This is a genomic window from Clostridium celatum DSM 1785 (assembly GCF_000320405.1).
Lineage (GTDB): Bacteria > Bacillota > Clostridia > Clostridiales > Clostridiaceae > Clostridium > Clostridium celatum.
In genome coordinates, this window is record NZ_KB291715.1 from 1 (window position 1) to 57671 (window position 57671).

52 protein-coding genes, 3 pseudogenes and 1 other annotated feature (1 of these 56 running past the window's edge) are annotated in these 57671 nt (G+C 28.4%); of the genes and pseudogenes, 3 read left to right on the forward strand and 52 right to left on the reverse strand.

Annotated elements, in window-relative coordinates; all coding sequences use genetic code 11:
• Positions 1 to 222 precede the first annotated feature (222 nt).
• From HMPREF0216_RS15040 to HMPREF0216_RS15100, 13 genes are all read right to left on the reverse strand, one after another.
• Positions 223 to 1035, reverse strand: a complete 813-nt coding sequence (locus HMPREF0216_RS15040) for a histidinol-phosphatase HisJ family protein (protein ID WP_005216059.1) — start codon at positions 1033 to 1035, stop codon at positions 223 to 225.
• A gap of 25 nt (positions 1036 to 1060) precedes the next feature.
• Positions 1061 to 2032, reverse strand: coding sequence for a dipeptidase (locus HMPREF0216_RS15045; protein ID WP_005216061.1), 972 nt, complete (start codon positions 2030 to 2032; stop codon positions 1061 to 1063).
• Positions 2033 to 2079: 47 nt separating this feature from the next.
• The gene (locus HMPREF0216_RS15050) at positions 2080 to 3606 is read right to left on the reverse strand and encodes an AMP-dependent synthetase/ligase (protein WP_005216063.1); all 1527 of its coding nucleotides are present in this window, start codon (positions 3604 to 3606) and stop codon (positions 2080 to 2082) included.
• Positions 3607 to 3609: 3 nt separating this feature from the next.
• Positions 3610 to 4185 carry a 4'-phosphopantetheinyl transferase family protein gene (locus HMPREF0216_RS16580; RefSeq protein ID WP_051040732.1) on the reverse strand — a complete coding sequence of 192 codons (576 nt, stop codon included), beginning with the start codon at positions 4183 to 4185 and terminating at the stop codon, positions 3610 to 3612.
• Positions 4157 to 4384: an acyl carrier protein gene (locus tag HMPREF0216_RS15060; protein ID WP_005216067.1), complete on the reverse strand. Its 228-nt coding sequence runs from the start codon at positions 4382 to 4384 to the stop codon at positions 4157 to 4159. Before HMPREF0216_RS15060 ends, HMPREF0216_RS16580 begins: the two co-directional genes overlap by 29 nt.
• Before the next feature lie 16 nt (positions 4385 to 4400).
• Positions 4401 to 5816 (reverse strand): condensation domain-containing protein, encoded by a 1416-nt coding sequence (locus tag HMPREF0216_RS15065; RefSeq protein WP_005216070.1) that lies wholly within the window; start codon positions 5814 to 5816, stop codon positions 4401 to 4403.
• Positions 5794 to 6783 carry an alpha/beta hydrolase gene (locus HMPREF0216_RS15070; RefSeq protein ID WP_005216071.1) on the reverse strand — a complete coding sequence of 330 codons (990 nt, stop codon included), beginning with the start codon at positions 6781 to 6783 and terminating at the stop codon, positions 5794 to 5796. Before HMPREF0216_RS15070 ends, HMPREF0216_RS15065 begins: the two co-directional genes overlap by 23 nt.
• 27 nt (positions 6784 to 6810) lie before the next feature.
• Entirely contained in the window at positions 6811 to 7206 is a 396-nt protein-coding gene (locus HMPREF0216_RS15075) for a MerR family transcriptional regulator (protein WP_005216073.1), read from the reverse strand.
• A gap of 336 nt (positions 7207 to 7542) precedes the next feature.
• Entirely contained in the window at positions 7543 to 8223 is a 681-nt protein-coding gene (locus HMPREF0216_RS15080; RefSeq protein WP_005216075.1) for an amino acid ABC transporter ATP-binding protein, read from the reverse strand.
• A 10-nt stretch (positions 8224 to 8233) separates the two neighbouring features.
• Positions 8234 to 8908, reverse strand: a complete 675-nt coding sequence (locus tag HMPREF0216_RS15085) for an amino acid ABC transporter permease (RefSeq protein ID WP_005216077.1) — start codon at positions 8906 to 8908, stop codon at positions 8234 to 8236.
• Positions 8909 to 8944: 36 nt separating this feature from the next.
• On the reverse strand, positions 8945 to 9757 hold the full coding sequence (locus HMPREF0216_RS15090) for an amino acid ABC transporter substrate-binding protein (RefSeq protein WP_005216079.1): 813 nt from the start codon (positions 9755 to 9757) through the stop codon (positions 8945 to 8947).
• Positions 9758 to 9908: 151 nt separating this feature from the next.
• The gene (locus HMPREF0216_RS15095) at positions 9909 to 10106 is read right to left on the reverse strand and encodes a hypothetical protein (protein ID WP_040420211.1); all 198 of its coding nucleotides are present in this window, start codon (positions 10104 to 10106) and stop codon (positions 9909 to 9911) included.
• A 125-nt stretch (positions 10107 to 10231) separates the two neighbouring features.
• A complete protein-coding gene (locus HMPREF0216_RS15100) occupies positions 10232 to 10774 on the reverse strand; it encodes a tryptophan transporter (protein ID WP_005216083.1) in 543 nt (180 codons plus the stop codon).
• Positions 10775 to 10893: 119 nt separating this feature from the next.
• Positions 10894 to 11152 (reverse strand) — a binding site (T-box leader).
• Between the two features lie 153 nt (positions 11153 to 11305).
• Between HMPREF0216_RS15100 and HMPREF0216_RS18310 the strand changes: the two genes are divergently transcribed.
• Positions 11306 to 11989 (forward strand): lysoplasmalogenase, encoded by a 684-nt coding sequence (locus tag HMPREF0216_RS18310; protein WP_005216093.1) that lies wholly within the window; start codon positions 11306 to 11308, stop codon positions 11987 to 11989.
• Between the two features lie 121 nt (positions 11990 to 12110).
• Here HMPREF0216_RS18310 and speC read toward each other — a convergent pair whose 3' ends face one another.
• From speC to HMPREF0216_RS15135, 7 genes are all read right to left on the reverse strand, one after another.
• Positions 12111 to 14261, reverse strand: coding sequence for an ornithine decarboxylase (speC, locus tag HMPREF0216_RS15105; RefSeq protein WP_005216094.1), 2151 nt, complete (start codon positions 14259 to 14261; stop codon positions 12111 to 12113).
• A gap of 259 nt (positions 14262 to 14520) precedes the next feature.
• Positions 14521 to 14901 carry a thioesterase family protein gene (locus HMPREF0216_RS15110; RefSeq protein WP_005216099.1) on the reverse strand — a complete coding sequence of 127 codons (381 nt, stop codon included), beginning with the start codon at positions 14899 to 14901 and terminating at the stop codon, positions 14521 to 14523.
• Positions 14902 to 15076: 175 nt separating this feature from the next.
• A complete protein-coding gene (locus HMPREF0216_RS15115) occupies positions 15077 to 20686 on the reverse strand; it encodes a discoidin domain-containing protein (RefSeq protein WP_005216102.1) in 5610 nt (1869 codons plus the stop codon).
• A 361-nt stretch (positions 20687 to 21047) separates the two neighbouring features.
• Positions 21048 to 22415, reverse strand: coding sequence for a 23S rRNA (uracil(1939)-C(5))-methyltransferase RlmD (rlmD, locus tag HMPREF0216_RS15120; RefSeq protein WP_005216103.1), 1368 nt, complete (start codon positions 22413 to 22415; stop codon positions 21048 to 21050).
• Between the two features lie 221 nt (positions 22416 to 22636).
• Positions 22637 to 23047: a hypothetical protein gene (locus HMPREF0216_RS15125; protein ID WP_005216105.1), complete on the reverse strand. Its 411-nt coding sequence runs from the start codon at positions 23045 to 23047 to the stop codon at positions 22637 to 22639.
• 66 nt (positions 23048 to 23113) lie between these two features.
• Positions 23114 to 23782 carry a hypothetical protein gene (locus tag HMPREF0216_RS15130; protein WP_005216107.1) on the reverse strand — a complete coding sequence of 223 codons (669 nt, stop codon included), beginning with the start codon at positions 23780 to 23782 and terminating at the stop codon, positions 23114 to 23116.
• Positions 23783 to 23917: 135 nt separating this feature from the next.
• On the reverse strand, positions 23918 to 24595 hold the full coding sequence (locus HMPREF0216_RS15135) for a ComEA family DNA-binding protein (RefSeq protein ID WP_005216108.1): 678 nt from the start codon (positions 24593 to 24595) through the stop codon (positions 23918 to 23920).
• A gap of 141 nt (positions 24596 to 24736) precedes the next feature.
• Here HMPREF0216_RS15135 and HMPREF0216_RS15140 point away from each other — a divergent pair, with 141 nt between their 5' ends.
• Positions 24737 to 26038, forward strand: coding sequence for a serine-type D-Ala-D-Ala carboxypeptidase (locus tag HMPREF0216_RS15140; RefSeq protein ID WP_005216124.1), 1302 nt, complete (start codon positions 24737 to 24739; stop codon positions 26036 to 26038).
• Positions 26039 to 26060: 22 nt separating this feature from the next.
• Here HMPREF0216_RS15140 and HMPREF0216_RS15145 read toward each other — a convergent pair whose 3' ends face one another.
• The 27 genes and pseudogenes from HMPREF0216_RS15145 to HMPREF0216_RS15270 all read right to left on the reverse strand — a co-directional run bounded on the left by HMPREF0216_RS15145 (position 26061) and on the right by HMPREF0216_RS15270 (position 50985).
• Positions 26061 to 26960: an RluA family pseudouridine synthase gene (locus tag HMPREF0216_RS15145; protein ID WP_005216126.1), complete on the reverse strand. Its 900-nt coding sequence runs from the start codon at positions 26958 to 26960 to the stop codon at positions 26061 to 26063.
• A gap of 126 nt (positions 26961 to 27086) precedes the next feature.
• Positions 27087 to 28445, reverse strand: coding sequence for an LCP family protein (locus tag HMPREF0216_RS15150; RefSeq protein WP_005216127.1), 1359 nt, complete (start codon positions 28443 to 28445; stop codon positions 27087 to 27089).
• A 28-nt stretch (positions 28446 to 28473) separates the two neighbouring features.
• On the reverse strand, positions 28474 to 29055 hold the full coding sequence (gene yqeK / locus HMPREF0216_RS15155) for a bis(5'-nucleosyl)-tetraphosphatase (symmetrical) YqeK (RefSeq protein WP_040420213.1): 582 nt from the start codon (positions 29053 to 29055) through the stop codon (positions 28474 to 28476).
• A 1-nt stretch (position 29056) separates the two neighbouring features.
• A complete protein-coding gene (nadD, locus tag HMPREF0216_RS15160) occupies positions 29057 to 29665 on the reverse strand; it encodes a nicotinate-nucleotide adenylyltransferase (RefSeq protein ID WP_005216131.1) in 609 nt (202 codons plus the stop codon).
• A gap of 6 nt (positions 29666 to 29671) precedes the next feature.
• Positions 29672 to 29974, reverse strand: a complete 303-nt coding sequence (yhbY, locus tag HMPREF0216_RS15165) for a ribosome assembly RNA-binding protein YhbY (protein WP_005216133.1) — start codon at positions 29972 to 29974, stop codon at positions 29672 to 29674.
• A 13-nt stretch (positions 29975 to 29987) separates the two neighbouring features.
• A complete protein-coding gene (gene obgE, locus HMPREF0216_RS15170; RefSeq protein WP_005216135.1) occupies positions 29988 to 31274 on the reverse strand; it encodes a GTPase ObgE in 1287 nt (428 codons plus the stop codon).
• Positions 31275 to 31437: 163 nt separating this feature from the next.
• Positions 31438 to 31728 (reverse strand): 50S ribosomal protein L27, encoded by a 291-nt coding sequence (rpmA, locus tag HMPREF0216_RS15175; RefSeq protein WP_040420222.1) that lies wholly within the window; start codon positions 31726 to 31728, stop codon positions 31438 to 31440.
• Between the two features lie 5 nt (positions 31729 to 31733).
• Positions 31734 to 32108: a ribosomal-processing cysteine protease Prp gene (locus tag HMPREF0216_RS15180; protein WP_005216139.1), complete on the reverse strand. Its 375-nt coding sequence runs from the start codon at positions 32106 to 32108 to the stop codon at positions 31734 to 31736.
• A 9-nt stretch (positions 32109 to 32117) separates the two neighbouring features.
• On the reverse strand, positions 32118 to 32429 hold the full coding sequence (gene rplU / locus HMPREF0216_RS15185) for a 50S ribosomal protein L21 (RefSeq protein ID WP_005216141.1): 312 nt from the start codon (positions 32427 to 32429) through the stop codon (positions 32118 to 32120).
• A gap of 131 nt (positions 32430 to 32560) precedes the next feature.
• Positions 32561 to 34003, reverse strand: a complete 1443-nt coding sequence (locus HMPREF0216_RS15190; protein ID WP_005216143.1) for a ribonuclease E/G — start codon at positions 34001 to 34003, stop codon at positions 32561 to 32563.
• Positions 34004 to 34013: 10 nt separating this feature from the next.
• Positions 34014 to 34715: a TIGR03936 family radical SAM-associated protein gene (locus HMPREF0216_RS15195; RefSeq protein WP_005216145.1), complete on the reverse strand. Its 702-nt coding sequence runs from the start codon at positions 34713 to 34715 to the stop codon at positions 34014 to 34016.
• Positions 34690 to 36557 (reverse strand): annotated as a pseudogene (locus HMPREF0216_RS15200) (TIGR03960 family B12-binding radical SAM protein). The gene HMPREF0216_RS15195 and the pseudogene HMPREF0216_RS15200 overlap by 26 nt, the downstream one beginning before the upstream one ends.
• A 192-nt stretch (positions 36558 to 36749) precedes the next feature.
• Positions 36750 to 37613 (reverse strand): site-2 protease family protein, encoded by an 864-nt coding sequence (locus HMPREF0216_RS15205; RefSeq protein WP_005216150.1) that lies wholly within the window; start codon positions 37611 to 37613, stop codon positions 36750 to 36752.
• Between the two features lie 60 nt (positions 37614 to 37673).
• Positions 37674 to 38072, reverse strand: a complete 399-nt coding sequence (locus tag HMPREF0216_RS15210) for a hypothetical protein (RefSeq protein ID WP_005216152.1) — start codon at positions 38070 to 38072, stop codon at positions 37674 to 37676.
• Between the two features lie 132 nt (positions 38073 to 38204).
• Complete coding sequence (rodA, locus tag HMPREF0216_RS15215) at positions 38205 to 39338, reverse strand: rod shape-determining protein RodA (RefSeq protein WP_005216154.1); 1134 nt, start codon at positions 39336 to 39338, stop codon at positions 38205 to 38207.
• A gap of 309 nt (positions 39339 to 39647) precedes the next feature.
• A complete protein-coding gene (gene minE, locus HMPREF0216_RS15220) occupies positions 39648 to 39917 on the reverse strand; it encodes a cell division topological specificity factor MinE (protein WP_005216155.1) in 270 nt (89 codons plus the stop codon).
• A gap of 14 nt (positions 39918 to 39931) precedes the next feature.
• Positions 39932 to 40729, reverse strand: a complete 798-nt coding sequence (gene minD, locus HMPREF0216_RS15225; protein ID WP_005216157.1) for a septum site-determining protein MinD — start codon at positions 40727 to 40729, stop codon at positions 39932 to 39934.
• Positions 40730 to 40747: 18 nt separating this feature from the next.
• On the reverse strand, positions 40748 to 41398 hold the full coding sequence (minC, locus tag HMPREF0216_RS15230) for a septum site-determining protein MinC (protein WP_005216160.1): 651 nt from the start codon (positions 41396 to 41398) through the stop codon (positions 40748 to 40750).
• A gap of 165 nt (positions 41399 to 41563) precedes the next feature.
• Positions 41564 to 42598, reverse strand: coding sequence for a penicillin-binding transpeptidase domain-containing protein (locus HMPREF0216_RS18200; protein ID WP_005216163.1), 1035 nt, complete (start codon positions 42596 to 42598; stop codon positions 41564 to 41566).
• A gap of 251 nt (positions 42599 to 42849) precedes the next feature.
• Positions 42850 to 44535, reverse strand: coding sequence for a penicillin-binding transpeptidase domain-containing protein (locus tag HMPREF0216_RS18205; RefSeq protein ID WP_341349496.1), 1686 nt, complete (start codon positions 44533 to 44535; stop codon positions 42850 to 42852).
• Positions 44535 to 45023 carry a rod shape-determining protein MreD gene (gene mreD, locus HMPREF0216_RS15240; protein ID WP_005216168.1) on the reverse strand — a complete coding sequence of 163 codons (489 nt, stop codon included), beginning with the start codon at positions 45021 to 45023 and terminating at the stop codon, positions 44535 to 44537. Before mreD ends, HMPREF0216_RS18205 begins: the two co-directional genes overlap by 1 nt.
• Positions 45024 to 45033: 10 nt before the next feature.
• A complete protein-coding gene (gene mreC, locus HMPREF0216_RS15245) occupies positions 45034 to 45873 on the reverse strand; it encodes a rod shape-determining protein MreC (protein ID WP_005216170.1) in 840 nt (279 codons plus the stop codon).
• Positions 45873 to 46892, reverse strand: coding sequence for a rod shape-determining protein (locus tag HMPREF0216_RS15250; protein ID WP_005216172.1), 1020 nt, complete (start codon positions 46890 to 46892; stop codon positions 45873 to 45875). Before HMPREF0216_RS15250 ends, mreC begins: the two co-directional genes overlap by 1 nt.
• A gap of 17 nt (positions 46893 to 46909) precedes the next feature.
• Positions 46910 to 47599, reverse strand: coding sequence for a RadC family protein (gene radC, locus HMPREF0216_RS15255; RefSeq protein WP_005216174.1), 690 nt, complete (start codon positions 47597 to 47599; stop codon positions 46910 to 46912).
• Between the two features lie 39 nt (positions 47600 to 47638).
• Positions 47639 to 48204, reverse strand: a pseudogene (locus tag HMPREF0216_RS15260) (Maf-like protein).
• Positions 48205 to 48442: 238 nt separating this feature from the next.
• Positions 48443 to 49204 (reverse strand): SPOR domain-containing protein, encoded by a 762-nt coding sequence (locus tag HMPREF0216_RS15265; protein WP_005216179.1) that lies wholly within the window; start codon positions 49202 to 49204, stop codon positions 48443 to 48445.
• A 327-nt stretch (positions 49205 to 49531) separates the two neighbouring features.
• A pseudogene (locus tag HMPREF0216_RS15270) lies at positions 49532 to 50985 on the reverse strand (aminoacyl-histidine dipeptidase).
• A 125-nt stretch (positions 50986 to 51110) separates the two neighbouring features.
• Here HMPREF0216_RS15270 and pyk point away from each other — a divergent pair.
• Positions 51111 to 52529 (forward strand): pyruvate kinase, encoded by a 1419-nt coding sequence (gene pyk / locus HMPREF0216_RS15275; RefSeq protein ID WP_005216188.1) that lies wholly within the window; start codon positions 51111 to 51113, stop codon positions 52527 to 52529.
• A 114-nt stretch (positions 52530 to 52643) separates the two neighbouring features.
• On the opposite strand, the gene rpsA is transcribed toward pyk, so the two are convergent.
• From rpsA to HMPREF0216_RS15300, 5 genes are all read right to left on the reverse strand, one after another.
• Complete coding sequence (gene rpsA, locus HMPREF0216_RS15280; RefSeq protein WP_040420214.1) at positions 52644 to 53786, reverse strand: 30S ribosomal protein S1; 1143 nt, start codon at positions 53784 to 53786, stop codon at positions 52644 to 52646.
• Positions 53787 to 53934: 148 nt separating this feature from the next.
• Positions 53935 to 54354 carry a CBS domain-containing protein gene (locus tag HMPREF0216_RS15285; protein WP_005216192.1) on the reverse strand — a complete coding sequence of 140 codons (420 nt, stop codon included), beginning with the start codon at positions 54352 to 54354 and terminating at the stop codon, positions 53935 to 53937.
• 94 nt (positions 54355 to 54448) lie between these two features.
• On the reverse strand, positions 54449 to 55381 hold the full coding sequence (locus HMPREF0216_RS15290; protein ID WP_005216195.1) for a 3'-5' exonuclease: 933 nt from the start codon (positions 55379 to 55381) through the stop codon (positions 54449 to 54451).
• Positions 55382 to 55392: 11 nt separating this feature from the next.
• Entirely contained in the window at positions 55393 to 57183 is a 1791-nt protein-coding gene (locus tag HMPREF0216_RS15295) for a MutS-related protein (RefSeq protein WP_005216196.1), read from the reverse strand.
• A 77-nt stretch (positions 57184 to 57260) separates the two neighbouring features.
• A protein-coding gene (locus HMPREF0216_RS15300; protein ID WP_005216199.1) for an AAA family ATPase crosses the window boundary here: on the reverse strand, positions 57261 to 57671 show its 3' portion. The gene runs 2292 nt beyond the window's last position; 411 of the gene's 2703 nt are visible here — the last part of the coding sequence; its start codon lies off the right edge, out of view; its stop codon occupies positions 57261 to 57263.

The following is a 57671-nucleotide window of genomic DNA, read 5'->3' on the forward strand; positions in this document are numbered from 1 at the left end:
GGTGGTGTCTTGACCGCTTGACCAAGGGGCCTTGCTGTCACCGTCTGCTGACTACTTTTCATATGTTACACTATCATTAGACAAAAGTCAACATATTTTTTAAATTTTTTTTATATTTTTTTACGTGTAAGTAAAAGTGCATCCCTAAGAATTAAAATATAACTAACCTATAAAATATTAAGCTGACTATAAAAATGATTTTAAATATACATTATAAACTTATCATTTAATATTAATAATTTTAGGATTTCTATTTTCAAATTCACAATAATGCTTGAAACCTGCTTCTAACAATATTTCTTTTCCTTCTTTAAAATTTTCTCCTATATCATGCTTATTGTGTGAATCACTACCTAATGTAATTATTTCTCCACCAAATTTTTTATACATCTTTATATGGTCAAGATTGGGAAACTGCTTTCCATAAGACTGCCTAAACCCTGATACATTTACTTCAATCCCAATATTACTAGTAGAAGCTAATCTCAGCATTTCATATATTATATCATTATATTTTGACATATCTATCTTAATTTTAAATATTCCTTCTATATATCTAAGTGGATATGTTATATGTCCAATTACATCAAAATTTCCCCATCTTACCATATCATAATATTCTTCATAATACTTAATAAGTAATTCATCTATCCTATGGGTAAAATCCCATTCTTTCATAAAATAAAAATCTTTTTCATCTTTAACGTTATGCATTGAACCTATGATAAAGTCATAATTATACTTATTTATTACCTCTTCTGCTATCTTTAAGTTTTGTAGGGGTTGCCCAAGTTCAACACCAGCTCTAACACTTACCTTATGTTTATATTTTTCTTTTGCACATATAGCCTCTTCATATGATTTCTTTATGCACTTTTCCATATGATCATTATATTCATTTACATCTAAGTGATCTGTGATACAGAAGCCATTAATTTCTTTTTTTATAGCATATTTACATATATCCTCTATACTATCAGTTGCATCAAAAGAATTATTAGAATGTACATGACTATCAAATATATAGTTGTCCATTTTATTACCTTCTTGCTTAATCTATTTACCCTATTATGTCTTTTATAGTTCTATATGCATTTTTATATGCAAACTTCTCTATAAAATCATACTTAAATCCATAGGCATTCATCTTTTCAAATAATAATGGCATTTTACTAACAGAATCAATTTCAAGATTTCCATGTATACCATCGAAATCTGTTCCTATGCATACACAATCTTCTCCACCTACATTAATTATATGCTCTATGTGCTCTATCATATATTGAATCTTACTTTCTTTATTCTCATCATTTAATTCTCTATTATCTAAGAACTTAGGACAAAAATTAATCCCTATAACGCCACCCTTATTTGCTATAATGGTAATCATATCATCTGTAAGATTTCTACTATGATTTGTAATACTTCTAGAATTAGAATGTGATGCAACAAATGGTTTTTTTGATAAATTAGCTACATCATAAAATCCCCCATCTGATAAATGGGAAACATCTATAATCATTCCTAAATCATTCATATATTGAACCGCTTCTTTTCCAAAGTAAGTTAATCCACATTTCATTATATTTATATCATCGGAATTTGGACTACCAAAGCAATTTTTATTATTCCATGTTAAAGAAATTAATCTTATTCCTAAATCATAATATCTCTTAATATTTTCTAATTTTCCATCAATACATCTACCATCTTCTATAGTTAAAATAGCACTTATTTTATTTTGTTTTTCATTTTTTATTATATCATTAAATGAATAAGCTACTGATAGTATATCACTATGATTCTTAACTGTATTATTAAAAATATTAAGTAGGCTTAGTATATACTCTTCATCTGAAATTCCTTCTTTCTCATCATCTGGAACTAAATATATAGCAAAAAACTGTGCCATTGAATTAACTTTTTTTAATCTATTGATATCTAATGATGTTTTATCTAGTTTATATATATCATTATTTCCATCAAAGTAAGCTCTACTTAAAGTATCACAGTGCATATCTATATATTTCATAAAACTCCCCTATTTACTAATAATGCTTACTTAATAAATTTATTCATTTATACCTTTGTATATTCTCTTTTTATCTTTTTAGACGTAGTTTTTTCAAATTCTGTATCTCTTATTATAACCATCCCTATTCTCTTATACGTTGGTAATTCACAATTATATTTATCCACTAAATTTCTAATTTCATTTTCTATATCATTTATTCCATTATTATTTGCATATTCATAGTCTGGAAGTATTTCTGCTTTTATTATATTTTTATATTCACTTACTAAGATTTCTTTAATTAATCTACTTTTACTAAGTTCATTTTCTAACTCTTCTGGTGAAACATTTTCTCCATTAGATAATATGATAAGGTTTTTCTTTCTTCCTGTTATAAAAACAAAGTTATCTTCATCAATATATCCTAAATCTCCAGTTTTAAGCCATCCATCAACTAATGCTTCTTCTGTTTCTTTAGGCATTTTATAATACCCCATCATTACACTAGAGCCTCTTACCCAAATTTCTTCATCAATAATTTTAGCTTCACAATTTGATATAAGTTTACCTACAGATTCTCGTTTAAATTCACAATTATTATTTGTACTAATTACTGGAGAACACTCTGTCATACCATATCCTTGTATTACCTCAATTCCAAAATCATTCATGCCATCTATAATCTCTGGATTTAAATATGCTCCTCCACTATATATTGTTTTTAAGTTTCCGCCTAAGGCTACCTTTGCCACAACTTCTTTACATATATCTTTGCTTTCATCAATAAGTTTGTTATATAAAGATTCAATAATCATTGGAACAAGGCACATAACTTGTGGTTTAAACAATTTTAAATTTTTTAAAACTCTCATCACAGAATCATTTATACAAATACATAATCCTAAATGTATTCCTTTAAGAATATCCATAGTGAAACAAAATACATGATTTATAGGTAATACAGTCATTGATACCGTTCCCGCTTTTAGTTGCACATCAAAAGCAATTGCATTATCTGTTAGATTTCTATGATTTAGCATTACTCCTTTACTTTTCCCTGTAGTTCCTGAAGTAAATAATATTGTACAAAGTTTTTCTTCATCAATCTCTATATGAAAGCTTGATCTATTCTCAGCCATTAACTCATTTAGTGATAATGCAAATTCGGTATTAAGCTTTTCATTCATTGAAATTATATACTTTACATTATGTGATTTTTCCTTTATCCTCTCAGCTACATCATGTCTTATTTCATCATATATTAAAATTTCTGCATCCGATCTCTCTATTAATTCACATATATCATCAGCTGGCAGCTGAACATCTATTGGAACTATAACCCCTCCTGAATTAACTACTCCAAAATAACTAACAATCCACGGATATGATGTTTGTCCTACTATAGCTACATGTTTCCCTATCATATTTAGGCTTTTTAAAGCATTACTTACAGCTTCACTATCATTTTTTAAATCATTATATGACTTCTCATCAACTTCATTTTTGTTAATTTTATATTTAAAAGCAATATTATCGCCATAATTCTTTGCTGCAAAATCTATTATATCCCTCATATTTTTAATGTTATTCATAACCTAAACCTCCCAAGTTATTGACACTATATATTTATTATTGTTAAAAATTAAACTTTCTTGTTTGAATAAAAAGCCTATTTTATTACAAATAATATTTTTATCCTTAATACTAAATTCAATATTTTGCATACCATAAGATAGTCCAGTTCCAATAGCTTTTAAAAAACTCTCTTTTAATGTCCATAATTTAAAAAAATATTCTTTTTTATTATTAGCAGATAATAAATCTATTAATTCATTGTTTGTTAATACTTTTCTTATAATGCTTTTTTTAAATTCCTTTATATCCTCTATATCTATTCCTACATTTTTATTGCTTATTATTACAACTACAATATTATTGCAATGACTTATATTAAAATTAATACTACTATTTTTTAAATATGGTTTACCATTTAAGCTACTACAATAATTTTCTCTTGCATTTTTTACATTAAATATTTCTTCTAACTTTTCATCTAATAAATTTATTCCTGCATCATGCATTATTTTATTTTGTTCTAATTTGGATATTCCCTTCTTTAAAGGAATCTGTTTATAGAAAATTTTATACTTGTAGGGCTGTAATATACTCAATTATGTCCCCTATAGTATTTACTTTAGCTACTTCTCTCTCATTTACTTCTACATCAAACTCTTCTTCTAAATCACCTACCAAAGTCATAAATTCATACGAATTCAATCCTAAATCTTCAACTAATTTTGATTCAACTGTAATATCTTCTCTTGCTACTTCTACATATTCACTCAATAACTCTCTTAATTTTTCTAACATACTATACTAAACTCCTTTAAACCATTTCTATAATTTCGCCTACTGTTTTATCTTTATTCTCTATTCCTGTAAATAAAATTTTACATAAATAATAATACATATACTCTAACTTTTCTGTTGTTACTCTGCCTGTTTGATATTCAAAATTAAAATCTAATCCATTATCACTAGCACGATGCATAACTGTAAGATATAAAGCATGTGCACAAGCACCATTAGAATACCAATTAGTTTTATAATCAATACTTTCAAAGCTAACTGTTTGTCCTGGTCTTTGTTTTAAATCATTTTTAGTTAAAGGTTGATAAGTCAAGCTAAGTGGTTCATACGTCTCCCCAGGCAAATTATTGTAAAACATTCTTCTATATTCTAAACATTTTACTGGATCATAATTTGAATGCCTAAATAGTTTATTTTGTTCTTTTCTTATTTCCTCTAATCCTTCCATAAAAGTCATATCTCTTTTAACTATTGTTCTACATGGAAAACAATGCACTCTAGTTCCCCCTGATAGCTTTTCACTTAAAGTTGCTCTTCTTGCTATTGTTGACATTATAGAAACATCATCTTCATCATTAAACTTTTGAAGGTATGTTCTAAGCCCCATAATAAGTAAACAAACCATTGGAATTTTATTTTCTTCACAGAATCTTTCTAATAAATGAGAAGGGTGTGCTTCTAAGTTAAAAATTGTTATATTAGCATCTACGTTGTTGCTAGTATTAATTACTGATCTTAAATTCTCACTATCTCTTTGTAATCTTTCTAATCGTAGTCTTTCTTTTCCTTCTATATCATTAAATATTGGTTCTTTACACTCTATTAATTCTTTAAAAAATTTTTCATCTCTTTCTTTAGCTTTGTTTCCTAATTCATATGTCAAATCTTTCTCTATTTGTTCAATATATGAAGCCATTTCTCTTGGATATGGAATGCCTTCATATTTTAAATGACAATATATTTCAATAATATCTTTCATAAATACTATTAAAGATTGTGCATCCATAGTCATATGATCTACCAATAAATAAATTCCTTTATATCCTTCTGGCATTGATATCATAACAACTTTATTTAATGGTTTATTTTCTCTCTCAAAAGGTGTTTCTGTCCATTCTCTCATTTTCTTTTCAGCATCTTCTACTTTCCAATGTGAAAATTCAAAAAATTCTATATATCTAGTTTCTTTTTCTGCAACATATTGCATTACATTTCCAGATTCATCATGAACAAATCTAATTCTCATTGCTTCACATCTTTCATATGCCCTATATACTGCTTCTCTTAAAACTTCAAAATCAATATCTTCCTTTATAGTTAAACTAGTTCCTATATTTAATACTTGTTTTTTAGGACAATAAGTTAAAGTATAAAAATGTAATTTTTGTGCAGCTGTTAATGGATACAACTTAATATCTTTTTCTTTTATCATTATTACCCGCTCCTATTTCATCTAATATATATTTACTAATAAATTTTTTTATATTTTCTTCATAAATTTCAGTTTCTTTATAATACGATTCAGCATGTCCAGCTTCTTTAACTATTAATATTTCCTTGTCTGAATGACAATTATCATATATATCATGACACATTCTACATGGAACAAAAGTATCATTAGCTCCATGAATAAATAATATTGGTACAGTAGCTCGTCTTACTTCTATATCTGCATTACACTCTTTAAAATTATATCCAGCCATTTTTTTACACATATTACTTACAATATTTATAACTGGAAACGGAGGAATATGATACATATTTTTTAAAACGTCACTAAAAACTTCCCATGGCGATGTAAATGCACAATCAGAAATAATAAATTTAACATTATTAGGTAAATGCAATCCACTTGCCATAACTACAGTGGCTCCTCCCATGGATATTCCGTGAAGTAAGATCTGACACTCTTCTCCAAACTTTTCAACCACATAATTAATCCATTTTAATACATCCATTCTATCTAAGCATCCAAAGCCTATATACTTACCATCACTTTCTCCATGTGCTCTTGCATCCACCATTAATATATTAAAATCATTTTCCTTATAAAATTTTGATATTGCAGCAAAATCACTTGTTGCTCCTTTACTTGAATATCCATGAAAACAAATTACTGTTTTTTTTGAATTCTCATTTGGAACTAAAACACCATGAAGTCTTAAGCCATCATCTGAAGTTATATATACATCTTCTCTTTCTTGAAGCATTAGCCACGCTTTTCTTTCTTTAATAAAAGGAATATAGTTATCCCAATTAGTTCCAGACATCTTTTGTGTTCTTTCAGTTTTTACATTCTTTCTTATTAAGACTCTTTCTAATAGATATCTTGCCATAACTACTTCTGTTAAAGCTGCTAACCCAATTATTCCAGCACCAATAAATAACCTTTTGCTCATATTTCCCCCTTATTCTTAAATAAATTGCTATTTCAAATTCAATAAATCTTCATCATCTATTAAGTCTGCTATTGCTTCATCATATTGACATAATTTTTTAGATGCTAATTCTAAATTTGACATTATACCTTGAACTTTTTTTCTAACATAATCTCTATATCTAATCATAAGTTCCCTTCTTTGTTCTATAGTCTTATCACCTTGTAAAAAAAGATTTATATATTCTCTTATATTAGAAATTGGCATATCAATATCTCTAAGACTTATTAGCAGTCTAATCCACTCTAAGTCCTCTTCAGTATATTTTCGCACTCCATTTTCATCTTTTTTTATAAAGGGAGTTAGTCCTTCTTTGTCATAATATCTAAGAGTATGTATAGAAACATTAAGCTTTTCTGCTGCTTCTTTTATCAAATATTTCATTTTATCCCTCCTAATGGTAATTATAAATACTAGAGTGCACTCTATGTCAAATCTTATATTAATCCATATAATTACATTTTCCTCTTTATTATTACAATATTCTTTAGGATATTTTTAATAAATTTAATATTATTTGTCATTTAAACCTTTACTTAAATATGTAAATATTTTTTAATAAATAAAAAAAAGATGATGTATTACAAAAAAATATCATCACCTTTCTCAAATACCCTTGTACTATACTTTATTTAAACATTTCTGAAATAATAAAGTTAAACTAGTTTTGATTTATTATTTATTTTTTCTATTAATCATAATCGTAACTAAACTAATCTTTTAACTGAATATATCCTTGTGAACAATTTTCCCCTTATCCATAGATATAATTCTATCTGCTACACTTCTAGCAAAACTCATATCATGAGTAATTATTAAAGTTGTCATTCCCTTTTCACTTACACTTTTTATAAGTTTAGAAACTTCTTCTGTCAAATTAGGGTCTAAAGCTGACGTTGGTTCATCAAAACACATAATCTTAGGTTCTAATGCTAATGCTCTACCTATTGCAACCCTTTGCTTTTGCCCTCCTGAAAGTTCAAAAGGATAATTATTTTCCTTACCTTTTAATCCTAAAAACTCTAATATTTCAGTTGCCTTTTTTATTGCATTACTTTTTCCTTCACCATTAACTCTTATTGGAGCTTCAATTATATTTTCTAATACAGTCATATGTGGAAATAAATTAAACCCTTGAAAAACCATTCCTATATCTTTTCTAATTTCTTTTATTTCTTTTTTCTTAGCTTTATTTCCATCCCTATAAAGATATCTACCATTAATTTTTATACTTCCACTATCTGCATCCTCTAATGCATTTACTATTCTTAATAGTGTGGTTTTTCCTCCACCAGATGGTCCTACTATAACTACTATTTCACCCTTTTTAACTTGCAAATCTATTTCTTTTAAAACTTCTTCTTTTCCAAATGACTTTCTTAATCCTTCTATTCTTAACATAATATATCACCTACCTGTAATAGCTATATTTATTTTCAATGTTGTTCATTATTTTAGACAAGGTCCATGTTAAAATAATATACACTATTCCAATCACTATAAGTGGCATTAAATTTGCATCCCTATTAACTGCATTTTTACCAACCTTAAGTAGTTCATCTATACCTATAATATAAACAAGTGCCGTATCCTTTACTAAAGTAATTACCTCATTGCCTACTGGTGGTATAACTCTCTTTAATGCTTGCGGTAATATTATTCTGAAAAAAATATCTTTTTTTGATAATCCTAATACTTCTGCCCCCTCGTATTGCCCTTCATCTATAGATGCTATTCCAGCTCTAAATATCTCCCCAAAATATGCTGCATAATTTAAAGTAAATGCTATTATTGCTGCGGTAAATCTATCAAATACTATTCCTAAAAGTGGCAAACCAAAAAACACAAAAACTATTTGAAGCAACAATGGAGTTCCCCTCATTATTGTTATATATAAATTAGTTATTTTATTTATAATTTTATTCTTAGATAATCTTCCAATTGCTACTATAATTCCTAAAGGAAGAGAAAGAACCAATGTAACTATAAATAGTTTTAATGTTTCAATTAATCCATCCAACACCTGTGGCATTAGTGTTATAAAATATTTAGATAATTCTGTGATAAAGTTAGCTATATTGTCCATATTTTCTCCTCCTATAATTTAACACTTAATTTATCACTAATCAGTAATATCTTCACCAAACCACTTTTCAGAAATCTCTTTCATAGTTCCATCTTCTTTCATTTCATTTAATGCATTATTTATAGCTTGTACTGTTTTAGAATCCCCTTTTCTTATTCCAATTCCATATTCTTCATTTCCATAATCATCATCTAAAACATTAAATTTATCTTCACCTTTTAATTTGATATAATATCTAACTAATATTTCATCGGCAACTACAGCATCAATTCTTCCTGCTTCTAAATCCATTAATGCTTGATTGTTATCTTCATAGGTAACAGCCTTTCCACCATCAAAGCTAGCATATAACTCTGCCTCCTTTTCCATGGCAACTACTGCTGAAGACTCATTTTGTGCTCCTACTTTTTTCCCTTTCAAATCTGATTTACTTTTAATATTACTATCTGCTAAAATAACAATAACTTGTCTATTGTTTAAATAAGGATCTGAAAAATCTACTTTTTCTTTTCTATCCTCTGTAATTGTATATCCATTCCATATAAAATCTATATTATTGCTATTTAATTCAGTTTCTTTCATTGACCAATCTATAGGTTGAAATTCTACTTCCTTTCCTAGCCTTTCTATAACTTCCTTTGCTAAATCAACATCAAACCCAACTATTTTTCCACTATCATCTCTAAATCCCATTGGTGCAAATGCATCATCTATTCCAACAATTAATGTCTCTTTATCAATAGTAGAATTATCCTCTAATGATTTATTAGCATTCCCACACCCTATCATGCCCAAAATTATTCCCCCTATACCTACTATTGCAATTAATTTTCTAATTCCCTTTTTCATTTATAGCTCCCCCTTATCCTTTTATTATATTAACACTTTATCACACTAAATTATTAAAGTCAATATCACTTTTTCTATTTTTATCCAAATTAAAAAAATGGATAATATAAATACATACAAGTATCTATACTATCCACTATTATATTATTACTTATCTCTCTTTGTTATTCTCTAATTTTAAAATCATTTCATAATATGTTATTTCATCAATTTGGCCACTTAAAAACTTCTCTTTTATTACTTCTTTGGGATTTATTCTAACTGGAACTAATACTCCTTCTTTATACTCTTCTTCTTTAGTTATAAGATAAATTATACCTATAGATATTAATAAAGCAAATATAATCATAATGAAAACCTCCATTTCAGTCTTCTAATTTATTTTCATTATATCCCAACAATATGTCAAAATGATGTCAAAAAAACATATTTTTCTTTAATATTAAATCATATCAACAAAATATTTCTTATAAATTATCTAGCATAAGCTATTCTTTTCATTGATATCTCTACTACTTTATATAAGAATAGTCCGGCAATTAAATTAATTGCTGTCGCAGGTAATACTACTGTTAAAAATAATGCTATAAACGGTGCTGGCAATCCAACTATAAACTGTGCTGCTAATAAAAATATAGTTCCACTAATTAAAGTTCCAATAGGAAAAACTAAAGCTAGTACAATACTTTTTCTCTTTTTCTCACTTAAATTATTTATTAATTTAATCTTATTAATACCAAATATAATTAAATATACAACATTTGCAGTAACAATCTTATCTATCACATTTGGAATTTGACCACCTGGAAATTTAGTTGTAAGTGCAGTAAATACTCCTGTTATTATTGCAGATATTATAGATGTCTTATAATCATCTTTATTAATTAGCATTATTATAAATAGCATAACTAGTGAAAAATCAGGTTGCATAGGTAACCCTATAGCAGGTGTTATTTGATGTAGTAATGCTCCAACAGCTAAAAGTATTGCATTAATAGTTAATTTTCTTGTATTCATAAAATTTTCCCTCCAAAATTTAATTAATATATTATTTTTCCATTCTTCAATATCATCTTCACTAGAAACAGTTCATACCATCAAAATCACCTCCTAAATAAAAAAACTCCGTCCTAAATACATAGGACGGAGTATAATCCGCGATACCACCTAATTTGTATATATAATAGATATCTTAATTATATATACCTCTCATTTTCAAGCACTAACATGCTCTATCTCCTATAACGTGGAGCTTACGGTAACCGGTACTCTAATAAAATTTCCCTTTACTCCTAACAGGCCCATTCACCAAATCTTTTCTTACTAGGATCACACCACCCCTAGTTCTCTGAAGCGAACCTTAATTTAGTTACTCTCCCTGCTCATTGGATTTAATTCTTCCTTTATTTGTATAATATTCTTTTTGGATGTTTTTGTCAACATTTTTTATATAATATTTAAATTTTATTTATATACTTACTATTATCATATATATACAAAAGCTAGAATATTATATAAATAATTTTTATATGGAGGTTTTAATTTTAAATGAATTGTTATATATTTGTATTTCTCTGTCTTTTAAGCCTAAGCATATTAATATATTCAACTCATACATCAATTAAGAATTTTAGGCTTATCTCTAAAACTTTAACTAGCTTATGCTTTTTACTTATTTCATTATCTGCCTATTTCAATAACGCCAATAATTTCAACTACTTTTTGCTCATTTTTATTGGTTTAATTTTTTCTTTTTTAGGTGATCTATTTCTTGGAATCAATAATTCTAATTCAATTTCTAATAACACATTATTTCTATGTGCTTTAATTAGTTTTTCTATTACACATATCTTTTACTCTTTATCATTCATTAATTTATCTAAGCTATTTTTTAGAAACTTCTTATTTGCAATCATGCTAGCTTTTATATTAATTTCTATATTAAAATGTATTAAAAAAATTAATTTTAAAAATATGTTCATTCCTGTATGCTTTTATGCTCTAATTATCTCATTTATGGTGTGTACTTCACTTTCTCTTGTTAATATAACTTATTTAAACAATATATATCTATCTTTAATTATATCTGGTACTGTTATTTTTTTAATTTCTGATTTTATTTTAGCTTTTGTTTTATTTTATAAGGATTGTTCTAAAGTTGTTAGTAGATTAAACTTGATTACTTACTATGTAGGACAAATACTTATTTCCTTAAGTATTCTTTATATTTAATAAAGTTTATACAGCATATATACTTTTTAATAAATCATAAATAAAAAATGACAAATATAGAGATATATTTTTTATCTCTATATTTGCCATTATTATTGTTTAATTTTTATTAATCTATATCTTATTTATCTAGAACATATCCATAAGCTCTTATTTTTCCATTTTCTTTTTCAAGATAAACACCTTGAATTTCTGGAGCAAAGCCTGGGAATCTATTAATTCCCTCTTCTAAAATTGAAAAATACTTTTGTGCTACTGTATTCCATCTTTCACCTGGCACTACACAAAATACTCCTGGTGGATATGGAAGTGCTCCCTCTAAAGCAATTTCTCCAACGATATCGCTTAAAGGAACTAGCTTAGCATTATTTCTCTTTAATTCAACATTAGCTTCATTAGGATTCATAACATATTCCGGAAGAGAATTTCTCCTAAACAATAATTTTTGATATGTCTTAGCATCATTTTCTTTATAAAAATCATGCATTTCTTGACATAACCTTTTTATTGTATATCCTTTGTAACGTTCTTCATACTTAGCATAAAGTTTTGGTAATACTTTACTTAATGGTGCATCTTCCTTTATAAGACTCTCAAATCTTACAAGATGGTCTACAAGGCCTTGCATCTTCTCTGTAGTTTCTGCTGGTGTTAATAAAAATAATATTGAATTTAAATCATTCTTTTCTGGTACAACTCTATGATCTCTTAAATAGTTTGCTAATATTGTTGCCGGTATACCAAACTCTTCATATTCACCTGTTTCTACATTTATTCCTGGAGTTGTTAACATAAATTTATTAGGATCTACAAAATATTGATTTTCTCCATATCCTTCAAACGAATGCCATTTTTCTCCTGGATAAAATTTAAAGAACTCAATATCATTGGCTATTTCTTCAGCATTATAATCCTGCCATAGTTTTCCTCTAACTGTTGGTGGAATAAATGGTTTTAACATTGTACATCTATCTAAAACATCTTTTCTCGCTTCTATCCCAACCTTTATACAATCAGCCCAAAGTTTTTTTCCTGCTTCTCCATCTTGCATTCTTGCATTAACATCTAATGCTGCAAACAATGGATAAAATGGGCTCGTTGATGCATATAACATATAAGCATTATTAAAACGCTTATGGTCAACATAACGCTTTTGTCCCTTAAGATGGCTATCCTTCTTATGAATTTGTGAAGTCTGAGAAAATCCTGCTTGTTGCTTATGTATAGATTGAGTATGTAATATTCCAGGGTCTTCTGGTTTTAAATCCAATAATAATGGAGAGCAATCTCTCATCATAGGTATAAATTGCTCATATCCAACCCAAGCAGAATCAAATAATATATAATCACAAAGATGACCTATTTTATCTACCACTTGTCTGGCATTATATATAGTTCCATCATAAGTTCCTAATTGAATTACTGCTAATCTAAAAGGTCTCTTTTCTTTTGCTTTTTCACTATCAACCTTTGCTGCTTCATTTCTTAGATACTCTTCATTAAAACAATGCGCATCTATTCCACCAATAAATCCAAAGGGATTACGTGCAGTTTCTAAATATACAGGCTTTCCTGCTGATGAAACCAACGCTGAATTATATATAGATTTATGATTATTTCTATCAAATAAAACTAAATCTCCAGGCGATACTATTGCATTTATAACTACAGAGTTTGATGTGCTTGTTCCATTCATTACAAAGTAAGTCTTATCTGCATTATATACCTTTGCTGCATATGCTTGAGCTGACATTGCTGGCCCTTCATGTATTAATAAGTCTCCTAAGTCAACATCTGCATTACATATATCTGATTTAAATATATTTTCTCCAAAAAACTCATACATTGCTCTTCCTGCTGGATGCTTTATAAAATATTGTCCACCTTGATGTCCAGGACAAGCAAATTGTAAATTTCCTCTTCTTGAATACTCACTTAAAACATTAAAAAATGGTGGTAACATTTCCTCTTCATATTTATCAGCAACTTTATTTAATTCCTTACTAAATATTTCTTCATTTAAGTCACTAATAGTTATTATTTTATATACTTTATCATTAATTTCGCAGCTAATATCATTAGTCTCAGCTATAACAAATATTGCTATTCCAAATCTTGTATCATATATATCATTTATAACTTCAATATCATTTTCATTAACTACTGCAGCAGCTACATCTGTATAATCAGTGGTGCCTACTTGTATAGTTTCTCTATCAGTAAAAAAGTAATTTCTAGTTCTTTCGGTACAAGCAATCTTTAAAGATTTCATGTCTTTTCCCCCTTATCTTTTTAGTTCTATATTTATGTTTTGCTTAATTTTAAAATTATATTATAAATATATCTTATTAATTAATATGATAATTATATAGTTAGTCCTTTTTAATGTAAATGATATGAAAATAATAAAATAAAAAATATTTAATCTTTATTTCATACAAAAGCTATTAATAAGAGGATATATCAAAACTTATTTTGATATATCCTCTTTAACAAAACATTAATTTTGTCTTTTTAACTTCTAATAAAATTTATTTATTATCAGTTTTATTTTGGAATTCTTCATTATCAATTATAAAACGCTCATGGATGCCTTCACCAATTTTTCCACGTTCGTCAAAAGCTTCAATTTTAAATACCATTCTTTTTCTATCAATTTCAATTAACTCACTTTTTGCAATTACTTCCATGCCAATAGGTGTGCTAGTAAGATGCTTTATATTCATAAGTATCCCTACACTACCTTTTCCCTCTTCTAATTCATCTTGAATACTTTTATATGCTGCTTCCTCCATAAGTGCAACCATAGCAGGTGTTGCGTATACCTTTAATTCTCCACTTCTTAAAGTTTTTGCAATATTACTTTCATTTACAACATCTTTAGTTTCACCAGTTATTCCTACTTTAATCATCCTATTATCTCCTGTTAAAGTTTTTATTAATTATATAATAATAATTTTAACATAAATACTATTTTTATAAACTTAAAAATAATAACTTAACATTATATTTAAGTAGTATTCTTAAAAAGCTTATATTTATAGTTAAAAGGCAAGGGAATACTTCCCTTGCCTATATAAATTAAAATTATTTTTTAACTGCTGACTTTTTAGCGAACATAAATGCAGCGCCTAAACCTAGTAATATAATTCCAACAAATAGAACATTTCTAGTATCTACACCACCTGTTTGAGGAAGTTTACCTTCACCCTTTCCAGCGTTTCCATTGGTAGAACTATTTCCACTGTTATTGCTTCCACTATTATTATTTACAGTTGAACCAGTAGTTTCGTTATCAGTAATTTCGTTATCACTAGTTCCATTTCCACCTTCATTTTCACCTGAAGCTATTTCAACTAAATTATTTACTGCTTTAGTTAAATTAGCACTTGCTAATTCTATATCTTCTTTAGTTGAATTTTCATCTGCAAATATTTCTTTAGCAGTTCTTAATTCATTTTGAAGGGCTACCACGCTTTCTTCAGTATATTTAGCTAAATCCATATTTTCTACTTTATTTATTAATTCTTCTAACAGATCCTTATTTGGTTTTAATCTTAATTCTAAGAATGCTCTTAGTAATGCTTCATATGAATTAGCTACTTCTTCAGCCATAGCATTTTCATCAGCTATTACAGCTTTTGAAGCTTCTAATTTAGCAGCCAACTTATCCCAAGTATTAGTAATATACTTACTTGAATCTAAAGCATCTATTTTTTCTATTAAAGCTTCTAATTGAGTTTTATCACCCTTTTCAAAGCTTAACATTTCCATTACGCTTCTTAATCTTTCAAAAGCTTGATCAATTTCATCTTGAGTAGCCTTATCATTTTCTAAAACGCTTTGAGCTTCTGCAAGTGCTGCTTTAAACTCATTAACAACAGCTGGTACTACATTTTCTAATTCAGCTTCAGTTACTTCTAAAGCTAATTCAACAGCTATTTCTAAGGCAAGCTTATTTGTATTTTCACTACCTTCTTCTTTTGCATAACCTTGTATTTTAATTGAAGCAGATACATTTCTTGCTGTAACTGTAATTATAGCTTCACCTTCACCTTTAATTGTTACTTTACCATCTTGATCTACTGTTGCTACTGCTTCATTTGAAGAAGTCCATGTTAGTGTATCTACATAATCTACTGGTGTTACTACTGGTGCTAATGTAATTTCATCACCAATATATCCAGTCTTTGATTCTGCATCAAATTCTATTGAAACAATAGAGTTATCTACAGCTGGCATTCCGAATATCTCTAATTCATTAACATGATTTGTTGTTCCTTTGTTTGAACCATACATATAAATTCTTACATATTGAGCATTTACTTTATCAAATTCAATAGCTTTTCCTGTCGCTGTTTCTGCATAAAGTTCATCAGTTCCAGCACCCTTACCATGTACATTATCAGCATCTGAATTATATACAATCACAGAATTTGTAAAGTTTGGATTGCTTGATACTTCAATTACTGTAGCATCATAAATTCTTCCATCTGCCCAGTAACGATATAAATTCATATTTTCTAATGTGTATAACTTTCCTAAGTCAATTTCAACATATGATGATTCTTTCTTTCCATCTTGTCCAAATTCACCATAGTTACCATTTACATTATCCTTAATTCCATCAGTAATCATTGATAAAGGACGATCATTGTTAAGAGTTAAGTCATCTCCATTTGTCCATTTACCTGTAACTGTTGCATCTAATGCTACATTTGTAACTTCTAATTTTTCACCATAAACTTGTACATATCCAACAGCCATAAACTTATTAGCATTTTGAGATTGCCAATGATAAGATTGTGTTGCTTTTAATCTAATGTGAGTTGCAGCAACTTCATCAAATCTGATTTCTGTTGTTGCTCCTGTAGTTTCTCCAGCCGCAACTTGTTTCCAAGTTTCGCCACCATCATTACTTACTTCTAAGATATAGTCTAGTAAGCTTCCTGTACAATCATAATTTACTGATGAGTGATAACGCTTTGTATAATCGAAACCATTGATATTATATAATCCATTTAAATCAATTGTTACGTATGCATTATTTTCAATTCCATCACTATATTCTTCAGTAATCCAATATACTGATGGATCTTCAACAAATATATTTTCAGGAGTAGTTGAATCTCCACTAGATGGTACTTCTACTGTAAATTCACTTGGATCTAAAGCTGTTTTACTATCTTCTACTTCACCTTCTAATAAATCTGCTACTTCATCATAACCTAAAGATTTATTGAATACTGCAAAGTAATTCATTGAATTTAAAATTTCAGTATTATTTTCTTCTACATATTTATCAACATTACTTAATTCATAATCTGATTTATTTAATGTTCCATCAACATATACTTTAATTAATCCATTATTTTCTTTAACTCCAACAATTTGGTGTTCTTCTCCATCTAATATTGATACAGATGCAGTTGCTCTTGCTTCATCAACTTGGAAATAAGGTTTTCCTTCAGCATCAATACCAATTTCATAAGCACCCTCTTGTTTAGCTAATGCAGTATTACCTTCTAAGTTAGCTGTATCTACTGTAGCTGCTACTGAGTATCCATATTTACCATATACATTTTCTTCTATTGTTCCATTTACAACATCTTCTGCTTCATATACTTTATAATCTGCATAATATGTTAATTCAGTTGAATTATCTCCAATTACATTATTGCTTGCATCTTTAGCACCAGCAACACTAATAGTTACTTTTTCTGAAGATGTCATTGAATCTGCTAATGTTACCTTGTAAGTAACCTTATCTGCTAATCTTTCTACACTTGCAACATTATGACCAGCAACTGTAACTGTAGGTTCAACAACTCTTTCAGTGAACTTAACAATAATTTCATTTTCACTAGTAGCTTGTGCTTTTTCTACTGTTGGAGCTACTGTATCTTCTACTGTAGATAACTTCCATATTCTTGTTTCACCTGGTTGTAATGTAACAGTTACTGTATCTCCATATTGTAATGTTTGATATGCATCATCTGCACCTTCTGGAACATTGTAGTTATTTACAACTGTACGATAGAATGTTTCATTTGTTTCTCCTACCCCTAAGTTACGATCTAATACAAATGTTAATTCTTGAGCTACATTATTAGGATTACGCATTGAGATAATTCCTTCTGTTCCATCCCATGCAGAGAATCCATAAGTTTCATTTTTTGTAGTTGTTCCAATTGATCCTAAACGTATTGCATCATCTGGATTTCCACCAAACATCTTAGCATTTCTTAATATGTGGAAGTTTTCTTCTGCCCACTCTAAGAATTCTGCATTTACTAAATATTTACCTTCACTTAAAAGGTCTGCTGAGTAATATAATTCCCAGAATGCTGTACCACGAGTAGCCATCATATATAAGTAATTTTGGAATTGTTCATCAGTCATTGAATTTGCATTCATTCCTGTTCCTTCTTTACCATATACAGGGTCATGGTTATAAATATTAGCTAGTGGGAATTGGAATTCATGGTTATGAATAAAGTCATAGTATGCCGCATCACGGTATGTTAACATTCTATCCATATATCCAGAAATTGGACCTGCATCTCCACGGTCATGAATACATTGTAACCAAACTGAATTTGCCCATTGTAAGAACCAAGGACTTGGGTTAACATAACAAGTTAATGATAACCATAATTTATTAATTTGTTCATCTGTTGCATGATCTCTTACTATTTCAAATAAATCAATCCATGCTTCCCATAAATCAGTTACATGATACATTCCCTTGTATCCACCATACATATGATTATTTTCTCTTCCAACTACACCTTCACCCTTAGGGAAAGAATTATATTGTGCATTATCTGAGAATCCATCCCATTTCCAGTAGTTTACTTGATATTCTGTTTGGAATTCTATAAACATATCAATTAAGTTTTCAATGTAAGTTCTATCAGCAACGTCAATTGATCCGCCTGCCTTACTACCCTTACCTGATTTTGTTAAAATATTAGCTAAATGTCCATAGAAGTTATATCCACCACGTGGTCCAACCCATACACCAAAGTTTGAACCAAAGTTTTGAACTAACTCACTTGAAGGATATAGTTTATTCGGGAACTTTGAGTTAAACTCCCAAAATCCCGATTCATTTAAAGTTGTTCCTGCTCTATTAGCATCTACTATATTTGTATCATTATAGTTAATCCATCCATCATCAACTACATATGAATCTAATGGTCGTATTCCTGTTGATGAGAATTGCTTATCAATCTCAATAAATGATTCTAAAATATTTTGATCATCAATAAGCATCATGTTATCAAACCATGAATTATATTGAATACGAAAATCTGTTGGTGTAGCAATATCATCAATATAATCATAGAAGTCTGATTGAATTACTTGCTGTTCAGTAGAACGAGCAGCTCCTACTACTGTTTGCCAAGTTACATATTCACCTTCTGTTGTTAATTGGTTATCACGCTCAAAATCTCCAAAGTTTTTACCACTATAATATCTCATTCTAGCGTTATCATCTACAATTTGTGTATCGCTTAATGGGAATTCTGATCCAAAGAACATACCTTGAATATAAACTGGTTGTCCTAAATTTGCTTTAAATGTTTCCATTTCTACAATTCCACCTGCATCTGTTGGAATTGTCCAAGTAGCGTCTTCTTCATTAACATTTAAAGATTCACAATCAATATAATCAATACGAATATCTGTATCTGAACTTTCAATTTCTATAAATTTACGCATGTAATGATCGCCTTCATACATGACTATTTTTTGAGTAATATCGAATTCAACTCCTAAAGTTTCATATGTTTCAAATGGAAATTCTATTATTTTCCCTTCTTTTTCTTCATTGTTCAATACTACATTTGTTGATTCCACTTTAATGTTATCTACATCTAAAGTTAAATCACTCGTTTTTATTTCATATCCAGTTGAAGCTTCATCATCTTCAATAATATCCTTATGTAGATTGAATTCTGCTCCACCTGCAAATGCTTGTCCGTTTTTTGATGATGTAGCAACAAGTCTTACATAACGACCCTGCGCTTCCTTGTTAAGGTTTACAACAATTTGATTAACTCCATCATACTTAAAATTACCTTGTGCAACTAAGTTTTCAGAATCTGTTATTGTCTCTAAATCATTTGAAACATATAATTCATATCCCAAAATATTCCCATTTGTATCTTCACCTTGTTGACGTGGTGTATACGAGAATGCCTTAAAGCTTGTTTCTTCTTGTAAATCAAATTCTACCCAATGTGGATATTGTTGTGGTGTTCCAGAATAGTTTGAATGCCAGATAGTATTTACATCACCATCAATTAAGTTAGCAGCAGGCCCATCTGAATCCCCTAAATTATTATTTTGTTGGCTACTTGCTGTAGCAGTCCATTTTGAACGATCAATTCCTTCAATTGCTGGCTTTTCTGCTTTTTCTTCAAACAATTTAATAATGAATTCTTCACTACCATCTCCTGGTATGAAAGTTTCATCTGCTCTTAAGTTGTTAATCTCACTTGTTATCAATTTACCATCTGCATAAGTAAATTCACGCTCTAAGTATTGATTTCCTAGAACTAAATTATTGTTTGTTTTTTCGACTCTAATTGAATCAACTTCTACAGCATAAACTGGCGTAATTGACTGTCCAAATAAAGACACTGAAATAAAAGCCGCTAATGCTCTCTGTAATGTTTTCCTTTTCATTTATACCTCTCCTCCCTTTATATGAAAAATATTACAAAAATATCATATCATATTTCCCCTTTTTTTCTTTGCATTTATTAATTAAATAATTGTACTTTTTATAAAAACATTATTATTTTTACATATAACTTCATTATATATTCACTAATATTATAATAAAACTATTATAATGTCTTATATTGTTAATGTTGGTAATTATATTTAAAAAAGAAAAGAGCCCTATTCTTTTATATAATAGTGCTCTTTCCTTTTATATAATATTTCTATTTCTTTATTAACCTAACTACTATGTCAAGCAGTTGGGTGTTTCCAATGGACTATACTCTCCTGGACATTCTTTGTATGGACGACAGTAAAAACCTTACTTCATCGCTCCACTCTTTGTAAGTCTAACAACCGTCTCAGCGTGCGGTGTATTTGGGAACATATCCTTAACTGTGCTTTTATCTACAGTATATCCATGCGCTAATAATACATCTAAATTTTCTACCATTGTCTTTGGATTACAAGAAACATAAATTATCTCAGGTGCGTTAAATTTAATTACATAATCTAAAGCTTTTGGTGAAACTCCACTTCTTGGTGGGTCTAATATTATTATATCTGGTTTATCTTTAACTCTTTTAATAGTTTCTGCAACATCTCCAGCTATAAACTCACAGTTATTTAATCCATTAAGCTTAGCATTTTCCTTTGCTGCTTCAACTGCTTCTTCTATAAGTTCAAGTCCAACAACCTTCTTAGCATTTGGAGCTGCTATTTGACCTATAGTTCCAGTTCCACAATAAAGATCAAATACAACTTTATTTTCTCCATCTCCCATAAAATCTCTAACTAAGCTATAAAGAGATTCTGCTCCCTTAGAATTAGTTTGGAAGAATGAAAATGGAGATATTTTAAATTTAAGTCCAAGTAATGTTTCAACTATGTAATCTCTGCCAAATAATACATTAACCTTTTCTGGTACAACGGCATCAGATAATGAATTATTTTCTGTATGTAATATAGATACTAATTCACCTTTATAGTTTTGAGCCTTAAGTAATTCAGTATATTCAGTTAAATCAAAATCAATTTGAGTTGTAGTAACAAGATTAACCATAAGTTCACCAGTATTAGTTGCTTTTCTAATAACTAAATGTCTTAGATATCCTTCTCTTCTCATTACTCTGTAATATGGTAATCCAGTTTTTCTGAAATATTCTACTGTTGTTTTAAGCACTGTTCTAAAATCTTCATCAACTATCATACAGTTATCAACTGTTAATACGCCAAAAGATTTTCCTTTCATGTGCATACCTAAAGTAAGCTCTCCACCTTTTTCTAAATCTCCAAAAGTAAACTCCATCTTATTTCTATATTCCCAACAGTTTTCGCTTCCTTTAACTCCAAGATACATACCCATAGGTAAATCTCGTGCTTCAAAAAGTTCACAAATTTCATCACTTAAGAATTCTAGTTGTTTTTCATAAGTTAAATTTTGAGAACTACATCCACCACATACTCCAAAATGTGGACATGGTGCTGGTATTTCATATTCTGCTTTTTCCACTACTTCAACAAGTTTAGCCTCTGCATAATTTTCTCTATTTTTCTTTACTGTAGCCTTTACAGTTTGCCCTGGAAAAGCCCCTTTGATCATTATTTTTTTACCCTCAGCTTCACTTATTCCTGTTGATGGAAACTCTATACTATTTATCTTTAGTTCTAACTGACTTCCTCTTTTCATCTTACGCTCCTAATCTCTAATAATTTTTATTTATAATTTTTATTATATATTACTCTTAATTATACTATGTTACTCAATTTACCTTTATCAATAGTAAATTCTATATTAACAATTGTCAATTGCTAATCCTTAACTACTAATAGTATTATACCTTAAATCAATTATAAAAACACCTCTATAAATTATATAGAGGTGTAAGTTCACTTATTAGTTTTTGATAATTATCTAAAAAGTAATTTTCTTGCTAAAGTTTTTCCATGTAACATTTCTTGTATTATTGGATAATATAAAACATTACTTATTATATATAGTATAGTAAACATAGCTTCTTTCATTACAATTTGATATCCTGCTACATTTAATATTAAAGTCAGTATACCAAATAAAACCAATGCTAAACCTATAGCTAATATTTGATCAAACACTCCAGTTAAAAATACCTTTGCATAATAAGTAAATTTCCCTTCGTTTTTTATATCTTCACTAACTAGAAATTCCTTTTCTTCTGCTATCTTTTCTTCTGCACGAATTATTTCTACTTCTTCTTCTAACTCGTCTAATGTTACTTCATTATCTAGCTCATCTAATGTTATTTCTTCTTTTTCTAGGTTTTCATTATTTTTTTCCACCATCTAACCTCCATTTACTATTATTACAACTTATAATATATAAATTGCTGTATATATAATTAAAGCATATTATTTAAACTTATATTCTTTAGTTTCTAGCTTATATAATAAGAAATTATCTGTAATAGTAACTGTTTCCTTTATACCATCTAGATTATTTTCAACACTACTTATACCATCTTTTCCTTCAATGATATCATATATTTCTTTGTTTAATTCAGTATAATCCCTATCATAATCACCAGTAAATGCTGCTGAATATGCTGATAGAGATAATTCTTCTATATTAAACTCTCCAATCTCAATTATACTTTCTTTATCTAAATTAAATCCAAGTTTCATACAAATTTGACCACTTGCTAAATCAGATCCAAATTGCTTAAATCCATAATACATACTTTCTAATCTGTTTTTTTCTGGATTTTCATTATCAAAATATATATAATTATCGTTAACTGATATACCATTTTCTTCTTTTATTTCATTTTCTACAACACTATAATCAAGTGAATATCCTTCTGTTGTAGATATAACTCTTGCTAAACCTTCTTCATATAAAGCTTTTACCTCATCTCTAGTATAGTCATTTGACCATTCTCCAGGTAAAGTTTCCACCTGTCTTAGTTGTACAGCTGAATCTTCACTAACTACATTTGTTTGATTATTATCATTTGAACAACCTACAATAGTAATAGTAATCATAGAGCTTAACATTAAAGCTAGTATTTTTTTCTTCATATTTTTTCCCCCTACATTATTAAATCTGTAGTAATATTTTTTCCTAAATCCTATTAATTATAACATTATAATGCAGTATTTTAAAAGCTTTTGTCGAAATATTTAGTCAAAATTCACACTACTTATAGTGTTTATTTATAATTTTATAAACTCCTTAATTTTTTCAAATGTTTTTTCTCCTATACCATCAACACTTTTTATTTCTTCTATTTTTTTAAATCCACCATTTTTTTCTCTATAAATAATTATTGACTTTGCTTTTACTTCACCAACTCCAGGTATACTTTGTAGTTCACTTTCAGTTGCTGTATTAATATTAATTATATTGTTGCTTTCAGTATCATTTTCTAAAGCATAATTAGTATTGTCTCTATCTTCATCATTTATATTATAAATAATAATTAATTCATGATTGCTTAGCTCCTTTGCCCTATTTATATTACTTATATCAGCTTCATCAGTTAATCCATCTGCTATGTCTATTAAATCTTTTATTATACTTCCTTCATCTAATAAATAAACATCTGGCTTAACTACTTCTCCTTTTATCTCTACAACTATCTTATTTTTAACTCCCGGAGTTTCATTTTCTTTATTTTCATTATTATTTATTTTAACTACCTCTATATCACTATCATCATAATAACTAGTCCCCTCTATGATATTTTCATCTTCTTCAATAAAAATATTATTCATATATTCATCTTTAAAAACATTCTTCTTATTTCTTCCATATGTTAATAAAGAAACTGAAAATATAATAATTAATATAACTATGATGGCAATAGCTTTTTTATTCTTCTTATTATTCATATTTTTTCCTCCATTACTTTATACCTATAATTATTAACATATTTTTATTATCTAAACTTTTATTCACACTTTAAATATAGAAATACTGCTACTTTTTTGATAAAATAGGTAAATGAATACATATTTTATAGGGAGACGATTATGAGAAAGTTCTTAATAAAAATGTTAGTCTTGGTTTTTATCTTTGCTAACATATTTACTACATTGTCAATTGTAGAGTACTCTGCTTTCCCACAACTCTATTCTGAAGCTATATTTTTAATGGATGGGATTACAGGAGATGTTTTATATGAGCAAAATGCCGATATACTTTATGAACCAGCATCAACAACTAAGGTAATGACTGCTATACTTGCAATTGAAAATTGTAACCTTGATGAACCTATTACTATTGGTAAAAATCCACCATTAGTTGATGGATCTCGCATTGGTATTGCTGAAGGTGAAGTTTATACAATGAAGGAATTGCTACTTGGACTTTTATTAGAATCTGGAAATGACTGTGCTGAAGCTATCGCAGAACATATTTCTGGTTCAAATTCAGCTTTTGGTAAGCTTATGACAGAAAAGGCTCATGAAATAGGAGCTACTTCTACAACTTTTAAAAACCCTAGTGGTTTAAGTGAAGAAGGACATGTTACTACAGCACATGACTTAGCTTTAATAATGCAATATGCCCTATCACTACCTGCTTTTATAGAAATATCTAGAACGCCTTATTACTTTTTTGAGGATCATCCTTTTGAAGATGGTACTGAAAAATGGGCCACTAATAGGAATAATTGTTTAGGTGAAGACTCTACTTATTATTACGAGTATCTTTATTCCGGTAAAACAGGATATACTCCTGAGGCAAATCATACGTATACAGCTGCTGCAAAAAAAGATGATCAATTATTAGTTGGTGCTTTTTTAAATGGAGTAGATAAAGCTGGTTTTTATACTAGTGTAGGAGAATTATTTAATTGGGGATTTGAAAACTTTCAAACTAAGAAGATAATTTCTAAAGGTGATACTTTAGACGAATATATATTAGATGATAATACTACTATTCCCTTATTAGCTACAGAAGATATCTATTATACTTCTTCAAGTAATATAACTACTATTAATACGTCAGTAGAATATACAAATAAAGATTTTAGTACTACTTCTATCAGAAAAGGAGATATTCTTTTTAACGCTTCACTTTTAGTAAATGGTGAAAGCTATAAAAATATTGATTTATCTAGTGGTATCACAAGAGAATATACTACAGAAGTTCAGTTACAACAAGCTATAGAAAAAGTTACTAAAAAGAAATCTTTTATTCCTAGAATACTAACTGTTTTTATTATTATAATCTTATTACTGGTATTATTAATACTTAGAATTAGATATGTAAAAAGAAGACGTTCTTTCCTAAAAAGAAGACATAAAATTAGAAAAAAACATAATTTTTAAAAAGAGGCTTTAAGCCTCTTTTTTAAACCCTTAGCATTTCTAAAAGTTGTTGAATATCATCCGGTAATTTAGCTCTTAACTCTAATTCTTCCTTAGTTCTTGGCGACTTGAAGTTTAATCCATATGCATGCAGTGCCTGCCTCTTCATTATCTCAGAATCTTCTTCATATCCATATAAAGTATCACCAAATATAGGGTGTCCAAGAGAGCTTAAATGAACTCTAATTTGATGTGTTCTACCTGTTTCAAGTAGACATTCAACTAAATCTGCATCCTTTAATCTTTCAACTACTTTATAATGGGTTATACTTCTTTGCCCTCTGTCATCAACAACTCTTTTCATATTTCCTTCTTCTTCTGGTCTATAAATTGGTTTATCTATAGTTCCTTGCATTTCTTCCATATGTCCATGTACTATTGTTAAATATCTTTTTTCAATATTATTCTGTTGCATTTCTTTTGATAATTCCATATGGGCATATTGATTCTTAGCTATTATAATAAGTCCTGAGGTATCCATATCTAATCTGCTTACAAGTCTTACAATGCAATTTTGATTAGTTTCTCTAAAATAATATAATAACCCATTAGCTAAAGTCCCACTTTGATATCTCTTAGTTGGATGAACAACCATGTTAGGTCTCTTATTTACTACAATAATATCCTTATCTTCATAAACTATATCTAATTCCATTTTTTCTGGTTCAATATTTTGACTTTCCTTCTTAATTAAATTAATTAAAATATTATCATTTTCCTTTAAAACATAATTCATTTTAACTGGATTATTATTAACTAATATTCTTTTATCAATTGCTGCACCTCTTATAAGTCTTGATGATAACCCCATTTCCTCTTTTAAGTATTCTCTTATCTTTCTACCTTCAAAACTTTTCTCAACACATTTTTCTAAAGTACTCATACGACCCTCCCTAAATAAAATTTAAAATGGCAAATGGCTAATTGACAATGAAGGTTTAAACTACACCAATTTGCCATTTGCCATTTGCCATTTACTTTTTATTATTAAAACTTATAATTAATAACGTTATTCAAATACTAAATAGTCTTCTCCAATTATTATAACTGCATCAAAATCTGAATATTCACTATCCTTATTTTTCTTTATATTATTAATTCCTATATCATCTTGTAATAGCTGCTTTAATTCATCATTATTACATAGTATAACTGATTTCTCGGCTTCCTCTCCATTGCCTATGCTCATGTTAGAATAACCTAACTCTTCGAGTTCTACTTGTAAATTGCCAGCTAATCCATTAACTCTTGTACCATTCAATATCTTTATTGAATAAACAGCCTTATTAACGGTACTACTATTAGCCCCATTACCATTCTTAAGTATATCTATTATATCTTGATTATACTCTTGTTCTACAACTAAGAAATCCTGACCATAAATTCTTTCATCATATCCATATAAAGTGTTCATAGTCATTCCTGTATTAGATAAAACTTTTAATCCATATGAAATAATTTTATCTCCTGGCATATTAGTTCTTACATTTTCTTTAATAGCTTTTAATATATTAGGTACATCTGTTACTATTAATGGGTTGGTACATTTTTTTATTACTGCTGCTATAAACTTTTGTTGGTTTTTTATTCTTCCTAAGTCTCCATCAGCAAGCCCTGTACCATCATTATTTTGTCTCCATCTAAAGAACTCTTCAGCTTTTTGCCCATCTAACATTACAGTTTCTCCAGCAGTAAAGTTTATATGTAGATCTTGAGCATCATCATCATAATACATGTCTTGATCAATATACATAGGAACTCCACCTATAGCATCAATTAAACTTCTAAATGCATTGTAGTCTATCTCTACTATATAATTAACTGTAATATCTAAAAGCTTTTGAACTTGATATATAACTTCTTTCTCCCCACCTAAAGCATAAGCAGCATTCATCTTCCAATAAGGAACATAATCACCATATGCATCATATGCATCTTCTACTTCAATTAAAGTATCTCTTGGAATAGATACAATATTTATGCTATCTGTTTTAGGATTATAATTTAAAAGCATCATTGTATCAGTTCTTTTTGCTGCAGAATTCTCTATATTTTCTGTATCTCCAATATCCATTCCTAATAATAATATATTAACAGGTTCATTTCCAGATGGTGATACACCTTTAACCATATCATTATTATTTAATGAAAATACAAATGAAAATAAATAAATAGCAACAAACGCTATTAATAATATTGCAGTTATAATAGCTGCAGCTATTGCTCTCTTTATAGTAGCTTTTCTTTTTGCCTTTTTTCTTAATAGTTTTTTTCTTTCAAATTCTTGCCTTGCACTGAACTTTTGTGAAGTTACCTTACGCTTGACTTCCCTAATATTTTCGTTATTATCACCTGTTTTCTTAGCCATTATACCTTCCCCACCTTATACAATAATACTAATTATCAAGTTTATTTTTATTATACAATAAATAATTTCTTGCCTTTATTGTATTGATATCAACTGCATATCCCTTATTTAATAAGTATATTGTTGTGTGAGTTAACGCTTTAATCATGGCTAAATCTAAAGATTTATAGGAAATAGATCTAATCTCATCAATTCCATCAAATTCTCTTGAAGGTTCAATCAAATCAGCTAAATATACTATCTTATCAAGATTACTCATATTTTCTTTTCCAGTAGTATGCCACCTCATAGCACTCAAAATTTCTTCATCATTTATTTTAAATATATTTTTTGCTATAATTGGTCCAGCTATAGAATGCCATATTTCTTTAGTGTTTTCTTCATCTATAGATAAAGTAATATTCTCTTCATCTATAATTTTTCTTAACTGCTCTAAATCCATATTTTTTGCAACATCATGACAAAGAGCTGCAATTTCAGCTTTTTTTTGATCTTCTCCAAAAACCTTTGCCAATTCTACCGCTGTATTTACTACTCCTAAAGTATGATTATATCTACCAACTTTTAAATTTTCCTTTACGTAATCCTTTATTTTATCTATTTCCCACATCTTATTCTCCCTTATACAAAGCATTCTCTTCTATATAATCTTTAACTTCTTTAGATAGGAAAAAATCTACTCTTTTTCCATCCTGAATTCTCTTTCTTATAATAGAAGATGAAATATCTATATCCACAACATCTAATAATGTTATTTTACATTTATACTTATCTTCAAGCTTTTTCTTTTGTTCACTTAATATTTCTTTTGTATATACGCCTCTATTAAAAGCTACAAAAGTACAATTTTTCAATACTTGTTCTGGCTCTCTCCATTTTTCTATATCCATTAAGGAGTCACCACCTGAAATAAAAAATATTTCAGTGTCATAGTATTTATTCTTTAGATATTTCAATGTTTCATAAGTATAGCTATATCCATTTTTATTAACTTCATAATCGCTTATTATAAAATCTTCATAACCATCTATAGCTTTTTTTACCATATTATATCTATACTCAGCATCTATTATTCCATTATTTTTCTTATGTGGTGGATTTCCTGCTGGTATAAAAATAACTTTATCTAAATTCAATTGTTCCTTTGCCTCATAAGCAATATATAAATGTGCCAAATGTATTGGATTAAAAGTTCCACCCATAATACCATATTTCTTCATTGATATTTATTTTTTCCCTTGTGGTAATTCTATCTTAGACTTTTTAGATGATTTTTTATATAAAACTATCTTACTTCCTATAGCTTGAATCCCTTCACAACCTATAGCACTACATATTGCATCAGATGCCTCTCTTGCAGCTAATCCACTATTTTCTAAAACCTTTATCTTTATAAGCTCTCTCGCTTCTAAAGCCTCTTCTAATTGATTTAAGAATGCCTCTTCAATTCCATTTTTCCCGATTTGGAATATTGGATCCATTGTATTTGCAAGCCCTCTTAAATAAGCTCTTTGCTTTCCTGTTATCATATGATTATTCCTCCTATAAAATGTACTCGAATTCGAAGTCATTTAATCTAACCATGTCTCCGTCTTGTACTCCCATTTCTCTTATTTCATCTAATACACCTTTGTTTTTAAGAACCTTATGGAAGTATCTTAATGAATCTGCATCATGTATATTTACAGAAGCAAGTAATCTATCAACAAATGATCCTGTAACAACATAAGTGTCGTATTCTTCGCCTTCTTCAACTTCAATTGTGTATGTGAATCTCTTTTCTTCTTCAACATATCTTTCTTCTTCTGGTATTTCTAAATCCATAAATGGAATTTCTGTTAACATCTTACCTGCTTCTCTAATAACTTCTTCAACCCCAGACTTAGTTGCTGCAGACATCTTAAATACTTTATCAAAACCTAATTCGTTAACCTTTTTCTTAAAATCTTCAAATACTTCTTCATCATAAAGCATATCTGCTTTATTTGCTACTACTATTTGTGGTCTATCCCAAAGTTTTACTGAATACTTTTTAAGTTCTTCATTTATCTTAACGAAATCTTCAAATGCATCTCTTCCTTCGATTCCTGATATATCAACAACATGTATAAGAAGTCTTGTTCTTTCTATATGTCTTAAGAAATCTAATCCTAAACCAACACCTTCAGCAGCTCCTTCTATTATTCCTGGAATATCTGCCATAACGAATGCATTAATTCCTTCAGCCTTAACAACACCTAAGTTTGGCTTTAATGTTGTAAAGTGATAGTTTGCTATCTTTGGCTTAGCAGCTGTAACTGTTGATAATAAAGTTGATTTACCTACATTAGGGAATCCAACTAATCCAACATCAGCAAGTAATTTTAATTCAAGCATTAAAGTTCTTTCTTCTGCTGGCATTCCTGGCTCTGCAAAGTGTGGCGCTTGTCTTGTAGGTGTACAGAACTTACAGTTTCCTTTACCACCTTTACCACCTCTAGCTATAACATATGTATCATCTTTATGAGAAAGATCACATATAACTTTGTTAGTTTCAAAATCTCTAACAATAGTTCCCATTGGAACTCTTATGTATAAATCTTCTCCATCTTTACCATAACATTTTGAACCTTGACCGTTTCCACCAGCCTCAGCTACGAATTTTTTCTTATATTTAAAATCTAAAAGTGTAGTTAATCCAGTATCTACTGTAAAGATAACGCTTCCACCTTTACCACCATCTCCACCATCTGGTCCTCCAAGTGGAACATACTTTTCTCTTCTAAATGTAACTGCACCATTTCCACCTGCACCTGATTTTACTAATATCTTGGCTCTATCTATAAACATAGTTACTTTCCTCCTTGTAACTTCCTAATGTTAAACATAATAATCTATCTTTTATTATTCCTTAACATATATATTTTATAATAGTATATAAAAAAAAGATATTTATTACAAGAATAAAAGCACCCATAGGGTGCTTTTATCTATATAAAATATAATTATTCAGCTATTTCTTCACGCTTACTGGGTAAACAGAAACTTTTTTCTTGTCTCTTCCCATTCTTTCAAATCTTACGATTCCGTCTTCTTTAGCAAATAGAGTGTCGTCTCCACCCTTACCTACGTTTAGACCTGGGTGAATCTTAGTTCCTCTTTGTCTGTATAGGATGTTTCCAGCTAAAACGAATTCTCCGTCAGCAGCTTTAGCACCTAATCTCTTAGATTCAGAGTCTCTACCATTCTTAGAACTACCTACCCCTTTCTTGTGGGCAAATAATTGAAGGTTCATCATTAACATACTCATTACACCTCCTCGAATTTTATTTTTATATATTTATTCCGTCTATTTTTACCAAAACTAGCTTCTAAGGACATCATTAAACTTTCTAAACTTTTTTCAAATGTTAGTAGTAATACTTGCCCTCTTTCAATATCATCTTTTTTAAGACTTGATAAATTCAGTGATAAAAATCCATCATTTACCTCATACTTTACTGGTAGTTTTAAAACTTCCGTAATACCTATTACAGTACTTTGAGATAAAACTGAAACACTATTACAAATCATGTCATACACATCACCTGTAGCACTTTCAATTTCCTCTCTAGATAAAGCATGCCCTTCAATCTTAAATCCGAGAGATACATGTTTTTGCTTAAATATAATAACCTTAATCATAACTTATAATTAAGCTTCGATTTTTTCGATTACTAATTTAGTGTAAGGTTGTCTGTGACCAGTCTTCTTTCTGTAGTCCTTCTTTGGCTTATACTTGAAAACTGTGATCTTCTTAGCTTTACCTTGAGCTGCTACCTTAGCAACAACTTTAGCTCCTGATACTAATGGAGCTCCAACTGTTAAGTTTTCTCCGTTAGAAACAGCTAAAACTTCAGTTAATTCTACTGTTGATTCAACTTCAGCGTTTAATTTTTCAACGTATATTACGTCTCCTTCTTGAACTCTGTATTGCTTTCCTCCAGTTAATACTACTGCGTACATTAAAAACACCTCCTCTTAAACGGTCTCGCCAATGTAGGTACAAAGATTTAACTTTGTTTTAATAAAACCCGTTATGTGCGGTTTACAAATGACATTTTATCATATAAAACTACATTTTGTAAAGAAATTTATTATACTTTTTCTATTGTTTTTATTTTGTACTTTTGGTAATTTTCTTTTTGATTAGAGAAAATTAATGGTTCAACCCTATATCCTTCTATGTCATGTACAAAATTTAAATAAATTTCTTTATCTAGTCCATCAATGTTTTTCAGAAATCTAACTAAATCGCCTTTTATGTCATCTTCATAATTTTTATCTATTTCTATGTAAAAATCCTTTATAGAATTTTCATTAGAACATTTTATTATTTCATTACTAATAAGAGTTTCTATATAAGATAATTTTAAAAGAAACCCATTGGATTTACATTTTTTACATGGTTCTTCTAAATATTCATAAATAGATTTTCCTGTTCTTTTTCTGCTTATTTGAACTAGATCCAACTCTGTAAATGGAAAAATCTTGACATTTCCTTTGTCTGCTTCTAATGATTTCTTTAGAGTTTTTATTACTGGTAATTTTTGCAATTCATCTCTCATATCGATAAAATCCACCACAATTATTCCACTTAAATTTCTTAATCTAATTTGTCTTCCAACTTCTTTTGCTGCTTCTAAATTTGTTTGATATATAGTTTTATTAAAATCTCTAGCTTTTGTATTTTTCCCACTATTAACATCTATAACATACATAGCTTCTGTTTTATCTATAACTATATATCCACCACAAGGAAGATTAACTTTTTTATGCCTTAATTTAATTATTTCTTTTTCTATACAATAATAATCAAACAAAGTTCTTTTATCTTCATAAAATTTAAACTCAAAGTTTTCCTTACTTTTAACTAAATCTTGAATTATATCTAAGAAATATTTATCATCGCTAATAACCTTAGTTTTTTTATCGTCTAACTCTTCAAAAAATCTATATATTAAACTATTTGATTTAATCTTGCCTATATTTTTTGAATATTTAAGTTTTCTTTCCAAAGCGTCTTTCTTTTCTAATAAAGAATTTAATTCTTCTACTAACTCTTCCTTAGTAGCATTAGCTGCTTCTGTTCTAAAAACTATGCCTATACCCCTAATTGGTTTTATAAATGTAGTCAAGTTTTGTCTATGTTCAAGTTGAGTTATTCTCTTTGATAAAGTTATTCCTTCGTCACCTAAAGTTAAAACCATAAGTTTTCCTAAAATTGACACTTTATTACTAACCTTTGCTCCCTTGTTTCCTAAAGGCTCTTTTAGAACTTCAACTAATAACTCCTCACCTTTTTTTATTCCTCTTCTTTTTAGCTCATCGCTATAATACATATAAGCTTCTTTTTCTAATCCTATATCTAAAAATATAGAGTTAATTCCTGGAATAATATTCTTAACCCTAGCTTTATATATTTCTCCAATTTGAGGACTAGTAGAATCCTCATGTGCAAAACATTCTACTAGTTCATCATTTTCTTTTAATGCAATTCTTAAGAGATTTTGCCTCTTCTCAACAAAAACTTCTCTCATATTTTACTACCTAAATTCCTTTGTATAAAGGAAAATATTTATTATTTTTTAATATATACATTTCTTCTCTTTTTATATTAACAAAAGCCTCTGGGTTTATTTCTGAAACTTTTCCCTTTAAGTAAGTAACTAAAAGATCAGCTGAAAGATTTTCTCTACTTCCTGTAGCTATTAATGTATTTAATATTAACTCATTATCTTTTATCCAATATTTAAATTCTTTAACAAAAGGTTTAATATCAGTAAGCTTTTCACCCTTTTTAGTTTTTTTAACTATTTCCCAAACTTTTTCATTAAGAGTAGTATTCATTTCTTCTTCAACTTTTGAAGTTCCATTTAACTTTATCTTAATTATATATCTAGCACCATCTAAAAGAGCCATTGCTTGTGGTAATCTTTTAACATTTTCAACTATTTCTACTGCATTTGCATGTAAGAATTTAATTGTAGGAGGCGCACTTTCATTTAACTTTTCTATTACCTCTCCTACTCCAAGAGATTCAGTTAAAACTAAATCTAAGTATTCTCCATCTGAATAAACACCAACAGAAAGTGGTTGTGCTATTGATAATGCCATATGTGGATTAAATCCTTTTGAATATTCAACTGGTAATCCTGATCTTTTTATTATTCTTTGAATAGTTCTCATTAAATCTAAATGTCCAATAAATTTAATTTCTTCACCCTTAGAAAACTTGATTACGTATCGCACCTTCAAAACACTTCCCTTCTTTAAAGTTTACATTTATACCACAACCTGTACATCCTTCTAGGCAGTTTCTTGTAAGCTCAGCTTTCTTAGCCTTTTCATTTTCTCTTTCAAGATATTTTCTATTAACACCAATATCAATGAAATCCCATGGAAGTACTTCATCATATGTTCTTTCTCTATATACATAGAACTCTGGATCTAAATTACATTCCTCCATAGATTCTTTCCATATATCCATATTAAAGTACTCTGACCAACCGTCAAATTTAGCGCCTTTTTCAAATGCTCTAATTAAAGCATCACAAGTTCTTCTATCTCCTCTTGCAAATACAGCCTCCATAAATGAAGTCTCTTGTTCATGGTAGTTAAATACTATACTTCTTGATTTTATTGCACCCTTAACAGCACCAATTCTTTCATAAACCACTTCTGGTCTTTCCATTGGAGCCCATTGGAATGGTGTAAATGGCTTTGGAACTAATATTGATGCACTAACAGTAATTTTTAGTCCCTTGCTTCTCTTATCCTTTGGAATACTAAAGTAAACATCTGCCATTTTTTCTGCTAATTCACCAATTCCAGCAGCATCTTCTGTTGTCTCATAAGGAAGCCCTATCATAAAGTATAACTTAATAGTACTCCATCCTGATTCAAAAGCACTTTTAGCTGCTTCTAGAATTCTATCTTCTGTTAACCCCTTATTTATTATGTCTCTCATTCTTTGAGAACCTGCTTCTGGTGCAAAAGTTAAACCTGTCTTTCTAACCTTTTGAATTTCTTTTATTAAATCAACAGAAAAGGCATCTACTCTTATTGATGGAAGAGCTATACCTACTTTATTTTGCTCATGCTCTAAAACTAGGCTAGATATTAAATTTTGAATATTAGAATAATCACAAATACTTAAAGATGCTAATGATACCTCATTATATCCAGTAGCCTTTAATGCCTTTCTTGCTTGTTCTAATAATGTATTAGTAGTCTTTTCTCTAACTGGTCTATAAATCATACCTGCTTGGCAGAATCTACAACCATTTGTACATCCTCTAGCAGTTTCTAAAACAACTCTATCATGAACTATTTCAGTATAAGGAACTATCATTTCATCTGGGAATGCTACTGAATCAAAATCATTAACTATTCTCTTTTTAACCTTTGCAGGTACATCATCATACTTTGGTTTAAATTCTTTTATTGTGCCATCCTCATTATAAGTAACATCATAAAGACTTGGAACATAAATTCCACCTATCTTTGATATTTCTCTTAAAAATTCTTTTTTATTAAAAGTGCCTGCTTCTTTATGTCTTGCGTAAACCTCTAAGACATCATTCATCATTTCTTCACCTTCACCAATTTCGAAGAAATCAACAATATCATATAAAGGTTCTGGATTATATGCACAAGGGCCACCAGCCATAATTATCGGAGCATCTTCTCCTCTTTCACTTGCTCTTATAGCTATTCCTGACATATCAAGCATATTTAATATGTTTGTATAACTCATTTCATATTGAAGAGTAAATCCTAACATATCAAACTTATCTAATGAAGTTTTAGTTTTAATGTAAATAGTTTTATGTCATTTTCTCTCATTAATGCTTCCATATCTGGCCATGGTGCAAAAACTCTTTCACAATATGTATCTTTTCTTTCATTTATAGTATGATATAAAATTCTTGTTCCTAAGTGAGACATACCAACTTCATATACATCTGGGAAACAAAATGCAAATCTTATATTAACATCCTCTGGATTTTTTATAACTTGATTTAATTCACCACCAACATATCTAGATGGTTTTTCTACCTTACATAAAATATCATCAGTTATTTTATTCATAAGTACCCTCCTTTTAATCAGTTTGGATCTTGTAGTGTAGAGTTTCAAGCATAGGAATAAAGTCAGCAAAGCTGACTTTATAAATATATTTTAGAAACCCAATAAGAGTTACCTAGTTGAACTCTTAACTCCTCACTTCTAATTCCTAACTATTCTTATGATATTCTAGCATACTAAACATCTAAAAGTAAACTAAATGCTTTTACCAAGTCTTTTCTTGCTATACTCTTCTAAGCTAATATTTCCATATACTTTTAATGCTTCAATAAGCTCATCTTCATGCATTATAAATAAAAGTTTTAAATCATCATTTAATACATAAAATGTATTAAATCTATTTTTATCTATTATACTCATTAAATTAACTAAACCTTGTTTATAATATACTGAAATAATTCTATTATCTAAATACTTATTTCTTATTAGTTTATTCCTTTTCATAAATATATTCCCCATTAATATATAAGTGCTTGTTTTTTGCTGAGAATACGTTATATACCATATTAATATTCCCGAAATTAATAAGCTTAAATTTATTTCACCTACTTTTAAAATGAAAAGAAAAAATAAAATTATAAAGCATAATCCAAAAGCATAGCTAACCTGTGACATTATACTTTGAACCTTTTTGTAAAACATCTTATTAGACAGTATTATTTCTAAAATTCTTGCTCCATCTAATGGATATGCAGGAATCATATTAAATAAAAATAATCCTAAATTTATTAATATAAATTCACTAACTATATTGCTATCAACAAAAAAATTTATACAAAAAAACATTCCTGATATAAACAAATTAATTGCAGGGCCAGCAATGTATATTTTTATTTTATCTTTATCTAATAATTCATCCAAATTTGATAATTTTACTCGTGTTCCATATATATGAACTTGAAATTTACTAAACTGACTTCCCTTCCAATTAGCTACAATAATATGACAAATCTCATGTATAAAAATACTAATAAACGCTCTAATTGTATGTTTATTCATACTAAATAAAACTGCTAATAATAATAATTCTGCTACAAATAACCGCTTTCCTCTTTTCATCAATCTCACCTTAAAAAGTGCTATATTAATCTATTCACATATAAACTTTAATCCTCACTTTTACAAATTTATTTTATTTCCATTTATTTTCAACTTTATGTATTCATTAATCTTTTTTATTGTAGAGAATGCATCAATATCAATATTTTCACCACTTTCCTCATAGACATTACTATTCATTACAGCCTTTATATTGTTATAGCTTTCTGTAGCTTCTTCACTTGAAGAATATTTTAAATAAAATACAGTCATTATCATTACTAAAACAACTACTAATTGATAAATAAAAATATTTATCATGCTAGAAAAAAAGCCTTCCTTCTTATTAATCCTTTTACCGCTATTACCATACACACTTTCAAAATTACTTCTATTATAGACAGCAGACCTTTTATCTTTTACATTTGTATGTCTTAAGTTTTCATAATAATTTTTATATTCTCTACTATAATTTCTCATTTCTCCTCCTAAAAAAATTGCTTATTATATTGTATTTTTAACAATATCAAATTAGAACTTTCTAATGATTTTATCTCTAAGTTAAAAGGACATAAAAAAATAGATGTGTAAACTAACTTACACATCTATTTTTTAGAAACTTATCTTTTTTCTTCTCATTCCTATATTAAGCACTAATCCAAGTGATACAATTGTTGTTAAAAGGGAACTTCCACCATAACTAACTAATGGTAGTGTTATTCCTGTTATAGGCATAAGCCCAATAGTCATACCTATGTTTTGCCAAATAGCAAATAAAAAATATGCTACCATACCTATGGATACAATTCTCCCAAAAAGATCTTTTGCTGTTCTTGCAATATTAATCATTCTTGATATTAATAAAGCATAAAAGCTTAATAAAAATATTGCTCCTAATGTTCCCCATTGTTCTGATATTTGTGCAAATATAAAATCAGTTTCAACTTCTGGTACATTTTGTGATGCATATCCACCTGTTTTATCATTTGCTAAACTATTATGAGCTCCCCAAAATCCGCCTGATCCAATTCCTATAAGCGATTGTCTTAAATGATATCCGCTACTTGAACTATCCAGCTCCGGATTCATAAATGAGGTAATTCTTGTCTTTTGATAATCTTGTATAAGACTAGAATTCCATAATAACACTATTCCTAAAAGTAATGCTCCTAGCCCTCCAAGTATAACCCTTTTATCTAATCCACCTATAAAAAATACTCCTAAAACCATGAAAAATAAAACCATTGTCATTCCCATATCTGGTTGTATAACTATAAGACCAGCTGGAATTATTGCATAAATTGCTAATATACAGAAGTTTTTAAAATTATTTATATCACCATCTAAATCTTCAAGTTTTTTACCCATCATCATAATTGTTCCTATTTTAGCAAGCTCTGCTGGTTGGAACGAAAGCGGTCCCAATGATATCCATCCTTGAGCACCATTTACTGTTTTTCCTATTACCAAAACAAGTACTAATAAAGCAATAGACCCCCAATAAAACAAAGGCGTAAATCCTTTAATTATAGTATAATCTAATGCAATAACAAAATATAAAACAACTAATGATAAAATAAAGAATGCTCCTTGCTTTTTCAAATAAACTAAATCATAGTGAGCTTTAGTTGCTAAATATATGTTTAGTATTCCAAATATAGTAATAACTATTATTGATATAAGCATCCATTTATCTATTTCTTTTAATTTTTTAAAATCTATCTTAAAATTTGATAAAGGTATCATTGTCTCATCTCCTTAAATTTTACTTAATCATTATATCTTATTTCAACTTTTTTCACCATAAATAATTAAAATACTCTAATAAAATTCAGAAAAACTTAATATTTTAATCAACTAAATATTTTTTTATATCAACTTTAAATTCAAGTAATTTTGTTAGATGAAATCATTTTTTAATATCCTATATTCAATATTTTTGCCCCTATATCTTTATTATATTAACTTAATCTCCATAATATAAAAAAGCCTGCATCAAAATTAAATATAAATAAATTATTTACACTTCTTATTTTGATACAAACTTCTTATATCTTACCTTCCCTTTACATTTTTTATAGGGATATTTGCTATAAGTGAAGGTCCACCCTCTCCTTCAATACTATCACTTCTATTTAATGAAATTTCTACATCATTAGCATCAATTTCTATATATTTAGAAATAACCTGTAATATCTCTTCTCTTATCTTATCTAAAGTATCTGGGGTTAAATCTCCTCTATCATGAATAAGTATTAACTTTAATCTATCTTTAGCAACTTCTTTTGGTGTAACTTTACTTGAAAATACCCTTAATAAATCCATTTCCCATATTCCCCCTAGCTTTTCTTAAACATTCTTTTTATTGCTGAAAAAAGTCCTGTTGATTCTGATCCCAATTTTAATAATGGAACTTCTTCTCCTGTAATTCTTCTTGCAACATTTCTAAATGCTTGACCTGACATAGATTTGTCATCTAAAGCAATAGGTTCTCCTTTGTTAGTTGAAACTGTGATATTTTTATCATCAGGAACTACTCCTAAAAGTTTAACAGATAAGGTTTCTATAATATCTGATACGTCAAGCATATCCCCTCTTCTAGTCATCTCATAATTTAATCTATTAACGATAACTGCATGATCTTCCAATCCCTTTGCATCTAGCTTTCCAATTACTCTATCTGCATCTCTAACTGATGTTATTTCTGGATTAACAACAACTATAGCTCTATCAGCACCTACTACTGAATTTTCAAATCCTTGCTCTATACCAGCTGGCGAGTCAATTAATACATAATCAAAGTCTTCCTTTAGTTTATTTACCAACTCAAACATATCTTGTGCTCTAATATCATCTTTATCTTTGGTTTGAGCTGTTGGTAAAAGACATAAATTTGAATATCTTTTATCCTTTATTAAAGCCTGCTTTAATCTGCATCTATTTTCAATAACATCTATAATTGTATAGACTATTCTGTTTTCCAATCCCATAAGAACGTCAAGGTTTCTAAGACCAGTATCTCCATCAACCACTACAACCTTTTTCCCTAGCTTAGCTAAAGATGTTCCTAAATTTGCAGTCGTTGTAGTTTTACCAACTCCACCTTTACCTGATGTAATAACTATCGAAACTCCCATGTAAATCCCTCCACTTTTTTAATAAATATATTTATTAGGTAAATATGGTTCTACTACTATATAACCATCCTTTATTTTAGCAACCTCTGGATAAGATGGCTTTATACCATCATCTGGTGATAGTGTTAATATATCAGAAATTTGCATTAATTCTGGCTGCATCAAAAATGCGGCTATTATAGATTTTTTATTTCCACCTGTACCAGCTCGCACTTGTCCCTTTATACTACCTAATACTATAATATTTCCACCTGCTTTTATTTCCGCACCACTATTAACATCACCTATAATAATAATATTACCTGGATATTCAATGCATTGACCACCTCGTACTGTTTTTTTGATAAATTTTGTTTTTCCTTCATTAATACCATTAAAAATCCTACTACTATTATTACTTTTATTAAATTCATTAATATCATCAAAAACACAATCTCTTACATTTATTTTTTCACATATTTCATCTTTTAATTTTGCTATATCACTATCTGTAACATTCTTAAAATTTGATGTGATTTTTATTATAGAGTTACTATAAAAGGCCTTTCCTTTTTCTAAGGTACATATTACACCTTCTATTACAGCATCAAAAGTTGGAAATTTTTCTATGTCTATTATAACATTAACTCCATCTTTATTCCCTCTAATTTGTATCCTATTATCATTCATTGGTTACCCTCCACCAATTTTTAACTCAATGTAATTATACCCCTAATTATATCATATATCTACACTTAGTAACATATTTCATTAAAAAGTAATGTAAGTTTTTACAAAAAAAGCACTTATTTTACTATACCACAATTTGTTCTAGTAAATAAGTGCCTTTATACTTTATTGTTCTATATTATTTGTTTCTGTATTAGTATTTTGATTATTAGTGTCTTGTTTATTTGCTTCTACATTGCTTTCTTCTGTTTCTTTATTATCTGCTGGTGCATTTACAACATACTTTTGGAAACTTGAAGATGTTGACGCATAATTAGGATTAATTTTTAATAACTCATCTTTAAAATACGCCTCATATATAGCTTTATGAACAGTAGCTCCTGAGCTTCCCTTATTACCATCATAAAGAGTTGAAAAAATAGCTATCTTAGGGTTATCCATAGGAGCAAAGCTTATATAGTTACCGTGAGGCCTTCTTCCTATTTCAGTATAATGCTCCTCAGTACTAAAATCGGCCGTACCTGTTTTACCTACAACTTCTATAGGAAAATTACCAAAGCATTCATACGCTAAACCGTTATTAACGTATGTATTAACTTTTCTCATACCTTCTTTTACAGCCTGTAAATATTCTTCTGGAATATCTAACTCATCTACAACTTCTGGTTTAAACTCATGTAACACTTCTCCTGTAGGAGATGTTATTTTATCAACTATAGAAACCTTATATCTAGTTCCTCCTGATGCTAACGTTGCAACATAATTAGCTAATTGAAGCGGAGTAAAGTTATTCATAGATTGACCTATTGCATCAGTTACCGCTTGAGATGGTCCTTTAATTTCAGTAGTCATACTAAAAATAGTATAATCAGCTATTATAGTTGAAATAATGTCTGCTTGATCTTCTATAGTAACCTTGGTATTATTAGCTTTTTCATAATTAGCTATGCTTTTTTTATACTCTTCTGATGTATTCATTATACTTAATACATCATTTTCAATATATTCCTTAAAGGCAACATCATCATCAACTTCTTCACTTGTTCCAACTTTTTCCAATGTCGAATTAATTTTCTCTTTTAAGCTAGATTTTAAATTCTTTAATTCATCAGTATCCGTATCTTTATAACCGATATCAAATGGAACGAAATAATATGCTCCATACTTTCCACTTTCTAAATAATCTACTAAAGTGAACATATGACTTCCTAAAACGGCATTTTTCCATGAAGTAAAGTTATATGTTTGACCAAAATCTTCATATATTTCTATTCCTGTAGAAGGATTTTTCCCTTGTTCAACTCCTAGCCCAAATTTCCATGCATAATGAGCTAATGTATTTAATCCCTCTATCTCGGAACCTGTCTCTTCAACCCCTTTTAAATACAGTCTAAGTCCTGTTTCATAGAAAAAGTAGTTAGATGAAAATTGAAGAGCCTCTTTTACTGTAATTACTCCATTAGCACTTCCTTGGAAGTTTTTAACTGTAAGTCCCGCTCCACTCCAAGTACAACGTCATTCATTGTTTCATTTACTGTTATAACGCCTTCCATTAAACCAGCTATTGATGTAAGTGGTTTAAATACTGAACCTGGTTGTAAAGTACCTTGAGTCGCATAATTAAATAATGGTTTTGGATATATATCATAGATATCTTCTCTGATTCCACTTTCATTTTTAGGGAATAATTCATCTAAACTCATTGTTGCCCCAGTATCTTTTATATGTTGTAATCCAAAAGCCTCTAAGTTCGGTGAAAAATACTTTTCATATAATTCATCACTTAATTGCCCAGAAATAGCAAAATCATTTGGATTAAAATCCGGATAACTAGCCATAGCTAACACTCTTCCAGTTCCAACCTCAATAGCTACAACAGCACCTCTTGTTGCACTTTTTTGTCCATCTTCATTTCTAACACGTTCAAGTGTATCTTTTAGTGCTTCTTGAGCTGCATATTGAACATCTTTATCAATTGTTAAATATACATTGTTTCCTGGATAAGACTCTAGCTTAAACAACTCTTCAGTTGCTCTACCTTGTGAATTAACTTTTACAGTTGTTCCACCTTTATTTCCTTTTAATTGATCTTCTAAAGCAGCTTCTATACCTGAAGTACCTATTAAATCTGTAGATATATCATATCCTCTTAACTCATAGCTTTCTGCCTCAGAGCTATTTATAGATGAAACGTATCCAATTACTGATGATGCCAAATTATTGTAAGGATATGTTCTAACTGGTTGTAAACTAACATCTATTCCTGGTAAATCACTTAATCTTTGGTATATTATAAATGAAGTATCTCTCTTTATATTATTAGCTATTGTAACAGCCTTATATCCCTCATAACTTTTCATTTTAATAGCATCTTTTACAACAACATACTTTCTAATATCTTCTATAGAATATCCATTACTAACAATGTCATTAAATATTAATTCTCCAATTTCATATGAGGTTAACTTGCTACCACTATTGTTATATTTTTTATATAAAGTATTATATTCATCAATTGTATATCCATCTGGTAATAATAATTCAAACAAATCATATTGATTTATCAAATAATAAAAGGTTTCTTCCGGTGTTATTGCTAAAAGTTTTTCATTAACCTTTTCTATTTCCGCATCGGTTAAATCTCTAGATTTATCTTTATACAGTTCATTTTCTATACTTTCATTCATTCCTCTATCACGCTTAAATCTTATCTCTGATGATTTTTTTGCATCCTCACTTGATACTTTAAAATCAAAATAGAATTCGCCTTCTGAGTTTATTTTTAAAGATAAATCATCATTAAAACTCTCATTATTTTCTTTAAGTATATTAAACACTTTTGCCATAGTGCTATAAAAGGCCTCTGTTGCTTCTTCTGCTTCCATATAAGTTAATACATATGTCTGTGTATTACTTGCTAAAATATTTCCATCACTATCATATATAATTCCTCTTGGTGCATTTTCAGCAATAAATCTAGTTGAACTAACATCAGCTTTTTCCTTATATTCATCGTATTTATATACTTGAAGGAATAACAATCTGAATACTATAGTACCTAAAATTATAAACATTATTATATATAAAATTGTGTACCTTACATCTCCCTTATCCTTTTTAGGCTTATTTACTATCATTAAAACCTCCATCTATCCCTAGCAATATATTTATCTAAAGTAGTTAAAATTAACTTATAAAATAACATCATACATATTGAATTCATAATACTAGATAATAATGCACTTCTTAAATCAATACTTAATGAGAAAATTTTAAATATTATCGCTACCCCTAATACTTTTAATATTGATATCCCCAAAGCAGTTGCTATTGGAATTAATCTATTTTCTTTAAATATATTCTTTCCAACCTTTGCTGCTAATACACATAAAAGCATATTCAAAAGCAAATTTACCCCAAATCCTTTAAAAAAGAAAATATCTTGTAAAAGTCCACTTACAATACCTATAAATATTGCTTCTTCACTTCCACAAATTATAGAATATGCAATTGCAAATACAAATAAAAGGCTCGGAAATACTCCATTTATAGAATAATATGGTAATATAGTGTTATCTATAACTAGTAAGCATATTGATATTAATATTAATATTAACCTTTTCATAAATTAACCTCTAATCATATTTTACTTTTTCTTTTGGAATAATTATAACTAATTCCTCTAATTTATTAAAATCAACATATGGCTTTACTACAGCACTCTTCATAACTTTTACATTATCTGTTTCAACTGATATTACTTCCCCAATTCTAATCTCCTTAGGGTACATACGTCCAAGTCCTGATGTTAAAATAACATCACCTTCTTTTATTTCTGAATCAATAGGAAGGTTTGTTAACGAAATTAGATTCCTGTTTTTTCCATCACCAATTCCTTTTATAATTCCCGTAGACTCTCTTGTACTTTCAACCATAGCTGCAACAGCAATATTTTCATTTAATATAGTTTGCATTATTGAAAAGTTCTCTTCTGATCTAGTTATTTTTCCAACTAACCCTTGTGAACTAATTATAACCATATCTTTTTCTACACCGTCTTTAGTTCCCTTATCTATAAGGTATCCATTTGAAATATTTCCACCACTATATCCAATTATATTACATCCTAGATAATCGTAGTTTTTATTAGCATTTGCATAATTTAATATTTCTCTTAATTTATCGTTCTCTTCTTTTAACCTATTATACTCAACTAATTTATTCTCTAACTCTGCATTTTCTGAAATAAGAGCATCATTTTCTTCTTTTACATTTTTAAAATTCACAAAAAAATCAAATGAATTTTTAAGTTTATCATTTACTGAATAAATAATTCTTTGAAGAGGACTTATTATTGTCCCAACACCACTAGATATACTATTTGAATCTTTTTTAAGACTAAACATAATTACGCCTAAAAAGGCAACTGACAGTACCACAATAGTTACTGCCAGTTTGTTTTTAAAAGGTTTCATTATTGACCTCTTTGAGTTTTGCTTAATTCATCAAAATTATCTAGAGCTTTTCCTGCTCCTAAAACAACACAATCTAATGGTGACTCAGCAATATGAACAGGCATATTAGTTTCCTTATTAATTAATTGATCTAGGCCTTTTAACATAGCTCCACCACCTGCTAACATTATTCCTTTTTCCATTATATCAGCTGATAATTCTGGTGGTGTTTTTTCTAGTGTAGTTTTTATTGATTCAATAATTGCATATACAGGTTCTTTTAATGCTTCTCTTATTTGATCTTCTGTTATAGTAACTATTTTAGGAAGCCCTGTTATCATATCTCTTCCCTTAATATCCATACTTGCTTCTTCTTCATCTATTTTATAAGCTGAACCTAATTCCATTTTTATTTGCTCTGCTGTTCTCTCACCAATCATTAAGTTAAATTCTTTTTTAACATAAGCTATAATAGATTGATCTAATTCATCACCAGCAACTCTTAAAGATTTGCTTGTTACTATTCCTCCTAAAGAAATAATAGCAACTTCTGTAGTTCCTCCACCAATATCAACTATCATGCTTCCTGTTGGCTCTCCAACTGGAAGTCCTGCACCTATAGCTGCTGCCATTGGCTCTTCCATTAAAACTACATCTCTAGCTCCAGCAAATTTTGCAGCTTCTTCTATAGCTCTTCTTTCAACTTCTGTTACTCCTGATGGATAACATACTATTATTCTTGGACTAGTAAAAGCACTTTTGCTTGTAACTTTCTCTATTAATTTTTTTAACATAGTTTGAGCAACATCAAAATCAGCTATAACTCCATCTTTAAGTGGTCTTATTGCCACAATATTTCCTGGTGTTCTACCTATCATTAACTTTGCTTCTTGACCAACTGCTAATGGTCTTTTTGTATTACTATTTATAGCTACAACTGAAGGTTCACTTAATACTATTCCTTTTCCTTTTACGAAAACAAGCGTATTAGCTGTTCCTAAATCTATTCCCATATCTTTGTTACTACTGAAAAATCCCATGTGAATTCCCCTTTCGATTATATAATTCCTTTTTCTTTTAAACTGACATATTTATTATTTCCAATTATAATGTGATCTAACAGTTCAATTCCCATTATCTTTCCACATTCTTTTAGTCTAATTGTTATATTTATATCTTCCTTACTCGGACTTGGGTCACCAGAAGGATGATTATGACATACTATAATACTTGCGCTCCCCATCGAAACTGCTTCCTTAAAAACCTCTCTTGGATGAACTATTGATGAATTTAAAGTTCCCTTGAAAACATCTTTTGTAGCAATAATAATATTCTTAGTATTCAACAATATAATTTTAAATATTTCTTGATTTAAATTACTCATCTCATTTATTAATAAAGATGAGATATCTTTAGGCGACGTTACCTTAAAGCTATCATTAATAGATTTTAAAGTCTTAAATCTATTAAACAACTCTGTCATTGCTATTATTTGACAAGCTTTAACTTTTTTAATACCTTTTATTTTATTTGCTTCATCATAACTTATATTTAAAAGTCCGTCTAATCCTTTAAGCTCAGCAATAATCCTACTACTGAGATTTATAACATTTTCACCCTTTGTACCTGTCCTTAATAATATGGCTAATAGTTCCGCATCACTTAAACTTTTCACTCCAAATTTAAGTAATTTTTCTATTGGTCTTTCATTTAATGGTATATCATTTACTCTTATATTTTCTGGCATAAAAACTCCTTAAAGTAAATTTATACCCACCCCTCATTGTTATGTAATATCTTTTAGAATTTTGTTAAGTAAATTTAACGGTAAACCAACTACATTATAATAACAACCATTTATCTTCTCAACAAAAACTCCGCCAAAGCCTTGTATTCCATAGGCTCCTGCTTTATCTAAACATTCTCCTGTTTCTATGTATTTATGTATTTCTTCGTCTGTTAATTTTGAAAAGTAAACTTCGTATAAAGACTTTTACTTTCCATAATTCCCGTAGAAGTATTAATAACAGTAACACCAGAATATACTCTATGGACATTATCACTTAAAAGTTTAAGCATTTCCATAGCCTCTTCTTCATCTCTTGGTTTTCCTAGTATTTTATCATTAATAACTACTATAGTATCTGCTGCTATAATAACACAGTCTTCACTGACCTTAGATTCTATGTCTTTAGCTTTTCCTTTTGATAAAGTCTTAACGTATAAATCTACATCACCATTAAAACTTATTTTTTCTTCATCAAAATTGCTAACCCTTACTTCAAAGTCATCTACTATTCTAGCTAGTAATTCTTTTCTTCTCTCTGAAGCGGATGCTAATATAACTTTCAAACTATCACATCCTACAACATTTATTTTTTATTATTCCCAATTTTATATCAGTCTTACACTTAACTTTAAATTTTAATTAATAACAAAATAAAAAAAGAGGTAAATGCTTCCTGTCACCTATCTTTTTTCTAATATAGTTTAACACTTTATAGATATTCAAACAAGCACTTTCCTCTTTTTATATATGAATTTTTATATAGATTTATATGTTTATCTAATAATATTATAAGTCCCCAAATTAACTAAAGTTAATTAGTGTCGTATATATAAATTGCATTTCTTGTGATACATCTTCTTTTTTAATTTCTGATGCACTTTCATTTATGTGCTGTTTTAAATTATTTAATACTTCTATTTTATCTCCTGATTCTACACTGTCTAAATTTGAAACCCAAGTTTTAAAATCATCTGTAGACACGGATTTAACATCACTATTAAGAGATGTATTTAATAATTTTAAGTAACCATCACAAATTGCAGACACTTGACTTTGAACTTCATCATTTACATTTAAATTAATTGTAACTTTTGCACTTTCTATGCCATTAGATGTTAATTTATTTACTACTGAATCCGCCTCATCACTATTATATATACCTGCTAAAACTTTAAACTTATCACTATCATTAAATATAAAAGCGCTATATTCACTACTAATTTTACTTAATATAACATTAGCATTTTCGTTGCTTGAAAAATATCCACATTGAACTATTACGAAAGAAGAAACTACATTATTACTACTTGTTATAGTCGAATTATCATCAGTATTATTATCAACTTCTTCACTATTAATCTTCGTATTTTCACTTATTTGTTGTTTCTCATTGGCATCTATTAAATTCTCATTTGCATCATTTGCAGGTAAAAAATAGATAATTACATTTGCTAATAATACTCCAACTATAATTACAAATACACTCATAACTACAAATGATAAAATTGATTTCCAAATATCATTGTTTTTCTTTTTTTTATAATTGTATTTAGTATACCTCACTTTCTCATCCTCCCTCTCCCCTACCTTTATTGTTGTTTTAATAGTCTTACATTACAATATATTCATCAGTAATAGCTTATATACATTATGTAAAAACTTATTTTTATTTTTCCAAAATAACCTCTAAATAGATATCATCAAACTCTATATTATCTTGATTTAATTATTTACTAAATTTAACAAAAAAGTGATGATATATTATACAGAAATTTATACATTCTAATAAGTAGCTTACTGCTTCTTAATATATATTCTTTCCAGTCATATCATCACTTTTTCTAATGTAACTTTTAACTTCTAATCTTTTGTTGCTAAGATTTCTTATATTTATTTAATCTCTTTTAGTATAGCCTTTAAGTATTCGTAGCAATTTCTTACCGAAGATATACTCATATGTTCATCTGGTGTATGAACATCATAAAGATTTGGCCCAAAACTTATCATATCAAGGTTTCCTAGCTTTTCATTAAATAATCCACATTCAACCCCAGCATGAATCGCAACTATCTCTGCTTCCTTACCATACATTTCTTTATGAACATTTTGACATATTTCTCTTATCTTTGAATTTGGATTATACTCCCAAGCTGGATAATCTGATGTTGTAGAGAAATCTCCACCTAAAAGCTCAACTATAGTTTTACTTCTTAAAACTATTTCTTCCTTTAATGAAGGTACTGAACTTCTAATAGCAGAATCAAATATAACTTTATTATCTACAGTAGTTAATACTCCTAAATTTGTTGAACTTTCAACTAACGCTTCTATTTCTGTACTCTTTGTATTTATTCCAAATTGGAATAAAGATATAATAAATTCACAACTTTACTTGTACATTCATCTGTAAACTCTTTTCCTTCATTATTAGAATAAATTGAAGCCTCTATTTTTAATCCTGGGTCTTGAGCTCTAAGTTCATTTGAGATTATTGTGTTCCAATTATTAATTATATCCACAACTATATTTTCATCATTAACATTTATAGCTATTACAGCCTCTGCTTCTCTTGGAATAGCATTATTTTTTGAACCACCATTTAAACTTACAAGGTTAAATTTAACTTCTCTTAATAATCCCTTAAGAATTCTGCCTAATATTTTATTTGAATTTCCTCTTTCTTTAATTATATCCATACCAGAGTGACCACCCTTTAATCCTGATATGTTTATTTTTATTAACTTTTTATCATTTATAGCTTGATAATTTACATCTATAGTAGCATTGCTTCTTATACCGCCTGCACAGCTAACTAATAAGTAACCTTCTTCTTCATTATCAAGATTAATTAATATCTTCCCATCTATATGTTCTTTATTTATAGCCATTGCACCTGACATTCCTGTTTCTTCATCAGTAGTAATTAATACCTCTATTGGTGGATGTGGAATATCATCTGATGCTAAAATAGCCATTGCATAAGCAACTGCAATACCATTATCAGCTCCTAATGTCGTATCTGTTGCATAAATATAATCATCAACAATTCTTAATTTTAATGGATCTTTTTCAAAGTCATGCTCTATTCCATTATTCTTTTCACAAACCATATCCATATGACCTTGAATAATTACCGTTGGTGCATTTTCATATCCTTTTGTACCTGGTTTTTTTATAATAATATTTAGCGCTTCATCTTGGATAGACTCTAAACCTAATCTTTTACCAAAATTTAATAAATAATCACTTATTTCTTTTTCATTTCCTGATCCCCTAGGAATATTTGAAATTTCTTCGAAATATTCAAAAACAGCTTTTGGTTCTAAATTTTGTAAAACTTTCATATTGTTGTCTCCTTATTTTGTTAATTATGTTAAAATAATTATATATCAAACAGTATACTATAATCTATATATCAATAAAATTTACTGCTATATAATTTTTATTTTAATTAAAGTGAGGTGGTTTTATGCAAAAGACTAAAATGATTTTTACAATTGGACCTGCAAGTGATAATGAAGAAACTTTAACAAAACTTATAAACATAGGAATGAACGTTGCTAGATTAAATTTTTCCCATGGAACTCACGAAACCCATAAAGATAAAATAAACCTTATAAAAAAAATACGAAAATCCCTAAATACTCCAACAGCAATAATGTTAGATATTAAAGGACCTAAAATTAGAACTCATAACTTTATTAATGATGCTGTAGAGTTAAAGGCTGGACAAATATTTACATTTATATGTGGTGAAGAAATTTTAGGAGATAATACATGTTGTTCTATAACATATGACGAATTATATAAAGATGTTAAGCCTGGTGGCACTATTCTTGTAGATGATGGTGTTTTAAAATTTGAAGTTATCTCTGTAGAAAATAAAAGTATTGTATGCAAAACATTAACTGATGGTGTAATTAGAAATCATAAAGGGGTTAATGTCCCTAACGTTAGTATCAATCTTCCTTCTGTAACAGAAAAAGATAAAAACGACTTAATATTTGGATGTAAAATGGGTGTTGATTTTATTGCTGCATCTTTTGTAAGAAAAGCCTCTGATATCTTAGAAATTAGAGATTTGCTTAATGCCAATAACGGAAGTAACATTCAAATAATAGCTAAAATTGAGAGTCAGGAAGGCGTAAACAACATAGATTCTATTTTAGAAGTATCTGATGGAATAATGGTTGCTAGAGGAGACATGGGCGTTGAAATTCCAATAGAACGAGTTCCTCTTATTCAAAAAACTATAATAAGGAAATGTAATGAAGCTGGAAAAATAGTAATTACAGCTACCCAAATGCTTGATTCAATGATAAGAAACCCACTTCCTACTAGAGCTGAAGCTTGCGATATATGCAATGCCATTTTTGATGGTACCGATGCAATAATGTTAAGTGGTGAAAGTGCAAGTGGATTATATCCTATAGAAGCAGCAATAACTATGTCTAAAATAGCAAAAGAGACGGAATCACATTTAGATTATAACTTTTTAAATCAACGCTTAAAGGAACCTGCAATGTACGATTTTGCTGAAGCTATAAGTTATTCAACTTGTAGAACTTCCAATGTTCTTCATGCTAAGGCAATAGTAGCTGCCACAAACTCTGGTTCTACAGCTAAACTGGTATCAAAATATAAACCTAGGTGTCCTATAATTGCAATAACTCCTCATGATGAAGTTATGCGTGGATTAAGCTTAAATTTTGGTGTCTTTCCAGTTTTATGTTCTCATTTTGAAAGTACTGATGATATTTTAGCAGAAGCAAAAAGAGTTGCTAAGAAGCTAGAACTCGCTACAGAAGGTGATGATATTATTGTAGCTGCAGGCATGCCAACAAACTATACTGGCGGAACCAACATGCTAAAAATAGAAAAAATATAGTTAAAATTAACCTAAAAAGTGCTTATATAACTGAAATGTTATATAAGCACTTTCTCTACTCTAACATTTAATCTAATTTCATAGATAACTGTTCTCTAATATATTTCTTTCATCCTAGAATAAACCTTTGAATAATTCTCCTAGAGTAACCCCATCTTCTGTATCATTATATTGCATGTATTCATTTGATCTTTCTACTGCATCTTTAATACTTAAAGATATTCTCTTATCTGCTTTATTAACATCAAGAACCTTAACTTTTACAGTTTGACCCATTTGAAGTACATCTGATGGTTTTGCTATATTTTCATCTGTAATTTCATTTATATGAACTAATCCTTCAACTCCTGGGAATAATTCTACAAATGCACCAAATGACATAAACTTAACTACTTTACCTTCTACTACATCTCCTGCTTTTATGCTATCTGCATGTACCTTCCAAGGTTCTTTATCTACATCTTTTAATATTAATGAAACTCTCTCATTTTGAGCATCTACTTCACCAACAAATACTGTAACCTTATCTCCAACATTAACAACATCTTCAACTCTTTTAACTCTTTCCCAAGCTAAATCATTAATGTGAATTAATCCTGTAACTCCACCGATATCAACAATTGCACCAGCTTTTATTACTTTCTTAACTATACCTTCTCTTTTTTCTCCACTTTTAATAGACTTCCAAATTTCTTTCTTTTTAGCTTCATAAGCTTCTTCTTCTAAAATTCTTCTAGAAGCAACAATTTTTCTGTTTCTTAAGTCTAATTCTGTTAATCTAACTTCAATTTCTTTTCCAAGTAAAGTTTTAAGATCAACTCTTTCTCTCGAAGCTAATGATGCTGGAATGAATACTCTAATAGATCCATAATATGCAACTAATCCACCTTTAACTTCCTCTTTAACTATAACCTTAATAGTTTCTTCATTTTTAAATGCAGTCTTTAAATCTTCTTTTTCAGTAATTTGAAGTGCTCTTAATCTTGATAATTGCACATAACCTTCTCCATCGTTAGGTGAAATAACGTATACATCTAAAATATCTCCTGGTTTAACCACTTCATTTAAAGAAACATCATTATTTGTTAATTCCTCTTTAGATATAACACCATCAAATGCGTAATTAATATTAACTATAACTTCTTTATCATTAACATCAATAACTTGACCTTTTAATATATCTCCTGAACTTATTCTCTTAACATCAAAATCTTTTAAAAAATCTCCCATTGAGTTTTCGTTTAATTCAACTGTCATAATACCACTCCTCATATAACAAACATTTCACTCTTAATTTTAAGCTACCCTTTAATTTTATACAAGTGTAACTCTCAAAATTTAACTTATTAAAAATATTGTAAATAATAAAAAAAGAACCTCTATTCAGTAAGAGGCCCTTTATTTACTATATTAAGCTTTTTTCCTTACTAATGATGTTATAGCAATAATTTATTATATCTCCACGCTTTATTATACCAATAAAAATACCTTCATCATCAACAACTGGTACAAAATTTTGAGTTGTTGCTAATCTTATAATACTTTCTACATCAGCATTAATTGATACACATTTATGCCTTGTTCTTCTTGGTATTTCACTAACCTTAACATTTTCAGTATTCTTAAAATTAAGATTTGGAGTATTTTTTAGTTTCCACAACAAATCTCCTTCTGTTAATGTTCCCATATACTTGCCTTGTTTATCTATTAATGGAATAGCAGTGTAACCATGATGTTCCATTCTTTCTATAACCTGCCTCATTGTTGCTTCTATATTTTCGTAAATAACCTCACTTTTAGGAGTTAAAAGAAACGCAATATTCATATCATTTCCCCTTCTTTTAATTCTAATTTATAATTATATCTTCCTATTTCATTTTATCATATTTTCAATGTAAATGTTGTAAATATTTTGATTTTTAACAATTTGTTAATTTAGTTGCGTGTTTATTGAAAATTTTATTTTTAAACTTATCTTCATATCTTATATACTCATATTCGTCAATAATTGTTGATACCTCTTTATATATTTCATCACCACATAAACTTCTTTTTACAATAAGCTCGTCCATAACTTTACTATCACATTTTGAACATATACCAAGAGATATAAATCTCCACCCTACTATTATAAATGGATAACTAACATCTAGTTTACTCTTACATTTAGGACAAATTTGTTTAATCTTACTATAGTCTAATTCAATATCCTCTAATGATTTTACATCTAAAGCTGGCATTTTAAATATATCCTTTATAATATAGTTTTTTACAGCTCTTGAATTATATATATTCTTAAATACATGAGCTGTATAAATAGCATCATTTAAAGCATCATGTAATAGCTCTTCATTTGCTTTTATTTTTAAATACTTAAGAGCATTCTTTAAGCTTAATGATTTTTTATATCCTAATATTTTGGTTGTATATTCTTGAATATCAAGATAATTTTGTATCCAACTTAAATCATTATAGCCATAATAATTAGAATTCCTTATTATTTCAGCAATATCATCCTTTGCCCATGAACAAATAATGTCTCCATCATCTACCATATTCCTTAATTTTTCAATTCCTTCTATAAAAGGTACTCCATTTTCTAAACTTTTTACATCAATATTAGTTATCTCTAATATTTTAGGATTTATTACTGGAATTACACTTGGCTTTATAAATACCCTTAACTCTTCTAATGGTTTAAGATGTACATCTAATTTTATTGCACCAATTTCAATTATCTCATTTACTAAATCTAAATTTTTCAAATTTGGAATTTCATTATATATATTAGGAAAACACTTATGTATTCCACTTAAATTATTAAATTCTAAGTCAATTATTATAAAAGCCAAAATTCTCCCCCCTAAATCTCAATACCTGCTAATTTCATCAAATGTCTTGCATTCTGTGTCTCACTTTTTCCTTTTCTGAGAATATAATCAAAATGTATTTCATTATTTTTATAGTATTCTCTAAAATTATAATTAACAAGCCACTTTCTTTCATTTTCTAAATTACATAGCTCTAAATCATGTGTAGAAACTAATCCCATACCATCCAATTTTACAAGTTGTTCTATTAATATTTTAGCACCTTCATGTCTATCTCTTGAATTAGTACCTTTAAAAATCTCATCTAACAAGAAAAATACTTTTTCTCCACGTTTAGCTCCTTCAATTACTAATTTAATTCTTAATATTTCTGCATAAAAAGATGATATATTTTCTTCTAGATTATCCTGTGTTCTCATACATGTATAAATATTATATATTCCACATTTAAACGATTTTGAAAATGTAGGTAATCCTAAATATGAAAGCACCATATTAAATCCAATTGTTCTTAAAAAGGTACTTTTTCCTGACATATTTGAACCTGTAATCAATGCAACCTTCTCTGAATTACTTAATTTAAAACTATTAACTTTAGCTCTATCTCCAAGTAGCGGATGTCCCCCATCTACTATCTCAATCTCATTTGCACCTGAAATACTTGGATAAACCCAATCTTCATGTTCAAATGCTAAACTAGAAAGACTTATTAATGATTCAATTTCTCCCATTATTTTCAGCCATTTTTCTAAATTTTCACCATTAGTGCTCTTCCATTTTTCTAAATTATACAGAATAAATATATCTGACATAAATAGTACATTTATTATTAAATAGTAAGCATTTGCATTACTATCTCCAAGCCAATTTATTATATTCTTAAGCTTAGACATTTGTTTTTTGCAACTTACATCTCTACTGAATAAACCCTTTTGTAATTTAACTAATTTATCTGATTTAAAGTTTTCCTCTTGAATTATGCTTAATATATTACTATATTGAACTATTTTCTTTTTATTACTTATAAAAATATCAATGACATCTGTTAATCTTCTTGTAAGTAGCTTAATTACTAAATAATTTATAACTAAATCCAATAATAAATATTTTATTTCCAATCTTCCTATAACGGTTAAAAATAATAAAATACTTGTAATAGTTATAAAAAAATACGGAATAAATCTTATAGTAAAATTATTATCTGATTTCTCATTTATCCATTTAATTAATAAATCTAATTTATCTTTTTCTTTCTTTTCCCTATATGCTTCAAGATATATTTTTTCACAAAATTCCCTTTTATCAGCTAACTCTTTTATAGCCTCTTGATTATCCTTAATCTCATATCTAGTAGGAATGTTTTTCAGCATTAATTTTTCAGCTAAACTTTCTCTTCCAAACTTTGTTATAGTTATATTTATCCACTGAAATAATGAATTTTTTCCAAAGATATCCAAATCACTTGCGAATTGATTATCTTCTTCTATAAATTCTACTCCTGTATCCACAAATGATTTCCAATCACCATTTAATCTTTTTTTCCCTTTTTCATTATATTCAAGCATTATTAATATCTTATTTTTTTTATTTATTTTTCCATTATGAACGAATGCTATTAACATAAAAGTTATAACGGATATTATTGCAATAATAATCATTCCGTTAATATTATCTCTTTTATATGCAAAATATACCATAATTAATGCAATAGCAACTATTACAAATCTAATGCTTGAGAATATTATAAGTTCTTTTTCTAAACTTCTTAATTCTTCTTTAAACTTAATAATATTATCTTCATAATATTTAAGTGCCTTTTTCATTAACAATACCTCTTTTTAATTAATTTTATATTTTAAGTTTAGACTATTTTTATCATTTAATCCATATAAAAGTAATTTTATTTCATTAATTCATTATATTTGTATTTAACATTTTCCCTATTTAATATTTCTATTTCTCTATTTTGGCAAGTAAATATAAGTATTTGTTTAATATTTAACTTTATTAAATGTTTTAAAGCTCTGTCTAATCTTTTATCATCATATTGAATAAAAGTATCGTCTAAATAAATTGCTAAATCTTTTAATTTAAATATCATTTCTATAAATGCTAATCTCAAAGCTAAGTATAATTGATCATTAGCTCCATTACTTAAAAACTCTGATCTTAACATATTATTTTCATCTTTAACCATCATTTCATAATTATCATCAACCATAACTTTATTATATTTCTCATAAGTAAGCTCTTTAAATCCTTCTATTACTTTATCATTTAGTACTTCTCCAATCCCACCCCTAAGTTCATC

Coding starts and splice junctions, on each gene's coding strand:
- HMPREF0216_RS15040 (WP_005216059.1), bottom strand. CDS start 1,035: ATGGACAACTATATATTTGATAGTCATGTACATTCTAATAATTCTTTT.
- HMPREF0216_RS15045 (WP_005216061.1), bottom strand. CDS start 2,032: ATGAAATATATAGATATGCACTGTGATACTTTAAGTAGAGCTTACTTT.
- HMPREF0216_RS15050 (WP_005216063.1), bottom strand. CDS start 3,606: ATGAATAACATTAAAAATATGAGGGATATAATAGATTTTGCAGCAAAG.
- HMPREF0216_RS15060 (WP_005216067.1), bottom strand. CDS start 4,384: ATGTTAGAAAAATTAAGAGAGTTATTGAGTGAATATGTAGAAGTAGCA.
- HMPREF0216_RS15065 (WP_005216070.1), bottom strand. CDS start 5,816: ATGATAAAAGAAAAAGATATTAAGTTGTATCCATTAACAGCTGCACAA.
- HMPREF0216_RS15070 (WP_005216071.1), bottom strand. CDS start 6,783: ATGAGCAAAAGGTTATTTATTGGTGCTGGAATAATTGGGTTAGCAGCT.
- HMPREF0216_RS15075 (WP_005216073.1), bottom strand. CDS start 7,206: ATGAAATATTTGATAAAAGAAGCAGCAGAAAAGCTTAATGTTTCTATA.
- HMPREF0216_RS15080 (WP_005216075.1), bottom strand. CDS start 8,223: ATGTTAAGAATAGAAGGATTAAGAAAGTCATTTGGAAAAGAAGAAGTT.
- HMPREF0216_RS15085 (WP_005216077.1), bottom strand. CDS start 8,908: ATGGACAATATAGCTAACTTTATCACAGAATTATCTAAATATTTTATA.
- HMPREF0216_RS15090 (WP_005216079.1), bottom strand. CDS start 9,757: ATGAAAAAGGGAATTAGAAAATTAATTGCAATAGTAGGTATAGGGGGA.
- HMPREF0216_RS15095 (WP_040420211.1), bottom strand. CDS start 10,106: ATGATTATATTTGCTTTATTAATATCTATAGGTATAATTTATCTTATA.
- HMPREF0216_RS15100 (WP_005216083.1), bottom strand. CDS start 10,774: ATGAATACAAGAAAATTAACTATTAATGCAATACTTTTAGCTGTTGGA.
- HMPREF0216_RS18310 (WP_005216093.1), top strand. CDS start 11,306: ATGAATTGTTATATATTTGTATTTCTCTGTCTTTTAAGCCTAAGCATA.
- speC (WP_005216094.1), bottom strand. CDS start 14,261: ATGAAATCTTTAAAGATTGCTTGTACCGAAAGAACTAGAAATTACTTT.
- HMPREF0216_RS15110 (WP_005216099.1), bottom strand. CDS start 14,901: ATGATTAAAGTAGGAATAACTGGTGAAACTAAAGATGTTGTAAATGAA.
- HMPREF0216_RS15115 (WP_005216102.1), bottom strand. CDS start 20,686: ATGAAAAGGAAAACATTACAGAGAGCATTAGCGGCTTTTATTTCAGTG.
- rlmD (WP_005216103.1), bottom strand. CDS start 22,415: ATGAAAAGAGGAAGTCAGTTAGAACTAAAGATAAATAGTATAGAGTTT.
- HMPREF0216_RS15125 (WP_005216105.1), bottom strand. CDS start 23,047: ATGGTGGAAAAAAATAATGAAAACCTAGAAAAAGAAGAAATAACATTA.
- HMPREF0216_RS15130 (WP_005216107.1), bottom strand. CDS start 23,782: ATGAAGAAAAAAATACTAGCTTTAATGTTAAGCTCTATGATTACTATT.
- HMPREF0216_RS15135 (WP_005216108.1), bottom strand. CDS start 24,595: ATGAATAATAAGAAGAATAAAAAAGCTATTGCCATCATAGTTATATTA.
- HMPREF0216_RS15140 (WP_005216124.1), top strand. CDS start 24,737: ATGAGAAAGTTCTTAATAAAAATGTTAGTCTTGGTTTTTATCTTTGCT.
- HMPREF0216_RS15145 (WP_005216126.1), bottom strand. CDS start 26,960: ATGAGTACTTTAGAAAAATGTGTTGAGAAAAGTTTTGAAGGTAGAAAG.
- HMPREF0216_RS15150 (WP_005216127.1), bottom strand. CDS start 28,445: ATGGCTAAGAAAACAGGTGATAATAACGAAAATATTAGGGAAGTCAAG.
- yqeK (WP_040420213.1), bottom strand. CDS start 29,055: ATGTGGGAAATAGATAAAATAAAGGATTACGTAAAGGAAAATTTAAAA.
- nadD (WP_005216131.1), bottom strand. CDS start 29,665: ATGAAGAAATATGGTATTATGGGTGGAACTTTTAATCCAATACATTTG.
- yhbY (WP_005216133.1), bottom strand. CDS start 29,974: ATGATAACAGGAAAGCAAAGAGCTTATTTAAGAGGGCTTGCAAATACA.
- obgE (WP_005216135.1), bottom strand. CDS start 31,274: ATGTTTATAGATAGAGCCAAGATATTAGTAAAATCAGGTGCAGGTGGA.
- rpmA (WP_040420222.1), bottom strand. CDS start 31,728: ATGTTAATGATGAACCTTCAATTATTTGCCCACAAGAAAGGGGTAGGT.
- HMPREF0216_RS15180 (WP_005216139.1), bottom strand. CDS start 32,108: ATGATTAAGGTTATTATATTTAAGCAAAAACATGTATCTCTCGGATTT.
- rplU (WP_005216141.1), bottom strand. CDS start 32,429: ATGTACGCAGTAGTATTAACTGGAGGAAAGCAATACAGAGTTCAAGAA.
- HMPREF0216_RS15190 (WP_005216143.1), bottom strand. CDS start 34,003: ATGAGAGAAGTTTTTGTTGAGAAGAGGCAAAATCTCTTAAGAATTGCA.
- HMPREF0216_RS15205 (WP_005216150.1), bottom strand. CDS start 37,613: ATGAAAAGAGGAAAGCGGTTATTTGTAGCAGAATTATTATTATTAGCA.
- HMPREF0216_RS15210 (WP_005216152.1), bottom strand. CDS start 38,072: ATGAGAAATTATAGTAGAGAATATAAAAATTATTATGAAAACTTAAGA.
- rodA (WP_005216154.1), bottom strand. CDS start 39,338: ATGATACCTTTATCAAATTTTAAGATAGATTTTAAAAAATTAAAAGAA.
- minE (WP_005216155.1), bottom strand. CDS start 39,917: ATGGATTTATTAAGGGTATTTTCAAGTAAAGTTACACCAAAAGAAGTT.
- minD (WP_005216157.1), bottom strand. CDS start 40,729: ATGGGAGTTTCGATAGTTATTACATCAGGTAAAGGTGGAGTTGGTAAA.
- minC (WP_005216160.1), bottom strand. CDS start 41,398: ATGAATGATAATAGGATACAAATTAGAGGGAATAAAGATGGAGTTAAT.
- HMPREF0216_RS18200 (WP_005216163.1), bottom strand. CDS start 42,598: ATGTTCACTTTAGTAGATTATTTAGAAAGTGGAAAGTATGGAGCATAT.
- HMPREF0216_RS18205 (WP_341349496.1), bottom strand. CDS start 44,535: ATGATAGTAAATAAGCCTAAAAAGGATAAGGGAGATGTAAGGTACACA.
- mreD (WP_005216168.1), bottom strand. CDS start 45,023: ATGAAAAGGTTAATATTAATATTAATATCAATATGCTTACTAGTTATA.
- mreC (WP_005216170.1), bottom strand. CDS start 45,873: ATGAAACCTTTTAAAAACAAACTGGCAGTAACTATTGTGGTACTGTCA.
- HMPREF0216_RS15250 (WP_005216172.1), bottom strand. CDS start 46,892: ATGGGATTTTTCAGTAGTAACAAAGATATGGGAATAGATTTAGGAACA.
- radC (WP_005216174.1), bottom strand. CDS start 47,599: ATGCCAGAAAATATAAGAGTAAATGATATACCATTAAATGAAAGACCA.
- pyk (WP_005216188.1), top strand. CDS start 51,111: ATGCAAAAGACTAAAATGATTTTTACAATTGGACCTGCAAGTGATAAT.
- rpsA (WP_040420214.1), bottom strand. CDS start 53,786: ATGACAGTTGAATTAAACGAAAACTCAATGGGAGATTTTTTAAAAGAT.
- HMPREF0216_RS15285 (WP_005216192.1), bottom strand. CDS start 54,354: ATGAATATTGCGTTTCTTTTAACTCCTAAAAGTGAGGTTATTTACGAA.
- HMPREF0216_RS15295 (WP_005216196.1), bottom strand. CDS start 57,183: ATGAAAAAGGCACTTAAATATTATGAAGATAATATTATTAAGTTTAAA.